Source organism: Pseudoalteromonas sp. APC 3694 (genome assembly GCF_030407565.1).
In the GTDB taxonomy this organism is placed as follows: Bacteria; Pseudomonadota; Gammaproteobacteria; order Enterobacterales; family Alteromonadaceae; genus Pseudoalteromonas; species Pseudoalteromonas tetraodonis.
In genome coordinates this window covers 5924-63594 of sequence record NZ_JASDDE010000011.1, presented here as the reverse complement: position 1 = coordinate 63594, position 57671 = coordinate 5924, and the positions used below count along the sequence as shown (strand labels likewise).

General features: G+C 41.4%; 50 protein-coding genes (1 of these 50 cut by a window edge). 17 read left to right on the top strand and 33 right to left on the bottom strand.

The annotated features are described in order from the left end of the window. From tilS to lpxB, 5 genes are all read right to left on the bottom strand, one after another. A protein-coding gene (tilS, locus tag QMA00_RS06190) for a tRNA lysidine(34) synthetase TilS (RefSeq protein ID WP_250653664.1) crosses the window boundary here: on the bottom strand, positions 1-559 show its 5' end (the start). The gene continues 752 nt to the left of window position 1, outside the view; only the first 559 of its 1311 coding nucleotides appear in the window; it begins with the start codon at positions 557-559; the stop codon falls past the left edge of the window. 122 nt (positions 560-681) lie between these two features. Next, complete coding sequence (accA, locus tag QMA00_RS06185; protein ID WP_036981960.1) at positions 682-1638, bottom strand: acetyl-CoA carboxylase carboxyl transferase subunit alpha; 957 nt, start codon at positions 1636-1638, stop codon at positions 682-684. Between the two features lie 16 nt (positions 1639-1654). Further along, on the bottom strand, positions 1655-5146 hold the full coding sequence (gene dnaE, locus QMA00_RS06180; RefSeq protein WP_076922217.1) for a DNA polymerase III subunit alpha: 3492 nt from the start codon (positions 5144-5146) through the stop codon (positions 1655-1657). Between the two features lie 3 nt (positions 5147-5149). Beyond that, entirely contained in the window at positions 5150-5752 is a 603-nt protein-coding gene (gene rnhB, locus QMA00_RS06175; protein ID WP_076922216.1) for a ribonuclease HII, read from the bottom strand. After that, on the bottom strand, positions 5742-6899 hold the full coding sequence (gene lpxB, locus QMA00_RS06170; RefSeq protein WP_076922215.1) for a lipid-A-disaccharide synthase: 1158 nt from the start codon (positions 6897-6899) through the stop codon (positions 5742-5744). Before lpxB ends, rnhB begins: the two co-directional genes overlap by 11 nt. 292 nt (positions 6900-7191) lie before the next feature. Here lpxB and QMA00_RS06165 point away from each other — a divergent pair, with 292 nt between their 5' ends. The 5 genes from QMA00_RS06165 to cydC are packed head-to-tail and all read left to right on the top strand — an operon-like array spanning position 7192 to position 13582. After that, positions 7192-8775 (top strand): cytochrome ubiquinol oxidase subunit I, encoded by a 1584-nt coding sequence (locus QMA00_RS06165; protein WP_076922214.1) that lies wholly within the window; start codon positions 7192-7194, stop codon positions 8773-8775. Then, entirely contained in the window at positions 8772-9911 is a 1140-nt protein-coding gene (cydB, locus tag QMA00_RS06160) for a cytochrome d ubiquinol oxidase subunit II (protein WP_076922213.1), read from the top strand. The genes QMA00_RS06165 and cydB overlap by 4 nt, the downstream gene beginning before the upstream one ends. Before the next feature lie 12 nt (positions 9912-9923). Beyond that, positions 9924-10088 (top strand): cytochrome bd-I oxidase subunit CydX, encoded by a 165-nt coding sequence (cydX, locus tag QMA00_RS06155; protein WP_004586934.1) that lies wholly within the window; start codon positions 9924-9926, stop codon positions 10086-10088. Next, the gene (cydD, locus tag QMA00_RS06150; RefSeq protein ID WP_076922212.1) at positions 10078-11853 is read left to right on the top strand and encodes a thiol reductant ABC exporter subunit CydD; all 1776 of its coding nucleotides are present in this window, start codon (positions 10078-10080) and stop codon (positions 11851-11853) included. Before cydX ends, cydD begins: the two co-directional genes overlap by 11 nt. Further along, complete coding sequence (cydC, locus tag QMA00_RS06145) at positions 11846-13582, top strand: thiol reductant ABC exporter subunit CydC (protein ID WP_076922211.1); 1737 nt, start codon at positions 11846-11848, stop codon at positions 13580-13582. The genes cydD and cydC overlap by 8 nt, the downstream gene beginning before the upstream one ends. On the opposite strand, the gene QMA00_RS06140 is transcribed toward cydC, so the two are convergent. The 14 genes from QMA00_RS06140 to rpsB all read right to left on the bottom strand — a co-directional run bounded on the left by QMA00_RS06140 (position 13579) and on the right by rpsB (position 27198). Beyond that, a complete protein-coding gene (locus tag QMA00_RS06140) occupies positions 13579-13986 on the bottom strand; it encodes a septal ring lytic transglycosylase RlpA family protein (protein WP_036981945.1) in 408 nt (135 codons plus the stop codon). The two genes, cydC and QMA00_RS06140, sit on opposite strands and share 4 nt — an antisense overlap. A 179-nt stretch (positions 13987-14165) precedes the next feature. Beyond that, positions 14166-14936, bottom strand: a complete 771-nt coding sequence (gene lpxA, locus QMA00_RS06135; protein ID WP_013465422.1) for an acyl-ACP--UDP-N-acetylglucosamine O-acyltransferase — start codon at positions 14934-14936, stop codon at positions 14166-14168. 2 nt (positions 14937-14938) lie between these two features. Next, complete coding sequence (gene fabZ, locus QMA00_RS06130) at positions 14939-15391, bottom strand: 3-hydroxyacyl-ACP dehydratase FabZ (RefSeq protein WP_036981943.1); 453 nt, start codon at positions 15389-15391, stop codon at positions 14939-14941. A gap of 27 nt (positions 15392-15418) precedes the next feature. Continuing rightward, the gene (gene lpxD, locus QMA00_RS06125; protein ID WP_076922210.1) at positions 15419-16441 is read right to left on the bottom strand and encodes a UDP-3-O-(3-hydroxymyristoyl)glucosamine N-acyltransferase; all 1023 of its coding nucleotides are present in this window, start codon (positions 16439-16441) and stop codon (positions 15419-15421) included. A 7-nt stretch (positions 16442-16448) separates the two neighbouring features. After that, entirely contained in the window at positions 16449-16967 is a 519-nt protein-coding gene (locus tag QMA00_RS06120) for an OmpH family outer membrane protein (protein ID WP_076922209.1), read from the bottom strand. An 11-nt stretch (positions 16968-16978) separates the two neighbouring features. Then, positions 16979-19450, bottom strand: coding sequence for an outer membrane protein assembly factor BamA (bamA, locus tag QMA00_RS06115; protein ID WP_076922242.1), 2472 nt, complete (start codon positions 19448-19450; stop codon positions 16979-16981). 106 nt (positions 19451-19556) lie between these two features. After that, a complete protein-coding gene (rseP, locus tag QMA00_RS06110; protein ID WP_076922208.1) occupies positions 19557-20909 on the bottom strand; it encodes a sigma E protease regulator RseP in 1353 nt (450 codons plus the stop codon). Between the two features lies 1 nt (position 20910). After that, positions 20911-22113, bottom strand: a complete 1203-nt coding sequence (ispC, locus tag QMA00_RS06105) for a 1-deoxy-D-xylulose-5-phosphate reductoisomerase (RefSeq protein WP_290156443.1) — start codon at positions 22111-22113, stop codon at positions 20911-20913. Next, complete coding sequence (locus QMA00_RS06100; RefSeq protein WP_008110985.1) at positions 22110-22976, bottom strand: phosphatidate cytidylyltransferase; 867 nt, start codon at positions 22974-22976, stop codon at positions 22110-22112. The genes ispC and QMA00_RS06100 overlap by 4 nt, the downstream gene beginning before the upstream one ends. 21 nt (positions 22977-22997) lie before the next feature. After that, positions 22998-23777: an isoprenyl transferase gene (locus QMA00_RS06095; RefSeq protein WP_008110986.1), complete on the bottom strand. Its 780-nt coding sequence runs from the start codon at positions 23775-23777 to the stop codon at positions 22998-23000. Positions 23778-24033: 256 nt separating this feature from the next. Then, the gene (gene frr / locus QMA00_RS06090; protein WP_008467521.1) at positions 24034-24591 is read right to left on the bottom strand and encodes a ribosome recycling factor; all 558 of its coding nucleotides are present in this window, start codon (positions 24589-24591) and stop codon (positions 24034-24036) included. A 14-nt stretch (positions 24592-24605) separates the two neighbouring features. After that, a complete protein-coding gene (gene pyrH / locus QMA00_RS06085) occupies positions 24606-25355 on the bottom strand; it encodes a UMP kinase (RefSeq protein ID WP_016899281.1) in 750 nt (249 codons plus the stop codon). Between the two features lie 158 nt (positions 25356-25513). After that, a complete protein-coding gene (gene tsf / locus QMA00_RS06080) occupies positions 25514-26365 on the bottom strand; it encodes a translation elongation factor Ts (protein WP_010388114.1) in 852 nt (283 codons plus the stop codon). 104 nt (positions 26366-26469) lie between these two features. Continuing rightward, the gene (gene rpsB, locus QMA00_RS06075; protein ID WP_024601804.1) at positions 26470-27198 is read right to left on the bottom strand and encodes a 30S ribosomal protein S2; all 729 of its coding nucleotides are present in this window, start codon (positions 27196-27198) and stop codon (positions 26470-26472) included. Between the two features lie 272 nt (positions 27199-27470). Between rpsB and map the strand changes: the two genes are divergently transcribed. The 6 genes from map (at position 27471) to QMA00_RS06045 (ending at position 35430) form a co-directional block, all read left to right on the top strand. Then, entirely contained in the window at positions 27471-28256 is a 786-nt protein-coding gene (gene map / locus QMA00_RS06070) for a type I methionyl aminopeptidase (RefSeq protein ID WP_008467527.1), read from the top strand. 167 nt (positions 28257-28423) lie between these two features. Next, the gene (glnD, locus tag QMA00_RS06065) at positions 28424-31042 is read left to right on the top strand and encodes a [protein-PII] uridylyltransferase (RefSeq protein ID WP_076922205.1); all 2619 of its coding nucleotides are present in this window, start codon (positions 28424-28426) and stop codon (positions 31040-31042) included. 9 nt (positions 31043-31051) lie between these two features. Beyond that, positions 31052-31879 (top strand): 2,3,4,5-tetrahydropyridine-2,6-dicarboxylate N-succinyltransferase, encoded by an 828-nt coding sequence (gene dapD, locus QMA00_RS06060; RefSeq protein WP_008467531.1) that lies wholly within the window; start codon positions 31052-31054, stop codon positions 31877-31879. 215 nt (positions 31880-32094) lie between these two features. Next, complete coding sequence (locus QMA00_RS06055; protein ID WP_249928660.1) at positions 32095-32541, top strand: hypothetical protein; 447 nt, start codon at positions 32095-32097, stop codon at positions 32539-32541. A gap of 45 nt (positions 32542-32586) precedes the next feature. After that, on the top strand, positions 32587-33147 hold the full coding sequence (locus tag QMA00_RS06050) for a tetratricopeptide repeat protein (RefSeq protein ID WP_249928661.1): 561 nt from the start codon (positions 32587-32589) through the stop codon (positions 33145-33147). Positions 33148-33399: 252 nt separating this feature from the next. Then, positions 33400-35430 (top strand): BCCT family transporter, encoded by a 2031-nt coding sequence (locus QMA00_RS06045; protein WP_076922203.1) that lies wholly within the window; start codon positions 33400-33402, stop codon positions 35428-35430. An 85-nt stretch (positions 35431-35515) separates the two neighbouring features. Here the strand turns inward: QMA00_RS06045 and QMA00_RS06040 are convergent, their stop codons facing one another. The 8 genes from QMA00_RS06040 to pspA form a co-directional block, all read right to left on the bottom strand. Next, on the bottom strand, positions 35516-35860 hold the full coding sequence (locus tag QMA00_RS06040) for a 4a-hydroxytetrahydrobiopterin dehydratase (RefSeq protein ID WP_262975960.1): 345 nt from the start codon (positions 35858-35860) through the stop codon (positions 35516-35518). 38 nt (positions 35861-35898) lie between these two features. Then, positions 35899-36696 (bottom strand): phenylalanine 4-monooxygenase, encoded by a 798-nt coding sequence (gene phhA / locus QMA00_RS06035; protein WP_138560633.1) that lies wholly within the window; start codon positions 36694-36696, stop codon positions 35899-35901. A gap of 238 nt (positions 36697-36934) precedes the next feature. After that, on the bottom strand, positions 36935-38116 hold the full coding sequence (megL, locus tag QMA00_RS06030) for a methionine gamma-lyase (RefSeq protein WP_262975961.1): 1182 nt from the start codon (positions 38114-38116) through the stop codon (positions 36935-36937). 135 nt (positions 38117-38251) lie between these two features. Continuing rightward, positions 38252-39280 (bottom strand): TIGR01620 family protein, encoded by a 1029-nt coding sequence (locus QMA00_RS06025; protein ID WP_076922201.1) that lies wholly within the window; start codon positions 39278-39280, stop codon positions 38252-38254. Continuing rightward, a complete protein-coding gene (locus tag QMA00_RS06020) occupies positions 39277-40695 on the bottom strand; it encodes a YcjX family protein (protein WP_076922200.1) in 1419 nt (472 codons plus the stop codon). Before QMA00_RS06020 ends, QMA00_RS06025 begins: the two co-directional genes overlap by 4 nt. 63 nt (positions 40696-40758) lie before the next feature. Beyond that, positions 40759-41157 carry an envelope stress response membrane protein PspC gene (pspC, locus tag QMA00_RS06015; RefSeq protein ID WP_036981914.1) on the bottom strand — a complete coding sequence of 133 codons (399 nt, stop codon included), beginning with the start codon at positions 41155-41157 and terminating at the stop codon, positions 40759-40761. Then, positions 41154-41387, bottom strand: coding sequence for an envelope stress response membrane protein PspB (gene pspB, locus QMA00_RS06010; RefSeq protein ID WP_076922199.1), 234 nt, complete (start codon positions 41385-41387; stop codon positions 41154-41156). Before pspB ends, pspC begins: the two co-directional genes overlap by 4 nt. A 63-nt stretch (positions 41388-41450) precedes the next feature. Then, a complete protein-coding gene (pspA, locus tag QMA00_RS06005) occupies positions 41451-42110 on the bottom strand; it encodes a phage shock protein PspA (RefSeq protein ID WP_076922198.1) in 660 nt (219 codons plus the stop codon). A gap of 186 nt (positions 42111-42296) precedes the next feature. Between pspA and pspF the strand changes: the two genes are divergently transcribed. The 6 genes from pspF to QMA00_RS05975 are packed head-to-tail and all read left to right on the top strand — an operon-like array spanning position 42297 to position 48648. Beyond that, a complete protein-coding gene (pspF, locus tag QMA00_RS06000) occupies positions 42297-43358 on the top strand; it encodes a phage shock protein operon transcriptional activator (RefSeq protein ID WP_076922197.1) in 1062 nt (353 codons plus the stop codon). Positions 43359-43372: 14 nt separating this feature from the next. Next, positions 43373-44980, top strand: coding sequence for an ABC transporter substrate-binding protein (locus tag QMA00_RS05995; RefSeq protein WP_024601798.1), 1608 nt, complete (start codon positions 43373-43375; stop codon positions 44978-44980). Beyond that, positions 44980-46014 carry an ABC transporter permease subunit gene (locus tag QMA00_RS05990; protein ID WP_008111022.1) on the top strand — a complete coding sequence of 345 codons (1035 nt, stop codon included), beginning with the start codon at positions 44980-44982 and terminating at the stop codon, positions 46012-46014. The genes QMA00_RS05995 and QMA00_RS05990 overlap by 1 nt, the downstream gene beginning before the upstream one ends. Continuing rightward, a complete protein-coding gene (locus QMA00_RS05985; protein WP_013465445.1) occupies positions 46001-46894 on the top strand; it encodes an ABC transporter permease subunit in 894 nt (297 codons plus the stop codon). The genes QMA00_RS05990 and QMA00_RS05985 overlap by 14 nt, the downstream gene beginning before the upstream one ends. Further along, positions 46895-47887, top strand: a complete 993-nt coding sequence (locus tag QMA00_RS05980; RefSeq protein ID WP_024601797.1) for an oligopeptide/dipeptide ABC transporter ATP-binding protein — start codon at positions 46895-46897, stop codon at positions 47885-47887. After that, entirely contained in the window at positions 47887-48648 is a 762-nt protein-coding gene (locus QMA00_RS05975) for an ATP-binding cassette domain-containing protein (RefSeq protein WP_024601796.1), read from the top strand. The genes QMA00_RS05980 and QMA00_RS05975 overlap by 1 nt, the downstream gene beginning before the upstream one ends. A gap of 51 nt (positions 48649-48699) precedes the next feature. Here QMA00_RS05975 and QMA00_RS05970 read toward each other — a convergent pair whose 3' ends face one another. The 6 genes from QMA00_RS05970 to tig all read right to left on the bottom strand — a co-directional run bounded on the left by QMA00_RS05970 (position 48700) and on the right by tig (position 57265). After that, on the bottom strand, positions 48700-50601 hold the full coding sequence (locus tag QMA00_RS05970) for a SurA N-terminal domain-containing protein (RefSeq protein WP_076922196.1): 1902 nt from the start codon (positions 50599-50601) through the stop codon (positions 48700-48702). A gap of 174 nt (positions 50602-50775) precedes the next feature. Beyond that, positions 50776-51132: an HU family DNA-binding protein gene (locus QMA00_RS05965; protein WP_255314649.1), complete on the bottom strand. Its 357-nt coding sequence runs from the start codon at positions 51130-51132 to the stop codon at positions 50776-50778. Positions 51133-51258: 126 nt separating this feature from the next. Next, complete coding sequence (gene lon / locus QMA00_RS05960; RefSeq protein ID WP_076922195.1) at positions 51259-53619, bottom strand: endopeptidase La; 2361 nt, start codon at positions 53617-53619, stop codon at positions 51259-51261. A gap of 149 nt (positions 53620-53768) precedes the next feature. Continuing rightward, a complete protein-coding gene (gene clpX / locus QMA00_RS05955; protein WP_010388064.1) occupies positions 53769-55052 on the bottom strand; it encodes an ATP-dependent protease ATP-binding subunit ClpX in 1284 nt (427 codons plus the stop codon). A gap of 131 nt (positions 55053-55183) precedes the next feature. Then, entirely contained in the window at positions 55184-55801 is a 618-nt protein-coding gene (gene clpP / locus QMA00_RS05950) for an ATP-dependent Clp endopeptidase proteolytic subunit ClpP (protein ID WP_008111041.1), read from the bottom strand. A 159-nt stretch (positions 55802-55960) separates the two neighbouring features. Beyond that, a complete protein-coding gene (tig, locus tag QMA00_RS05945; protein ID WP_010388062.1) occupies positions 55961-57265 on the bottom strand; it encodes a trigger factor in 1305 nt (434 codons plus the stop codon). Positions 57266-57671 lie beyond the last annotated feature (406 nt).

The following is a 57671-nucleotide window of genomic DNA, read 5'->3' as shown; positions in this document are numbered from 1 at the left end:
TATGGCTAATATTAAATTGCTGCGCAAACGCTTCTATGTCGCTGCGTTTTACCCCAAGTAATGGCCTATAGCACTCACGGCCACTTTCAAGCACGCGAGTTTGCTGCATAGCGCCGAGCCCTTTTAAGCCTGAGCCGCGCTTTAAACGAAGTAAAAATGTCTCTACTTGGTCGTTTAAATGCTGGCCTAACAAAATAATACTATCACTTGGGCTGTATTCATCTAGCGCTTGATAACGCGCTTCGCGAGCTTGCGCTTCAATACTGGTGCGCGATTGCTGCTTAATAATGACGTGTGCCGCTTTAAAATCAATTGAAAGTTGCTCACAACGTGCTTGGCAAAATTGCTGCCAGTGATGGGCGTTATCACTTAAGCCATGATTTACATAAATTGCACTTAAATTTAATTGTGGCCACTGCTCTTTTAACCCATGCATTATCTGCAACAACACTACCGAATCTACGCCACCAGATAAGGCTACTGTAAATGTGAATTGCCCATTTTCTAAGTAGTGATTAAGGGCTTTTTTTACCTGCAGATAAATTTGTGATGTGTGCATTATTATAACCAATGAATGAATTGCTAATAACCCGAATAAAAAAGGCTCTACGTTACGGTATATTAAAACAAAAAAAGCCGCATAGGCGGCTTTTTTCTCTATTTAGCTACATTTAGCTACTTTTAACAATAACCAAACGACATTAAACGCTTGTAACGCTGATCAAGCATCTCTTCAAGCGATAACGCTTGTAGGTCTGCTAAATCTCGCTTAAGGCGTACTTTTAAGTTACGTGCCATGCCATCGTAATTACGGTGCGCGCCGCCTAGGGGCTCTTCAACTAAATTATTAATTAAATCTAGCTCTTTAACACGCTCTGCTGTTACACCCATTGCCTCTGCAGCCAATGGTGCTTTGTCGGCACTTTTCCATAAAATTGATGCACAACCCTCTGGTGAAATAACCGAGTAAGTGCTGTATTGCAACATGTTTACTCTGTCGCCCACACCAATGGCTAATGCACCACCTGAACCACCTTCACCAATAACAGTACAAATTGTTGGTACTTTAAGTGCGGCCATTACTTTTAGGTTACGTGCAATTGCTTCAGACTGACCACGCTCTTCAGCGCCCACACCAGGGTATGCACCTGGGGTGTCGATAAAGGTCATGATTGGCATTTTAAAACGCTCTGCCATTTCCATTAAGCGCAATGCTTTACGGTAACCTTCAGGTTTTGGCATGCCAAAATTGCGTTTAATCTTTTCAGCAGTACCACGGCCTTTTTGCTGACCGATCACCATTACTGGCTCACCATCTAAACGGGCTACGCCGCCTAAAATGGCAGGGTCGTTAGCAAACGTGCGATCACCCGCAAATTCGTCAAATTCCGTAAAAATACGCTCGATGTAATCTCGAGTATAAGGACGCAACGGATGACGTGCTAACTGTGATACTTGCCAAGCGCCTAGTTCAGAGAAAATTTTCTCCTTCATTTGTGCGCTCTTTTCTTTAAGTTTACTGACTTCCTCTTCTAATCCAAGGTCTAATTCGCCAGCGCGGCTTACATTTTGTAATTCTTCAATTTTTGCTTCTAATTCTGCAATTGGAAGCTCAAAATCAAGATAATTGAGGCTCATGCTCTAAACTACCTAATTAGTTAAATTCTAGTTCTACATTTTGCGCTGCCATCAGCGATAACTTATGAATTAAGTCGTCACTTGGCGTAACACACCATTCGATCCCTAGGGTTAATTGCACCAACGCATCGGGGCGTTGATAATATACCTTGATCGGACACGTTCCCATTTTGTATGGTTCGAGTACTTTTTGTAATTTATCGAAGAAACCAGCCTCGATCTGCACCATATTCAGCGTCATCTTAATCGCTTTTATACGCTTTTCACGCGCCTGAGCAATGGTGTTTATTTCTCTGGCGGTCATTGTAATACCACCAGAGAAGTTATCAAAGCTGACCTGTCCGGATATCACCAAAATATTGTTGATTTGCAACATATCTTGGTACATTTCAAACTGTTCTGGAAACAAGCGTACATCAATTCGGGCGCTTTTGTCATCTAAAGTTATCAGCCCCCAACGGTTTCCTTTTTTATTAATTAAGGTTCTCGCTGCAATCACTAAACCTGCTCCGGTTGAGAGCACATCACGATTAGTTGGTTGTAAGTCGATGAGTCGACCACTAGTATAATGCCCAAGCTCTCGTCGATACTGGTTTATAGGATGTCCGGTTAAATAAAGGCCTAGGGTGTCTTTTTCGCCATCAAGCCACTGATTATCCGTAAGCGGTGTTGCTTTTATAAACGCTTGCTCTACTTCATCAGGCTCTGTAGCAAGTAAACCAAATAAATCACTTTGCCCTAATAATTCAGCTTTGTTGTGCTGATCGGCTGCGCGCATCGCATCTTTTAAGCTGGCTAATAGTGTTGCTCGCCCTGGCTGAGTTTTTTCAGGCCCTAGTTGGTCTAATGCGCCTGCATAAATTAATTTCTCGGTAACGCGTTTATTTAAGCGTTTTAAATCAACACGCGCACAAAAATCAAATAGGTCTTTAAATGGGCCGCCTTTTGCTCGCGCCTCTAATATGGCATCAACCGGCGCTTCACCTACGCCTTTAATTGCCCCTATGCCGTAAACAATCTCACCTTGAAGGTTAACAGTAAACTTGTATTCACCGGCGTTTACATCGGGCGGTAACAAAGTGAGTTTCATGTTTTCACATTCATCGACCAGCGTTACTATTTTGTCGGTGTTATCCATATCAGCCGACATTACCGCCGCCATAAACTCGGCCGGATAATGCGTTTTCATCCACAGCGTTTGATACGATACTAATGCATAAGCTGCTGAGTGAGATTTGTTAAAACCGTAACCCGCAAACTTTTCAACCAAGTCGAATATTTTTATCGCCAGCTCGCCATCAATGCCATTATTACGTGCGCCCTCTTCAAAGGTTGAACGCTGCTTTGCCATTTCTTCAGGCTTTTTCTTACCCATAGCACGACGTAACATGTCGGCGCCGCCCAGTGTATAACCGGCCAGTACCTGCGCTATTTGCATAACTTGTTCTTGATACAAAATAATGCCGTATGTCGGCTCAAGAATCGGCTTTAAACTTTCGTGTTGGTATTGCGCATCGGGATATGAGATTTCTTCTCTGCCGAGCTTTCGGTCGATGAAGTTATCTACCATGCCTGATTGCAGTGGACCTGGGCGGAATAAGGCCACTAGGGCTATCATATCTTCAAAGCAATCGGGCTTTAATCGGCGAACTAGGTCTTTCATGCCGCGTGATTCTAGCTGGAATACCGCGGTGGTTTCAGCGCGCAGCAGTAGCTCAATACTTTTTTTATCATCCAATGGAATGGTGTTGATATCGACCGGCTGTTTGCCTTCACGCTTTAAGCGCTCATTGGTCATATCCAGCGCCCACTGTAATATGGTGAGCGTACGTAAGCCTAAAAAGTCAAACTTAACTAAACCGGCGGTTTCTACATCGTTTTTATCAAACTGGGTAACTGGAAACTTACCTTCGTCATCGCAATAGAGCGCCGCAAAATCGGTAATGGTAGTCGGCGATATTACAACCCCCCCGGCATGTTTACCGGCATTACGAGTACAACCCTCAAGAATACGACACATGTCGATTAAGTCTTTAACTTCTTCATCGCCGTCGTAGGCTTCTTGCAACCGGGGTTCAACTTCAAACGCTTTGGCCAGTGTCATCCCAGGATCGCCCGGAATAAGCTTAGAAATACGATCGACAAACCCATACGGATGACCAAGTACACGGCCTACATCGCGTATTACCGCTTTAGCTGCCATAGTACCAAAGGTAATAATTTGCGATACCGCGTCACGGCCATACAAGGCCGATACATGATCAATTACTTCATCACGCCTATCCATGCAAAAGTCGACGTCAAAGTCGGGCATAGAAACACGTTCTGGGTTTAGAAATCTCTCAAAGAGTAAGTCAAATTCCAGCGGATCTAGGTCTGTAATTTTAAGCGCGTACGCCACTAATGAACCCGCACCCGAACCACGTCCTGGCCCTACTGGAATATTGTTATCTTTACTCCACTGAATAAACTCCATTACGATTAAGAAGTAGCCAGGGAAACCCATTTGGTTAATTACATCTAGCTCTACTTTTAAGCGATCGTCGTATTCGCGCCGTTTTTCTTGTCGCTCTTGTTCATCAGGGAATAAAAACTGTAGTCGCTCTTCAAGGCCGTCTTGTGAAACCTTAACCAAAAACTCATCAATTTTTAGTGAGCCCGTCGGGTAATCTGGTAGGAAATACTCACCTAATTGCACGGTTACATTACAGCGCTTTGCAATTTCTACGGTATTTTGTAGCGCTTCTGGAATATCACTAAATAGCTCTGCCATTTGTTCTGGCGTTTTTAGGTATTGCTCTTGTGAAAAACGCTTTGGTCGGCGTTTATCATCCAATGTGTAACCGTCAAAAATCGCCACGCGTATTTCATGAGCTTCAAAGTTTTCAGGTTTTAAAAATACCACTTCATTGGTGGCCACTACTGGCAATTGCTCATTTGTTGCAAGCTCTACCGCCATGTGCAAATAGTTTTCTTCTTGGGCACGGTTGGTACGAATAAGCTCAATATAAAAATGATCGCTAAAATGCTGCTTATAAAAACTGACCACCGACTCAACAATAGCGGGGTTACCTTTTATTAAGGCTTTTCCTAAATCGCCATCTTTGGCGCCCGAGAGTATGATAAGCCCCTCTTTTAAATCAACTAACCACTCACGGTCAATGACAGGGCGATGAAAAACATGGCCACGTTGATAGGCTTTAGAGATCAATAAAGTAATATTTTTATAGCCAATGTTATCTTTGGCTAACAATGTTAATCGGCTTGGTTCGTCGGGGAATTCTGGGCTACGTACCCAAAAATCCGCACCAACAATCGGCTTAATACCCGCATTATGCGCTGCGCCATAAAAACGCACCAGACCACAAAAGTTCATTTGATCGGTAATAGCCAGCGCGGGCATTTCAAGCTCTTGCGCTTTAGCGACAATAGGCTTGGTTTTAGCTAAGCCATCGACCATCGAAAAGTCTGAGTGAACGCGTAAATGTACAAACTCTGGTGCAGCCATTATTTATGCCTCGCCCTTTGCTTGCATCAGCACGCGCTGTACCGGCTTAAAGCTTTTACGGTGCTCATCAATTGCGCCGTATTGCTCAAGTGCTGCAAAATGCGCCTTAGTTGGGTAGCCTTTATGCCCTGCAAACCCATATTGTGGGTAGCGCGCATCAAGTTCAATCATTTCATCATCCCGGGCAACTTTTGCTAAAATAGAGGCTGCTGAAATTTCAGCAACTAAGCTGTCGCCTTTAACAATGGCTTGTGCCGGCATTGCTAATTTAGGTAAACGGTTGCCATCTACAAACACAAATTCAGGCACTGTGTTAAGTGCTTCCACCGCGCGGCTCATGGCAAGCATGGTGGCTTGTAATATATTTAGCTCATCTATTTCACTGGGGCTACAACGACCAATGGCGTAACACAGTGCTTTTTCTTTTATTTCGATGGCTAATAATTGGCGTTTTTTATCCGTTAATTTTTTAGAATCTGCAAGGCCTGCGATTGGCTTAGCGGGATTTAAAATAACAGCGGCAGTAACCACATCACCCACCAGCGGTCCACGACCAACTTCATCCACACCGGCTATTAAGGTTACATTAGGTCGTTCAATTTGCATCTATTAACTCCGCCACAGCCTTGGCTGCTTGTTTACTGGCATTTAATCTAATTTTTTCATGTATAGCTAAAAAGCGTGCTTTTAATTCTTTATTATCGCTATTGAGCATAGAGGTAAGTGCTGCTGTTAAGTTAGCGACATTACACTCTCTTTGTAAAAACTCTGGTACTAACTCTTCGTCTGCCAATAAATTGGGTAGCGAAAAATATTTAATATTAAAGGTAAATAAGGTTTTAAAAATCCAATAACTCATGGGTTTAATTTTATAACCAACTACCATTGGCTTTTTATATAACATGCCCTCAAGCGTTGCTGTACCTGATGCAAGCAATATAGCATCGGCGGCTTGCATGGCTAAATTTGATTGACCATCTAGTAAGTTAACATTAAGAGAGGGCGCTGTGGCATTTAAAATAGCAATAAATTGCGCTTTACGCTTTTCGTTCACCAGTGGCACAACGACTTTAAGCGCTGGGTTATGCGCTTGTAACTGCGCCGCTGTTTTTATGTAGGTTTCACTTAACAAGCCCACTTCTGAGCCCCGGCTCCCAGGTAATAGCGCTAACACCTTGTCATCAGCACTCAAGCCTAGTTGGCTGCGGGCTTGGCTATCGTCGTGCTTAAGTGCAATGTCGTCAGCTAATGTATGACCTACAAAAGTACACGGTACTTGGTGTTTGTCGTAAAATTCTTTTTCAAAAGGCAATAAAGCCAATACTAAGTTAGTGGCTGCACTTATAGTGTGAATGCGTTTTTCACGCCACGCCCACACTGAAGGACTTACGTATTGCACGGTTTTGATGCCTGCGTCTTTTAACGGTTTTTCTACACGTAAATTAAAATCCGGCGCATCAATGCCTATAAAAACATCAGGAGGGTTTTCGATAAAGTGCTGTACTAACTGTTTGCGGATTTTTAGCAAGCGCGGTAAACGGCCAAGGACTTCAACCAAGCCCATAACCGACAACTCATCCATATCAAACAATGTTCTGCAGCCTTGAGCTTGCATTTTAGGGCCTGCAATACCTTCAAAGATTGCATTTGGAAAGTGAATTTTAAGCGCTTTTATGAGCCCTTCACCTAAAATATCGCCCGACAGTTCACCTGCCACAATACCAATTCGTAGTTGTTTTTTATCTTTTTTCATTTGCTATTTTTTCACAAGTAAACCCGGCGTTCATACCGATTAGTTTACCGTGTTTTAAGGCTAGGTTAAACGCTTAAAACACACCACTTTTTTCTAACTTACTCTTAATTGATGATTGCGTATTTTATAGACTGATGTAATGTCATGGTATATTAAAGTTTTCTAATATACATATTGACAAAAATTGTACAAACGCCAATAATAACGCAAACTTTCAGAAATTACTGAAAGCTTATTAAAACATTAACAATTGCTTTGTGCTGTCACTGCATCACAACCAAAGGAGCCAAAAATGATAGATGAAACCTTTGTGGATCTATCGCGATTACAGTTTGCTGTCACCGCTCTATTTCATTTTTTATTTGTGCCGTTAACAATCGGTATGACCTGGATTTTAGTTATCATGGAATCGGTTTATGTTATGACCGGTCGCGAAATTTATCGTGATATGACTAAGTTTTGGGGCAAGTTATTTGGTATTAACTTTGCTATTGGCGTGGCGACGGGCCTCACCATGGAATTTGAGTTTGGTACTAACTGGTCATATTACTCACATTATGTAGGCGATATATTTGGCGCGCCGCTGGCTATTGAAGGTTTAATGGCGTTCTTTTTAGAGTCAACTTTTGTGGGTATGTTCTTTTTGGGCTGGGACAGGTTAACTAAACGCCAACATTTAGGTGCTACCTTTTTAATGGCGCTGGGTACTAATTTGTCGGCGCTATGGATATTAATTGCTAACGGCTGGATGCAAAACCCTGTGGGAGCAGAATTTAACTATCAAACTATGCGCATGGAAATGACTAACTTTGCTGAGCTTGTATTTAACCCTGTGGCACAAGTTAAGTTTATTCATACTGTATCGGCAGGTTATGTTGCCGCTTCTATGTTTGTACTGGGTATTAGTAGTTGGTATATATTAAAAGGCCGTGATTTAGCCTTTGCAAAACGCTCGTTTTCGGTGGCATCCGGCTTTGGTTTAGCGTCAATACTGTGTGTTATTTTATTAGGTGACGAATCAGGCTATGAAGTGGGCGAGGTTCAAAAGGTAAAACTAGCCACCATAGAAGCTGAGTGGCACACCGAAGAAGCACCTGCAGCGTTTACTGCGTTTGGTTTTCCTGATTCAGATGAGCAAGTTACCCATGCAGCAGTGAAAATACCCTATGCATTGGGGATTATTGCTACTCGCTCACTTGATGAGCAAGTGATTGGTATTTCTGATTTAGAGAAAAAACACGAGAAGCGTATTCGTAATGGCATGATAGCGTACGAATATCTCGAAAAACTTAGAAATGGTGAAGACAGCGAAGAAAACCTAGCTAAATTTGACTCCCTCAAAGATGATTTAGGTTATGGCTTATTGCTCAAACGCTATACCCCCAATGTGGTAGATGCCACAGATGAACAAATTCAAATGGCGGTTAAAGACTCCTTCCCTAGAGTGGGTCCTATGTTTTGGTCATTTAGAATAATGGTTGCCTGTGGCGTAGTAATGCTCGCCGTGTTTGTACTGGCATTTTATTACAACGCACACCGCATTATTGAGCAAAAACGCTGGTTGCTGTGGGCTGCGGTTTTGAGTATTCCACTCCCTTGGATTGCAATAGAGTTTGGCTGGATCGTTGCCGAATACGGCCGCCAACCTTGGGCAATATCTGAAATATTACCAACCTTTTTAGCGACTTCGTCACTGACGGTAAACGATATTTTAATTAGCTTAACTGGTTTTATTGTTTTCTATACTGGATTGGCGATTGTTGAAGCATGGTTAATGATTAAATTTATTAAACAAGGCCCAAGCTCATTACATACAGGTAAGTATCACTTTGAATTACCAAATAAAGCAGATAAAGACGCAGGAGAGCAATTATGATTTTTGATTATGAAACATTAAAAATGCTGTGGTGGTTGCTCATTGGCGTACTGCTTATAGGCTTTGCAATTACCGATGGCATGGATATGGGCGTTGCCATGTTACTGCGTATTGTGGGCAAAACAGACAGTGAACGGCGTACCGTTATTAATACCATTGGTGCCCACTGGGATGGTAACCAAGTATGGTTTATTACTGCAGGCGGTGCCTTGTTTGCAGCATGGCCTATGGTTTATGCCGCCGCATTTTCTGGTTTTTACTTTGCTATGATGCTGGTCTTATTTGCATTATTTTTTAGGCCTCTTGGCTTTGATTATCGCTCTAAAGTTGACTCTAAACGCTGGCGTAATAACTGGGATTGGGGCCTATTTGCAGGCAGCGCCATTCCCGCTTTAGTATTTGGTGTAGCCTTTGGTAACTTATTTTTAGGTGTACCGTTTAACATTGATAATCTACTACGTGTAAGCTACCAAGGCTCATTTTTTGGCTTACTTAACCCATTTGGTTTGCTAGCGGGTTTAATCAGTGTAGCCATGTTAATTGCCCATGCAGGTATGTGGTTGCAATTGCGCACAGCAGATGCGGTTGCACAGCGATCAGCGCAATATGGCCGCTATGCCTTAGTGGTATTTATTGTTTTGTTTGCAGCAGCTGGCTTTTGGGTGGCAAACATTAATGGCTACCAAATTGTGTCGATGCCTGATACGCAAAGCCACGCAGATCCGCTGGCAAAAGTAGTAAGCACAGCAAAAGGCGCATGGCTTAACAACTACAGTGAGCGCCCATGGACAATAACCTTCCCTATTTTAGGTTTTGCTATGGCATTCAGTGCCCTGCTTTTCTCAAAGCTTAACAAGCCAGCACTTGGGCTTATTTCAACCAGCTTTATGTTAATTGGCGTTATTATGACGGCAGGTGTGTCGCTGTTCCCATTTATTATGCCATCGGTTAATAACCCTGATATTAGCTTAACTATTTGGGATGCTGTATCGAGTCACAAAACACTCAATATTATGTTTGTTGCTGTTGTTATATTTATTCCGTTAATCCTGGCCTACACCACGTGGTGTTACGTAAAAATGTGGCGCAGAGTAACAGTCGAAGAAATTGAAAATAACACACACGGTAGCTACTAAGGAGACTAAATTATGTGGTATTTTGCTTGGATTTTAGGGGTACTTTTAGCCTGTACCTTAGGGGTTATCAATGTAATGTGGTACGAGTTTCATCAAAATAAGAACAGTATTGCTGATGATGAACAACCTATGCACGATTTACTAAACGAAGCTAACAATACAAAAGATGACGACTAACCCCCGACCAAATCGCGCGCAGCAGCAATCTCTGCGCGCTTTTTTAAAAAAGCAAAGTAAGTCTGCGGGTGCATGGTTAAAGTTAAGTATTGCACTGGGCACATTTAACGCTATTTTAATGATTGCTAGTGCGTATTTACTGGCACAGGCTATTCACAACGTCATGTTTGCAGGCGCAAGCCTTGAGCAAGTAAATCACTTACTTTGGCCTCTCGCGGGAATTATTTTACTCAGAGCTCTATTTTTAGCTATTAGTGAAAGGCTCAGTGCTTATGCGGCACTTAAAATAAAGTCGGCTATGCGCCAAACCTTATTAACCAAATTGACTCAACTTGGCCCTAGTTATATTGAACAACACGGTCAAGGCGCTACACTCAACACGCTGCACAATGGCGTTGAAGCACTTCACGATTACTACGCTAAATATTTACCCGGTGTTGCCTATAGCGCGCTTATTCCAGTGGCCATATTAGTGGTTATATTCCCTACCGATTACAAGGCAGGTTTAATATTTTTATTAACCGCCCCGCTTATCCCATTTTTTATGATTTTGGTTGGCCATAAGGCCGAGGCACTCAATCAACAGCGCTGGCAACAATTAGCTGTACTCGGTAATTACTTTTTTGACCGCATACAAGGGCTTACCCAACTAAAGTTGTTTAATGCTACGCGCAAAGAGCTAAAGCAAATAGCCCAAATTTCAGATGATTTTAGGCATGCAACGCTAAGCGTGTTAAAAATTGCTTTTTTATCTTCTTTTGCACTGGAGTTTTTAGCCACAATTAGTGTGGCACTGGTAGCGGTTATTATTGGTTTTAGATTATTTTTTGGCACGCTCGACTTTGCAACCGGCTTTGTAGTATTGCTGCTAGCGCCTGAATTTTACTTACCGCTTCGCCAATTAGGCAGCCATTATCATGCGCGCTTACAAGGAATTAGTGCTGCTGCAGATATGCTAATCATTTTAAATGCACCACTGCCATCAAAAAATAATAACCACACAGCTCATATAAACATGGAGGGTAACAGCACTATCAGCGTCCATGATCTCAATTTTAGTTACCCTAATAGCAATGAGGGAATTAATAATATTAATTTAACCCTGCCAATCACAGGACTAGTAGCCATTGTGGGAGCTAGCGGCTCAGGTAAGAGCACCCTACTTGATTGCATGCTTGGTTTTCACCCAGAAGTAATACAACACATATCCATTGACCAACAACCATTGACGACAGCCGATATAAGCCAATTACAACAAAACATTGCCTGGATCCCACAAAAGCCAACCTTATTTTACGACACCATTGGCGCTAATATAAAGCTAGGTAATCCAGGCGTTTCAAATGCAGCACTTGAACAGGCGGCGCAGCAAGCTGGTGCGCTGGAATTTATTAACGACTTACCTGATGGGTTTAACACCTTAATAGGTGAACAAGGCGAAGGGCTCTCTGGAGGGCAAAAGCAGCGTATTGCTTTAGCTCGTGCATTTTTAAAAAACGCCCCTATTTTAATGCTTGATGAGCCAACCGCTCATTTAGACAGTCAAACTGAACAGCTCATTCAAAACGCTATTGCTGAGTATGCAAAAGAACACTTAGTGATCACCATAGCGCACCGCTTAAATACAGTAAAAAATGCTAAACAACTTATCGTTATGGAAAACGGTGCCATCGCTCAGCAAGGCGACTTTATAACGCTCAGCCAGCAAGCTGGCGAATTTGCAAAGCTGCTGCAAACAGCGCAACATGGAGCGACTAATGACTAACTTTATTCGTTTACTTAAATTGTGCCGCCCTCATTATAAAGCGATGCTTTTAGGGACGTTTCTAGCGTCACTGACGGTGCTAGCTAATGCAGGCTTACTCGCTATTTCCGGCTGGTTTTTAGCTTCTATGGCTGCCGCAGGACTTGCAGGCGTCCATATGAACTACTTTACCCCAGCTGGCACCATTCGTTTTTTGGCAATTGTGCGCACCGCCTCACGTTACGCAGAACGCTTAGTTACTCACAACGCCACATTTTTATTGTTAAGTGAAATACGAGTAAATATGTTCGCCACACTCAGTAAACTTAATAACCTTGATTTGGCTATGAGCCGCAGTGCCGATTTAGTTAACCGCTTACAAAATGATGTAGACGCACTAGATAAATTTTATTTAAATGTGTTGCTACCGATGTTAGTAGCCTTACTCACTGTGCCTATTATTATGCTGTTTATGTCTGCTTACAGCCCAAGTGTAGCCTTAATTTGTTTTACGGGCATCGTTGTTATTGGGGTGGTTATACCCGTTATATTGAGCAGACAATTAGATAAAAACAGCCACCAAGAAACATTACTCAGCGCCCAATTAAGAGCTGAGCTAGCTAATACCTTAACGGGTCTTAGAGAACTAAATATTTACCAAGCTCGAAACCAACAACTCACTAAGTGTGATCAGTTAAGTAAGCAGTATAATCAGCAATTATTTATTCGTCATAAGGCTCTTAGCAATGCTGATGGTTTGAGCTTACTCATAGTGCAACTGGCTATGCTCGCCAGCATTGTCACTATTGTGCCGCTGGTATTTAGCGGCGAGATGGTAAATGTTGAATTGGCGATGTTGAGTTTGTTTGTACTGGCCAGTTTTGAAAGCGTATTGTTACTACCCAACGCGTTTATTGAACTACCTAATGTATTAAAATCAGCTGAGCGACTATTTACCCTTGAAGATAAAGTACTGAAGAAAAACGAGGTTCCGCCACAAGTTATTGATTCAAAAAATAAAAAATGGACACTTTCGCTAGATAAAATTAGTTACCACTATGGCCAAAAGCAGGCATTAAATAATGTGAGCTTTGAGCTCCCTGCAAAGCATAAAGTGGCAATTGTTGGACGAAGCGGCAGTGGTAAAACAACCTTAGTGAATTTACTAAGCGGTTTATGGCCTCTGCAACAAGGTGCAATTAGCTTACAAAACGAAAAAGAAACAATAAACCTGCAAAATTTAAATAATGAAAGCCGTGCAAAAACATTAAATATTTTAGCCCAGCAGCATCATATTTTTGATGGTACATTAAGCGATAATCTTGCCTATGCGGCACCTGATGCAACAGCGCAACAAATGACAGTGGCGTTAAAACAAGCCGAGCTGGGTAACTGGTTTAGCGCGCTAAAAGAAGGTTTAAATACTCGTTTAGGTACCGGCGGGCGAAATGTATCTCAAGGCCAGTCAAGACGCATTGCCTTAGCACAAGCGCTGCTGCAACAACCCGCCATTGTAGTGCTCGATGAACCCACTGAAGGGCTCGATAATATTTCTAAACAAGCCGTTATGAACAGTATTTTACAGCTAAAAGAGTGTGCCAGTGTACTAACAATCACACACGATCCAGCGTTGTTATCGCAAATGGATAGTGTCATCTGGTTAGACAGTGGGAAAATCATCGCTCAAGGTTCACATCAACAATTGCTCAATGAACACCCTGACTATGTGGCGTTAACGACCCGCTTTTAGTCCTTAGCAGTATTACTTTTATCAATAACGGTGACCGTTACATCAATAACGCCGACTTTAGGGTCGGCTATTTTTTTAAACATCGCCTTAGATAAATCAATAATTCGCCCCCGAATATAAGGCCCCCTGTCATTAATTCTGACCACTACAGACTTATTATTAGCAATATTGGTAACTTTCACTTTTGTACCAAATGGGAGTCTTAGGTGCGCAGCACTTGCTGCTTGTTGGCTAAATCGCTCGCCACTGGCAGTAGTTCGGCCGTGGTATTTATCAGCATAAAATGATGCTTTACCTTGCTCTGCAACATCACGTTGTTGATTATTTATATTACTTGGCGCAGTACTACAGGCGGTCAAAATCACTAATAATACTGAAATAAATACTAACTTTATCCGTTTCATTATTAATACTTTATAAGAAAATGTGTAGGGAGTGTAATAAGGTAAGCCTGAGTAGAGACTGAATTTAATAAACACAGCAACATGCACTTCATGGCTGAGTTATTAATCAAATATCAGCTAATAAAAAACCACCTTGATTACTCAAAGGTGGTTTTTTTTATAAATTAAAATGCTCTTTATTAACGCACGATACCGCGCTCTGAGCTTTTAACAAAATCAATCATCAGTTGAACAGCTGGGTATTTTTCAGCGTCTTCTGAAAGCGATTCTATCGCTTCATCAACGCCTAGGCTCTTGCGATAAAACGCTTTATAAGCGCGGCGTACTGCCATTATCTCATCACTTTCAAAACCACGGCGTTTCATACCTTCGGTATTGATTGCTGCAGGGCCTGCTGGCATCCCAATGGTGGTAACAAAAGGAGGTACGTCTTTATTTACACCAGAATACATACCAACAAATGCATGAGCACCAATTTTACAAAATTGATGCACACCTGAGTTACCCGCTAAAATAACCCAATCACCAACATGAACGTGACCCGCTACACTGGCATTATTTGCAAAAATAACGTTATCGCCAATCACCGCATCGTGTGCAACGTGAGTGTAAGCCATAAATAAGTTATTGCTACCTATTTTGGTAACACCTTCATCTTGGATTGTACCGCGATGAATAGTCGCACATTCACGAATAACATTGTTGTCGCCAATAATTAAGCTGGTTGGCTCGTTGTTATATTTTTTGTCTTGGCAGGCTTCGCCCACAGAAGCAAACTGAAAAATATGGTTACCAGAGCCAATAGTAGCAGGCCCTTTAACAACAACGTGAGACTCAATAATACAGTCATCACCAATAACAACATCATTACCGATGTAACTGTATGGTCCAACTGACACATTGTTACCAAGTTTTGCACCCGGTTCGATTATTGCCGTAGCATGGATCACAATTAAAACTCTCTTCTAGCACACATGATTTCGGCGCTACACACTGTTTTGCCGTCAACTTTAGCTTCAGCCGCAAATTTCCATATGTTACGACGCTCTTTCAAAAACTTAACATGAAGATGCATGGTATCACCTGGCACAACCGGCTGCTTGAAACGAGCATTGTCTACGGCTGCAAATAGGTAAAGTTCGTTTTCATTACGATTTTCAACCGTTTTAAACCCTAATAGACCCGTTGCTTGTGCCATTGACTCTAATATTAGCACACCAGGAAAAATCGGCTGGTTTGGGAAATGGCCGGTGAAAATGGGTTCATTAATCGATACGTTTTTAATTGCATGTAACGATTCACCAGGGGTGAAATCTATAACGCGATCAATCAGAAGCATCGGGTAACGGTGCGGTAATAAACTTAAAATTTCTTGAATATCAAGGCTATTTAATTCGTTTGCCAAAATAGCATCCTTATTAGTGTTCAACGTTCATGACTTATTCAATGCTTCAAGCGCTTTTAGACGTGACTTCATGTCTGAAAGGTTACGCAAATGAGCAATTGATTTTCGCCATTCTTTGTTAGTCGTATGAGGCATACCGGATGAGTAAATACCCGGTTCGGTGATTGATTTAGTCACCATACTCATACCAGTAATTATAACACCATCACATACAGACATGTGACCGTTAATTGCGGTCATGCCGCCAATCTGGCAATTTTTACCTATGCTGACACTGCCTGCAAGTACAGTACAACCGGCAATTGCAGTGCCTGACTGAACTTCAACGTTGTGTGCTATTTGACACTGATTATCAATAATAACGTTACTGTGAATAATAGTGTCATCGAGTGCACCACGATCTATGGTGGTGCTTGCACCAATTTCGACTTTATCGCCAATGATCACTGAGCCTAGTTGTGGAATTTTAAGCCACTGACCACGTTCATTCGCATAACCAAAACCGTCGCTGCCAATAACAGTATTCGCTTGAAATAAACAGTCTGCGCCAATCTCAACATCATGATAAACGCTCACACTTGACCATAGTTTGGTGCCTGAGCCTATTTTAACACGTTCACCAATAAAACTGTTCGGACCAATTTGTACGTTATCGCCAATCACAGCGTCAGCTTCAATTACAACATTCGCGCCTATGGATGCGCTTTTACTGACTTGCGCACTGGCATGTATAACCGCACTTGGGTGTATACCACTAATGGCACTACGTGGCGTGGTATCCATTAACTGAGCGAGTTTAGCGTAATTCACATACGGATTGGCGACGATGATTTTGTTGCCTGAAAAATAAGGCGTATCCTCAGGACCCAGTATCACAGCACTGGCTTGTGTTGTTTCAAGCTGAGAGCGATATTTCTTGTTCGCTAAAAATGCAATATGCCCAGTCTGGGCATTTGCAAGTGTCGCTATTTTTTTTATTTCTAAAGCGCCATCACCTTGAAGCTCAGCGCCTAGAAGTTCCGCAATTTGCGAAAGCGTATAATTTTGCATAGATTAATTATTTCTTACTTACAGCGTCTACAACTTTTTCAGAAAGATCAGTTACTTCTTTAGGATTAAAGTAAATAGTTGTGTCTTTTACTTTAACTTCGTCGAAGTCGCCTTTTTTAGCAATCTCTTGGATAGTTTCAATGATTAGAGTCTGAACTTTAGCCAACTCTTGATTTTGACGTGCTTTAATTTCTTGCTCTAACGGACGACCCTTTTCAGCAAGGTTTTTTTGCATACCTTGAATTTTATCACGTAATGCGTCTTTTTGATCTTGACTCATTGTGGTGCTTTCACGCTTAAACTTTTCAGCTTCAAAGCGAATATCGCCTTGTAACTTTTCAAGCTCTTGACGACGCTCAGCAAATTCAGTTTGTAAAGACTGTTCAATTTTAGCCATTTGTGGAAGCTGCTTGTAGATTTCTTGCATATCTACAATACCCACTTTATGAGCAAAAGCATTAACTGATGTACCCATCATAAGTGTAGCTAAAACGGCAACAGCTGTTGATTTGAATAATTTTTTCACAAAAAACTCCTTTAGAAAGTGTTACTAATATTAAAACTGATGGTCTTGGTATCGTCATCTTCTTCTTTTTGCAACGGATACGCAAAGCTGATCAGCATAGGACCCATAGGTGAGATCCATTGTAATGATAAACCGGTTGCAACCCTAAAGCGCATTGGGTCTGAATAATCATCTAATTTTGCACGCTCATCAATACCTAAGTTTTGATAGCGATCAACACTGAATTCGGTATCCCATACATTGGCAGCGTCAACAAAGAAACTCGTACGCACCGAACTGGTGTTTTCTTCATCTAAGAACGGTGTAGGAACAATAAGCTCCATACCTGCCACTGCTTTAGCATTACCACCAATACGACCTTGTGGTATTAGCACGTCAAACTCTGACGCCCCACCAATATTACCTGTGGTTGTACCATCACCCGATGGCGTGCCTGGTATAGATTGCGGTACTCGTGATACTGCACGCGGTAAGATAGTATTTCTATCAAAGCCACGTAGTTCCATTTCTGTAATACGGAAATACTCTTGGAATGGCAGCGTCTGCTCATACCCGTTAGTAGAGCCATAACCATTACCGTAACCTAATGCCGCACGCGTTGAGAACACCCAACGATGATCGTTTGAAATCGGCCAGTAAAAACGTGAATCGTAATTTAATTTAAAGTATTTTAAATCTGAATTCGGCGTTGTTGCTGTTAGGTTTAATGTTTGTCTTGAGCCAGCGGTTGGGAATAAACCACGGTTTACCGTTACACGCGACCAACCTACACTTAACTCATACTTGGTAAACTCAAAGCCCGCATCTGGATTTTCTGGATCGAGGAAGGTTTCACGTAATACACGTGTTTGCTCATATTCAGCGATATCTGATAGTTCTTCTTCTATCCAACGAACCCCAAAGTTAATACGGTTAATGGCATCAATTGGAAAACCAATGTTTGTCCCAAGGCCATAACTTTTTGACTTATAGTCAATCAAGCTAAACTGGCTAGCATCGTAGTTACTGTAAAAAACGCTGCTGCCTTGCGATACGCCATCTGGCGTAAAGTAAGGGTCTGTGTACGACACACTGACACGCTCAGAGCCACGCGAGGTATTAATGTTAAAACCAATTTGGTTACCTGTGCCTAAAAAGTTAGATTCAGTTACACCAATATTAAATTGCAGACCTAGGTACGAACCATAAGCAAGACCGGCATTGAAGCTGCCCGCAGATTGCTCTTTAACAGTAAAATCAACATCTACTTGGTCATCTACACCTGGAACAGGCACTACGTTAAAGTCAACAGTTTCCATATAAGGTAAGCGTTGAATTTGCAATTTAGAACGCTCAAGGTTTTGGTTAGATAGCCATGCACCTTCAAGCTGTGTCATTTCACGACGTAGTACTTCATCAGCTGTATTTTGGTTACCACCTACAATAATTCGACGAACATAAACACGTTTTCCAGGGTCAACCGACAGAGTCAATTGTACTTCTTGGTTCTCGTCATCAATTTCTGGAATCGTACGTACTTCAGCATTGGCGTAACCAAAACGCGCCAAGTAGCTTTTGATAAATTCTTCTGATGAGGTAACCACTGATCCGTTATAAAGCTCGCCTGTACGCAGTGGAATAACACTTTTTATTAATTCTTCACGACCGAGTAAATCACCGATGAAATCAAAGCCTTTCACTTTGTATTTAACGCCTTCGGTAATATTTGCCGTTACATAAACAGACTCACGTTCAGGGCTAACTGATACTTGAGTTGAGTCAATATTAAAGCGTAAATAGCCACGGTCTAAATAAAAGCTGCGAATTTTTTCTAAATCGCCTTCAATGGTTTGTTTTTGATAGCGGTCGCTACCCATAAACTGCCACCATGGTAAGTCTTGCTGCGACTCAACTAGTTGCAATAACTCTTCGTTTGAGAAAAGCTCATTGCCTACTAAGTTAATTTGACGAATGGAGGCTGCATCGCCCTCGTCAAACTCAAGTCTTAATTTAACCCGATTACGTGGTAATTTAGTGACACTGATATCCACTTTTGCATTGTATTTACCAATACTGTGAAAAAATTCAATCAGGCCTTTTTCGATGTTATCGATTACCGTTTTATCAAGCGGCTCGCCTTGGCGAATATCTTGTTGATCGAGTGACTGATTTAACTGCTCATCTTTTATGTCTTTATTGCCTTCAAATTCAATAAAGCTAATGGTTGGACGTTCAGTTACTTTAAAAATAACGTTATTACCATCACGTAACGCTTTTATATTGTCAAAGTGACCAGAGCGATAAAGTGACTTAATTGTTTTTGAAATTGTATATTCATCAACATTGTCGCCCACGTTAATAGGAATATGCGTTAATGCAGCACCAAGTGCGACACGTTGCAATCCCTCAACTTTTAAATCTTCAACAATAAAGGAGTTTTGGCCTAGGGCTGCAAAGCTTGCACCCAATAAACTTGAAACTACCAAATGTTTTTTTATAGCCATTTTATTATCTTTATCCTTTACAACTGTATTACCGCTTAGCATCGAAAATTAAATATTTACGAGCTTTACAATCGTGTTCTAATTTGTCGTTACCACGCTTACATAACTACAAGCGCGATACATCATTGAACAAAGCGAAACATGTTAGAAAAATGAGTAGCAAGGCTCCCACTTTAAAACCAAACTCTTGTGTCTTTTCAGAGACTGGCTTTTTACGAAAAAGTTCAATTATGTAATACATTAAGTGCCCACCATCAAGCACTGGCAGAGGAAGTAAATTAAATACTCCCAAGTTAACGCTTATCAAAGCTAAAAAGCTTAAAAATGCGACTAATCCATAACTAACACTGGTGCCAGCGCCTACGGCTATGCCGACGGGCCCACTTAGGTTTTTAACCGACACCTGGCCTGTTATTAAGTTACCTATCATGTCAAAACTCAGCGTAATTAAACGCCATGTTTCTTTTGTGCCCAGCACAATACTATCTAGTGGCCCATAATGTCTAGTCTCTACAAAATCATCAGGCCACTGCTCTACAACGGGAGCAACCCCCAAAAAGCCTTGCTCTATGCCATTACTGACGACCCGGCTGTTTGGGGTCACTATTATTGTTTTTATACTATCTTGTCTTTTTACACTAAATTGTAAGGATTTGTTAGCCGATTGAGTAATAAGATTAACTAATTGCTGCCAACTGCTCATTGTTTCGCCGTTTACAGCCAGAATAATGTCGTTAACCTGTAAATTTGCCTGTTCAGCAGCAGAGTCTTTAGTAATCGCCGCAATAGTGAGTGTTGCTTGAGGGCGAAACGGCACAATCCCCAACGAGCTCAATGGCGGTACATCTTGCTGATCAAGCTTCCAACCATCGAGGTTGAGAATTTGCGTTGTTTGTTGATAATTTTCATTACGTAAAGTAACGGCAACGCTTTTATCACCTAAATGAGACATCAAAGAAAAGGTCGCATCTTGCCAATTACTTATGTCGTCATCACCAATTTTAATAATTTGCTGGGTTGGCATAATACCGGCTTGTTCAGCTCGGCTGCCTTCAACAACACTACCCACAACTGGTTTTATGGTTTGCACACCTACCATGTACATCACCGCTAAAGCAAAAATAGCGAACAAAAAGTTCGCCATGGGCCCTGCTGCCACAATGGCTATGCGGGCTTGAACTGATTTAGCATTAAACGATAAATGACGTTGATTGGCAGGCACTTCATCAACACGCTCGTCGAGCATTTTCACGTATCCGCCCAGCGGGATTGCCGCAATAACGTACTCAGTATTATATTTATCGTGCCATTTTAGTAAGGGTTTACCAAAACCAATTGAAAAGCGCAGTACCTTTACACCCGCTTTACGCGCAACCCAAAAATGACCATATTCATGAACGGTCACTAAAATGCCTAGTGCGAGTATAAACGAACCTAAATTCCAAAAAAAATCGAACATATCAATGCACCACTTTTGTTATAAACTGCGCAGCGCTGATGCGTGCTAAACGGTCACACTCTAAAATTTCATCGAGAGTTTTCGCATCAGTAAATTGTGCGGCGTCTAATGTTTGCGCATTCACTTTATAAATATCGGTAAACCTAATCTGCCCCTGTAAAAACGCATTAACTGCAATTTCATTAGCCGCATTAACGGTGGTGGTGGCTCCTTGGCCTGCATCACAGGCTGCAATTGCAAGCTTTAAATTGGGGTAACGCGAGAAATCAGGTTTAGTGAACGAAAAATCACAAATATCAGAAAAATTTAACGGCTTGACACCCGCATCAATGCGCTCTGGATACGCAAGTGCATGCGCTATCGGGGTGCGCATATCAGGGTTACCCATTTGCGCTAAAATAGAGCCATCTTGGTATTGCACCATAGAATGGATAATACTTTGAGGATGAATCACCACATCAATATCGCTTGCGTTACAGTTAAATAACCATTTAGCCTCAATAAACTCTAAGCCTTTGTTCATCATCGTAGCTGAATCTACTGATATTTTTTGCCCCATAGACCAATTAGGATGAGCAACAGCTTCACTGACGCTAACGGTGTTAAGGGTATTGATATCACGATTTAAAAACGGGCCACCTGAGCCAGTTAATAAAATTTTGCTAACCCCATGTTGCCCAAGCTTTGCTTGCCCTTGGGTATTTTGTAACGCACTAGGTAAACACTGAAAAATAGCATTATGCTCGCTGTCGATGGGTAATAAAGTTGCTTGATGCTTTTTAACTTTATCAATGAATAACTGACCCGACATCACCAGTGACTCTTTGTTGGCAAGCAATACTTTTTTGCCCGCTTCAACAGCGCTCAAAGTAGGTAGTAATCCGGCTGCACCGACAATCGCTGACATAACCGTATCAACATCACCATGAGCACAGAGCTCACTCATGGCTTTCTCGCCATGCATTACTTGCGTTTTACTCTCATGCTTTAAAAGCGCAGAAAGCTGCTTAGCCGCCGATTCAGATGCCATTACAGCATAACGAGGCTGGTGAGCTATACACAGTTCAGCCATTTTTTTTGCATTTTGTCCTGCGGTCAATGCAAAAACTTTAAATTGCTGTTGGTTTCTTGCAACAACATCTAACGTGCTAAGACCTATCGACCCCGTCGCACCCAAAATAACCAGTTGTTGCACAGCACTCATAAGCTAAGCGTCCAAGCAAAGCAAATAACAAACATCGGTGCTGCCGCAGTTAAACTATCAATACGGTCTAAAATACCACCGTGTCCTGGTAAGCAACTGCCGCTATCTTTAAGTCCCGCTTCGCGCTTAAACATACTCTCAAGTAAATCACCTACCGCAGAAAACAAGGCAATAAACGCTGTCATAACTGCATAAATAGGCCATACAGAGGTATCAACGTTAGTGTAATAACAAAAAGCCAGTACAAATAACACCGCAGCAACCACGCCACCTGCGAGGCCTTCTATGGTTTTATTTGGACTAACTTTAGGCATTAACTTATGTTTACCAAAACTTTTACCTGTAAAGTAAGCGCCTATATCGGCACTCCATACAATGCCTAATACAACTAAAATGAGCATAGAGCCATAGTGAGTAGATTCCGTATATTGCGCACTACGCAGTGTGTTAAGTGCAAGCCATAGCGGTACTAAGGTCAATAAACCAGCAATGCCGCGCATCACAAGCCCTTCGTTCCACCCTTTCGCCATAGCAGGGTAACGCCACACTAAATAACTGGCTACCAACCACCAAGAAAACGACAAGGTAAATAAGTAATTAGCATCGCCTACAAGTTGACCATCTTGCCATAGAGTCTCTATAGGCCAATGCAAATTGAGTAACCCTAGTAGTACTGCCACTAATAACACAAAGGCGCCACGTTTTAGCTTATCGCATAGCCCCATAAAGGCAGACCATTCCCACGCGCCCATTAATACAATAGCACCCGCAAAATAACTAAATAACGTTAGTGGGGTGTAAAAAACCAAAGCCAGTGCTAATGGTGCTAACACTAGTGAGGTTAAAATACGTTGTTTTAACAAAATGATGACCCTTAATCTATTTTAGGTTTGAGCGAGTAATTGTTTTATTTGTTCGCCCGTGCAACCAAAACGTCGCTCTCTGGCAACGTAACATGCAATGGCCTCTGCAAAAGCAGCTTCATTAAAATCAGGCCAAAGTGTATTTGTGAAATAAAGTTCAGCGTAGGCTGCCTGCCAAAGTAAAAAGTTACTAATTCTGACATCGCCACCGGTACGGATCAATAAATCAGGCTGAGCTTGATCTGCCATACTCATATGCTGTGCAATATGTTCTTCTGTAATATCTGCTGGGTCAATTTCTCCATTCGCTACTTGTAAAGCAACTTGCTTAGCAGCGTGAGTCATATCCCAGCGACCACCGTAATTTGCAGCAACATTTAAGTGCAGCCCGGTATTGTTCGCTGTTAGTTCTTGAGCTGTATGTACTTTAGCCCGCAAGCTTTCAGAGAATCGAGATAAATCTCCAATGATGGTTAGTTTTACGTTATTTTTATGCAGCTTTTTAACTTCTTTACTCAGTACAAATAAAAAAAGCTCCATAAGTGTATTTACTTCGTCTTCAGGGCGGCGCCAGTTTTCACTACTAAAAGCAAATAAGGTTAACGATTGTATTCCTAATTTAGTACAAAACTGCACGGATTGACGAACTGCATCCACGCCTTTTTTATGCCCATATACACGAGGTCTATTTCTAGCTTGTGCCCAACGCCCGTTCCCATCCATGATGATGGCAACATGTTTAGGTAAACATTGCTGTGAAATTGTATCAGCGTCTAGAACCATAAATTTTGTGTATTCCATAAAAAAACGCCGCCTAGTATACCCCAGACGGCGTTTCAAAACTAATAATTTTAACCTGTACCCGTGATAATAAATCTACATAAAGCAAATAATTATACAGCTAACAACCTTGTATTTACTGATAATCGAGCCAATAGCAAAGAGTAAATACAATCTGTTACCCTTTAAAATCACACAATTAAAGTTAAGTGCGAAGGCATATAAACAACGACTTAGTTACTTCAGTAAAGCTGTTAATCCGAGCCTAGATTAGCAATTAGATTTCCATCAACTCAGCTTCTTTCGCTGTTAGTTGCGTATCCATTTCTTTGATAAACTTATCAGTGATTTTTTGGATAGCATCTTCAGCTTGACGCGCTTCATCTTCAGAGATGTCTTTATCTTTTAATAAGTTTTTAATATCGCCATTTGCATCACGACGAATGTTACGAATAGCAACACGACCGCCTTCTACTTCACCACGTACGATTTTAATTAAATCTTTACGACGTTCTTCAGTCAATGGAGGAAGTGGTACACGGATCACTGTGCCTGCAGACATTGGATTTAAACCAAGGTCAGATGCCATAATCGCTTTTTCAACAGCTTGCGCTAATGACTTATCAAATACACCAATAGCCAATGTACGTGAGTCTTCAATTGTTACATTTGCAACTTGGTTTAACGGTGTTGGTGCGCCGTAGTACGACACCATGATGCCGTCTAAAATTGCAGGATGAGCACGGCCAGTACGAATTTTAGATAATTGACTACCAAGTGCTGCTACACTTTTTTGCATGCGCGCTTGCGCATCTTTTTGAATATCGTTAATCACGGTTTAATCCTAATCTAGTTACTAACTTCATCTGAGGCTTGTGAAGAAATAAGGGTTCCTTCTTCTTCACCCATTATTACGCGTTTTAATGCGCCTGATTTATTCATATTAAATACGCTCAATGGCATATTATGGTCGCGAGCTAATGTAAATGCCGCTAAATCCATTACTTTTAGTTCTTTATCAATAATTTCATTGTAGCTTAAGTGACGGTAAAGTGTCGCATCTGGGTTTTTAACCGGATCATCGCTAAATACACCATCTACTTTGGTTGCTTTAATTACTGTGTCAGCTTCAATTTCAATGCCACGTAAACACGCTGCAGAGTCAGTTGTAAAGAACGGGTTACCCGTACCAGCGGCAAAAATAACAACGCGACCTGTTTTTAATAAGCTAATGGCTTCTGCCCAGTTATAGGCATCACATACGCCATTTAATGGGATAGCTGACATTAAGCGACAATTTACAAATGCACGGTGCAACGCATCACGCATAGCAAGACCATTCATGACGGTTGCAAGCATACCCATGTGGTCACCAACGACGCGATTCATGCCCGCTTCGGCTAATGAGCCACCGCGTAAAAAGTTACCGCCACCAATAACTAAACCCACTTCTACGTCGAGTTCTACGAGCTCTTTAATTTCTTGTGCCATACGATCTAAAACTTTAGGGTCGATGCCGAAGCCTTCGTCTCCCATTAAAGCTTCACCACTTAATTTGAGAAGAACACGTCTAAAAATAGGTTTGCGATTGATAGTCATAGTTTTGGGGCCAACTTTTATTGAATTATGGATAAAAAATAACCGCGCTTATGTTAAACATAAAAGCGCGGTTATTTTAAAGAATTTCTAAGCGTGACGCAAAAGCAAATAGTACTTTAATTGCATGTATTTTCCTTTTGCATCACAAATAGTATGTCTTACTGACCTTTAGCAGCTGCAATTTGAGCAGCAACTTCAGCAGCAAAATCTTCTTCTTTCTTCTCGATACCTGCACCAACTTCCATACGTACAAAGCCAGTAACTGTTGCGTTTTTCTCTTTAAGAATTTCGCCAACAGATTTTTTCGGTTCCATGATGAAAGCTTGACCAGTAAGAGAAACCTCACCAGTAAATTTCTTCATACGACCAACAACCATCTTCTCAGCGATTTCAGCAGGCTTGCCTTCATTCATCGCGATGTCGATTTGCACTTGCTTTTCTTTTTCAACAACATCAGCAGGTACGTCATCTGGCGTTAGGTAGTCTGGGTTTGAAGCAGCAACGTGCATTGCAACGTGCTTAAGTGTTTCTTCATCAGCAACACCCGCAACAACAACACCAATACGCTCGCCATGACGGTACTCAACTAATTGCTCACCAGTGATGTACTGAAGACGACGTACATTGATGTTTTCACCAATTTTAGTTACTAGCTCAACACGGTCTTCTTCAAACTTAGCTTGTAAGTCTTCGATAGATGTAGTGTCAGCAATAGCAGCATCTGCAACTTTGTTAGCAAATGCTAGGAAGCTTGCATCTTTAGCAACGAAGTCAGTTTGACAGTTAACTTCTACAAGTACTGCAACACCCGCGTTTTGCTTGATGATGATAGTACCTTCAGCAGCGATGTTACCTGCTTTTTTAGCAGCCTTTGCAGCACCGCTCTTACGCATGTTTTCAATCGCTAACTCGATGTCACCATCAGTCTCAGTTAACGCTTTTTTACAATCCATCATGCCAGCGCCAGTACGCTCGCGTAATTCTTTAACTAGGGCAGTAGTTACAGCCATTAGTAAATCCTCAAATCTGAAATCAGGTTTAGATAAGCGGGTTACCCGCTCCACAAGAATAGCAAGTCTTCACCTTTAAAAGATGAAGACTTGATGACAGCTAATTACTCAGCTTCTACGAAGTCATCTTTTTCAGCTTGAGCAACGATGTTACTCTCACGGCCTTCAGTGATCGCAGCTGCAACAGCACTAGTGTAAAGGTTGATTGCACGGATAGCATCATCGTTACCAGGTACGATGTAATCAACACCGTCTGGGTTAGAGTTAGTATCAACGATTGCAACAACTGGGATACCTAGGTTGTTAGCTTCACGGATAGCAATGTGCTCGTGGTCAGCATCGATTACAAAGATAGCGTCTGGAAGGCCACCCATGTTTTTAATACCACCAAGGCTTTTTTCAAGCTTGTCCATTTCACGAGTAAGCATTAACGCTTCTTTCTTAGTTAACTTCTCGAAAGTACCGTCTTGGCTTTGAGCTTCAAGGTCTTTAAGACGCTTGATTGATTGACGAACTGTTTTCCAGTTAGTCAACATGCCGCCTAACCAACGGTGGTTAACGAAGAATTGATCGCTTTGTAAAGCAGCTTCTTTTACTGCTTCGCTTGCTGCGCGCTTAGTACCAACGAAAAGAACTTTACCTTTGTTTGCAGCAGCACTAGATAAAAACTTAAGTGCAGTGTTGAACATTGGTACAGTTTGCTCAAGGTTGATGATATGTACACGGTTACGTGCGCCGAAGATGAAAGGCTTCATCTTAGGGTTCCAGTAACGTGCTTGGTGACCAAAGTGAACACCAGCTTGAAGCATATCGCGCATTGAAACGTTTGCCATTTTGTAAATCCTCTAAGTTGTTTAGGGTTAGGCCTCCACATATCCCATAGCACCAACACCGCAGTTAAATGAAACTGAAATGCACCCAAGTGTATGTGACGATACGTGTGTGTGTTAAAATAAAATTGTGTTTGCCTTAAATACAAAAAATCATTTAAGAATTTATTTGTAAAAAGACGGCGCGCTTTATACCATATTAAAATTAAATACTCAACGTCTCGTGCAAAAATTGTGCGACGATAATCATCTAAAAACGCAACTTTGGAGCCTCAATGAGCGCTGTGATTAAGACCCCTGAAGAAATCGAGAAAATGCGTGTAGCCGGCCGTTTGGCTGCTGATGTGCTAGAAATGATCGAACCACATGTGGTACCAGGTATCACCACCGATGAGTTAAATACAATTTGTCATGATTATATTGTTAATGTGCAAGATGCTGTACCTGCTCCTCTTAATTATCATGGTTTTCCAAAATCAATTTGTACCTCGGTAAATCATGTAATTTGTCACGGAATTCCGAACGACAAAGCATTAAAAGACGGTGACAGTGTCAATATTGACATTACTGTTATTAAAGATGGTTACCATGGTGATACTTCAAAAATGTTCCATGTTGGCACACCTAACATTCAAGGCAAACGCCTTGCAGAAGTGACCCAAGAAAGCCTTTACCTTGCCATTAAAATGGTAAAACCGGGTGTTCGCCTTGGTGATATTGGCGCAGCTATTCAAAAATATGCAGAGAGCTTTAATTACTCTATCGTACGTGAATACTGCGGGCACGGTATTGGCAGTGAATTTCATGAAGAACCACAGGTAATGCATTACGGAAAACCAGGTACAGGCGAAACATTAAAAGCCGGTATGTGTTTAACAATCGAGCCCATGGTCAATGCAGGCAAACGCCAATGTAAATTACTAAAAGACGACTGGACTGTGGTAACAAAAGACCGTAGTTTATCAGCTCAGTGGGAACATACCTTACTGGTAACTGAAAATGGTGTTGAAATTTTAACACTACGATCAGATGATACTATCGATAGAATCATCGAGCACTAATAGTAGTGTGTGCTTAATCATAGTAATAACAGGCTTTAGCCTGCGTACAGATTAAGTGGTTTGCTGCAAAGGGAAATAACATGATTTATTCCCTTTGCAGCAAACACAGTATAAAAATAACTTAATCCAAGACTTATAATGCAGTCCATATATAGGAGCCAGCCTAAGTGGCATTACCTAACAAAGTAAAAAAGTTGCTCAATGATGCTCAGCAACTTAGCGAATACCGCGATTGCTCCGCCTATTTTTATAAATGGTTGCATAATGAATTCTCAAAACAACCCGTTGGTAATCTAATAAACGCCCGTGCAGAATTTATAGACCGGTTACTGATTAAACTCTTTCATGTTTTCGATTTAGCCCACGAGCCAGATCTCGCTTTAATTGCTGTAGGAGGTTATGGTCGCGGCGAGCTACATCCCTACTCTGATATAGACTTTTTATTACTTGTTACGAAACAGCCTAACGATGATATTTGCGAAAAAATTGGCCAGTTTGTCACTATGCTGTGGGATCTTAATTTAGAAATAGGTCACAGTGTACGTACCATTGAACAAGCCATAGAGCAAAAACGTGAAGATGTTACCTTTGCCACCAGCCTACTAGAAAGCCGATTAATTTTCGGCAACCATATTGAATTCGAAAAGCTCAAAAGTCACCTCATCGAAAGGCCTGTATGGGGCTCTGGAGAGTTCTTTGTTGCAAAAGTACAAGAGCAAAATTTACGCCACAAAAAATGTCATGGTACGGCTTATAATCTAGAGCCTAATATAAAAGAAAATCCAGGCGGGCTGCGCGATTTACAAACCATTATTTGGGTTGCAAAAAAACACTTTAGAGCCGAAACCCTGCAAGAGCTGATAAATCACGGCTACCTAACTCACGAAGAATACCAAGAACTGTTAGAGTGCCTTGAAAATTTATGGAACATTCGCTTTGCTTTGCATTTAGCCGCGGGTCGCTCAGAAAACCGTTTATTATTCGATCACCAACCGCAAGCGGCTGAAATTTTGGGTTTTGGTAGTGATGGAAAAGCCTCTGTTGAGCGCATGATGAAACGCTTGTTCAGAATAATGAGCCGGGTGCGTGAACTTAATCAAATGCTACTTTCGTACTTTGAGCAAAGTATTTCACCAGACAGCAGCCAAGCCACTGTTGAAGAACTTGATCGTAATTTTGAACGCGTTGGCCATCAAATTCGGGTAAAAAGTCCGTCAGTATTTTTTAGGCGTGACCAACTTTTTGTATTATTTGAGCACATTGCTGATCACCCAGAAATTACCCATATATACCCAAGTACCATCCGAACTATCCGCCAAGTACGTCGTCGCTTATTAGGTGACTTACAAGATTATGCCGCGTGCCGCGAAGCTTTTTTACGTATTATAAAGCACCCTAACGGCATGGGCCGTGCATTTACGCTAATGCATAAGCACGGCATGATTGCCGCTTACCTTCCTCAGTGGCGCAATATTTTTGGCCAAATGCAGTTTGATTTGTTTCATGCCTATACCGTAGATGAACATACCCATAAATTAATTAATAATATTTACCAATACTTCGATAAAACCAGCATTAGTGACTTTCCAATTTGCAGTGAAATAGTTACGCGCATGGATAAACCCGAATTACTGTATTTGGCTGGTATTTTTCATGATATTGCTAAGGGGCGTGGTGGCGATCACTCAGAGCTGGGCGCTGTTGATGCCATAGCGTTTTCAAAGCTGCATGGTTTTGCCTCTTCAGATGGTAAACTCATAGCGTGGTTGGTAAGCAATCACTTACTTATGTCGGTAACTGCGCAGCGTAAAGATATTAACGACCCCGATGTAATAAAAGATTTTGCATCGCGAGTAAAAACCGAACGCCAACTCGATTACCTCTATTGTTTAACCGTGGCTGATATTCGAGCCACCAATGACAACCTATGGAATGACTGGAAAAACACGCTGCTGCGCGAGCTTTATTTGCACACACAGCGCGCCTTGCGCCTTGGGCTTGAAAACCCAATGGATCAACGCGACCAAATTCGTGATAAAAAACACCAAGCTAAGCAACGCCTGCTTAATTTGCATTATCACGAGGAGCAAATTGACTTAATTTGGAGCCGTTTTAAAGCAAATTACTTTACCGCTTTTAGTGAGCAACAAATTTCTTGGCATACTGAGCACTTACTCAAGTGTACTGATTTAAGCCAGCCCAGTGTTATCGTTTCTAAAAAAGCGATGCATGGCGGTACCCAAGTGTTTGCTTATAGCCCCTATTCAGGTGCGCTCTTTGCTCGACTGGTTAGTGTTATTGGCTCTAAAAAAGCGCAAATTCAGCACGCCCAAGTACTGACCACCAAAGATGGCTACGTACTGTTCAACTTTGTTATATTAGAAGTTAACGGCGATCCGATTGCCAGTAGCCGCGCCCAATCGATTAAACGCGGATTAGAGCAAGCGCTTCATGATCCACGTAAAAAAATACGCTTTAAAAAGAGCCGATCACAGCGTTTTAAAGACTTTAATATTAAACCTAAAATTATACTGCGTCCGCACCCTCGTAAGGATCGTAGCTTAATAGAAATTCAAGCGGTTGATATACCCGGGCTATTAACTAAAATAGCCGAGGTTTTTCAAGCTTACTTACTCCACATACATGCCGCACGTATTACCACGGTAGGCGAACGTGCAGAAGATTTCTTTGTGGTATCAAATAACGAATATCAAGCGCTGACTGATGAAGAGCAAGCAAAAATTCATCAGGCATTACGTAAAAAACTCAACGCCGAAATTGAATAAGAGGACACTATGTCAGATTTAAAAACCATGATTGAAAATGCGTGGGATAACCGCGACAGCATTAGCCCTGCTACAGTATCAAGCGATGTTAAACAAGCGATTATAGATGCGCTTGAGCTATTAGATAGCGGCGCTGCTCGCGTTGCAGAGAAAATTTCAGGCGAATGGGTTGTTCACCAGTGGCTTAAAAAAGCAGTACTACTTTCATTTAGAATTCGTGAAAATCAGCCAATGAACGACGGCGTAAACCAATTTTACGACAAAGTACCGCTTAAATTTAGCGACTACACGCCGGAGCAATTTCAGCAAGGCGGCATGCGTGTCGTACCCAACGCCGTTGCTCGTAAAGGCAGCTTTGTAGGTAAAAATGTCGTATTAATGCCATCGTACGTAAACATAGGTGCATTTGTTGACGATGGCACCATGGTTGATACATGGGCGACAGTGGGCTCATGTGCTCAAATTGGTAAGAATGTACACTTATCTGGCGGCGTAGGCATAGGCGGCGTTTTAGAGCCGTTACAAGCAAATCCTACCATCATTGAAGACAACTGTTTTATTGGCGCACGTTCCGAAATTGTTGAAGGCGTAATTGTTGAAGAAGGCGCCGTTATTTCAATGGGGGTTTACATTAGCCAAAGTACCCGTATTTACGACCGTGAAACCGGTGAAATTCACTATGGCCGCGTACCTGCCGGCGCGGTTGTGGTACCCGGTGCTCTACCTTCAAAAGATGGCAGCCATAGCTTGTATGCGGCTATTATTGTGAAAAAAGTAGATAAACAAACTCGCGAAAAAGTGGGCATTAATGCCCTACTGCGCTCGATTGATGATTAAGAGCAGCTGTAAGTTTTTAGCTGTTAGCGCTAAGCAGGTTGATGTTAAACGTAGGTTGGGTTGAATAAAACGAAACCCAACGACACATTAAGTTAATGTGTATTCGCTAAAATTTAATTACATACAGAAAAAGCCCTAAGCTTGTATAGCTTTAGGGCTTTTTTAGTGATTTTAAAATACTTTCTCACAAACCTGTCCCCTTTAATTGCGTTGCTTTGTTAGATGCCTACAACTATAGTGAATTAACGCATAGTTCGATTGTCGAGGTTAAGTTGTTGCGGCTTTTTGTAATAAGTTGGTTGATATTATTATGTTCAAAACACGTCTTTGCTAATGACTTCAATACCTTTGAAAAAAAATTAGACGAAGCCGAAGATTATCTTACTGTTAATCCAGCTCAATCTATTACTATTTTAGAAAACCTCACAGGGTTACAACTCATGCCGCCAGAATTATTTATCCGCTGGCACCTTATCTATGCCCGTACAGCAGTTCCTACAAGTCACTATGACGAGCTTTATACATCGATTGACGCAATATTTCAGCATCATCAAACTGATTATTTCAAACAAAAACTGACCACCATTATGAGTGCCTTGGGAATATGGCTTCGCCATGCAGAATATTTAGACGATGCCCAGTACTCATTTAAATGTGCTTAAAAATATGCGCAAAACGATCGTCAACGCTTAACACTCACCAACAGTATGGCATTGGTTGCTCGCTCGCAAGATAACTTTGCAAAAGCGCGTGCTTTATACCTCGACAGTCATAAGATCACCACACAATTACAGCTTCCCAATGTAACCGCACTGATGGAAAGTAACTTAGGTTATTTAGCCCTGGATGAGGGCAATATACCCGAAGCTGAGCGCTATTTTAGAAGTGCATTAAGAAATAACCAAAACATTGATAAACGCGCGGGGCAAATCTCAACCGGGCTTAATTTATTAATGGTTTTTTTGATTCAAGAGCAGCAAATTAATTTTGAGCGACTCTATAGCCCAACGGCCACATTAACCCATGCCTTTCCCAATGAAGCGAAACAAGCATTACTTTTTTGGCTTGAAATAGGCTACAAAAATTTGACCGGGGGTTTTATAAGCCAAAAAGACAAACAACAGTTACAAACAGCGTATGAGCAATTAGAAAGCGATAAAATGAAACAACTGGTCGCGCGCTATTTAGCCAACAAGCTAGATGTAGCTGTAACCTTACCCCCCCTATTGTCGCTAAAGACTTTACCAGCCCTTGGTTTGAGCTGGTAAAACAATGTGATTGGAAACACTAAGACTATGTTTAGTCCTAAGCATGTAAAAGTCTATCCCCCTCTAAAACAGCTGCATTAACACTCCTATATCAAATTTCTCTTACTTTCTTTTTAAAACCAAGCTGCTGTAAATATTAACTTTAATTTAAAAAAGTGACATTTTTAAGCTGCAAAATTAGCCAACCCTAGTGAATTTGTAATAAGGTAGTCAGGCATACTTGAAAGTTAGCAATTAATATTAAGGATTAATATGACAAAAACTGCTTTACGCTCAACCATTTTGCTACCTGTATTTTTGCCTGCAGTATTTATTATTCTACTTTTGGTAATTGGTACAAGTAGTAACCCTGAACTCGCAGGTCAGGCATTTAGTGTGGCCCTTGCGTGGATAACAGAAACCTTTGGCTGGTTTTATATGTTGTCTGTCGCTATTTTCTTGGTATTTATTGTCTCAGTCGCGGCTTCTAGCTGGGGGAATATAAAACTAGGCCCCGATCATGCACAGCCACAATACAGCTTTGGTGAATGGTTTGCCATGCTCTTTTCTGCCGGTTACGGCGTGGCACTGCTTTATTTTGGTGTTGCTGAACCCGTTCTGCATTATGCATCTCCCCCATCGGGTGCGGCTGAAACCGTTGATGCCGCCAAACAAGCAATGCAAATTGCCTTTTTCCATTGGGGATTTCATATTTGGGCTATCTATGGAATTGTTGGTTTAGTGCTTGCTTATTTTGCATTTCGCCATGGCTTACCACTGTCTATTCGCTCTGCCTTGTATCCACTTATTGGCGATAAAATTTATGGCCCAATCGGCCATACTGTGGATGTATTTGCCATATTAGGTACTTTATTTGGTATTGCCACTACACTAGGGCTTTCGGTTACCCAAATAAATGCTGGCCTACATTACTTATGGCCAAACATCCCTATTAATACCACAGTGCAAATTACCGCGATTGCCGTAATTACTGCCGCAGCTACGCTCTCAGTAGTGGCCGGTATGGATAAAGGGGTCAAGCGATTATCAATTGTGAATATGACCTTAGCGGTTTCACTAATGACTTTTGTGTTTTTCATTGGCCCAACTATTCACATCTTAGAATCATTTTTACAAAATACCGGCAGTTATCTTAGTGGTATTGTTGAGCGGACCTTTAACTTACAAGCCTATAGTCGCAGTGATTGGATTGGGAACTGGACTTTATTTATATTTGGCTGGACGATTGCGTGGGCGCCATTTGTTGGAATGTTCATCGCAAAAATTAGCCGCGGCAGAACCATCCGACAATTTGTTGTTGGGGTAATGTTAGTTCCCACTATTTTTACCTTTTTATGGTTTTCAGTCTTTGGTGATACCGCACTTAACTTAATTATGAATGAGGGATTTGATACCCTTATTGGCGATGTGCAAGCAAATCATGCCGTCGCATTATTTCAATTATTTGAAGTGTTACCACTGTCATTTTTCATTTCACTGCTCACTGTCATTTTGATCATAACTTTTTTTGTTACATCATCTGATTCAGGCTCTTTAGTCATTGATTCACTCGCCTCTGGAGGAAGCATTAATACGCCGGCTTGGCAACGCGTGTTTTGGGCGGTACTAGAAGGTGCTGTGGCGGCTGTTTTATTAGTGGCAGGCGGACTTAGTGCGCTGCAAACCATGACCATAGCCAGTGCCTTACCCTTTGCTATTATTATGCTAATTGCCACTGCGGGGCTTTGGCGAGCTCTAAAAATTGAAGGCCATCGAGACACTAGCTTGCAAGCACATACTCTTAATAGCCGCAACATTAACTTGTCTCACTGGAAACGCCGTTTAGCGGCTATGGTCAATTACCCTAATAAAGAAAAAGTACATACTTTTATTGGTAGCGTGGTAGTTGAGGCAATGAAAGCCGTACAAGCTGAATTGAAATCTAGACAATGGCATGCAGTGGTGGAATTTGATACTGATTTAGGTCGCGCTCATTTAACGGTGCTGCGCCATGAACATGTGGATTTTGTTTATGATATTCGCCTTACCGAGCATCCTATGCCAAGCTTTGCTTACTCAGAGCTAAAGCCTGATAACAACGATGCTGAAAAGTATTATAAGGCCGACGTGTTTTTACGTCGTGGAGGTCTGTCATACGATGTTTATGGCTACACTGAAGATGATATTGTGAAAGATATTCTTGACCAATTTGAGAACTACTTACACTTTCTAGGTAATAGCCCAGGCGAACTTCCTTGGGATATGGCCGAACATGATGACATGTTAAATTCCGATAAAGCTTAACGAATGCAGTCAATGTTGGTAAAAGGGTAATTAAAAATAAAAAAGGCACTGTAAAGTGCCTTTTTATTTACTCAAACATTATTGATTACAGCGCGTTAAATACATCGTCTGTTTTAGCGGCACAAATAAAATCGTTTTTGTGCAAACCTTTAATTGAATGGCTCCACCAAGTAACAGTTACTTTACCCCATTCGGTTAATAGACCAGGGTGATGGCCTTCGTCTTCAGCCATATCGCCAACTTTATTAGTAAATGCAATGGCCTGCTTAAAGTTTTTAAACTTATAAACGCGCTCTAATTGCATAATACCGTCACGTACTTCCGGCACCCAGTCAGGGATTTTTTTAATTAATTCAGTCAATTCTGCATCTGATACTTTTGGAGCATCTGCATGACAGGCTTCACATTTTTGTTCACTTAATGAAGACATTTTAAATCCTTAATTCTAGTATTACTTTTATTAAAAAACTAACTAGCTAATTTTTCTTTTGGGGGAAATTTCGGCTCGTGTAAACCAAGCGCCTTAGCTTGCTCAACTAAAGTCATTATATCCATTTGCGATATTTCAAACAGATCATGAATCGAATTAATGGTGTAGTACAGCGGCTGCATAATATCAATACGGTATGGCGTGCGCAGCACATCTAGCACATTCATTGGATTAATTTCTGGTGTATCTGAATACACGTATTGGGTTTCTCCTGGGCTTGATAAAATACCGCCCCCGTAAATACGTAATCCTTTTTCGGTTTGCATCAAACCAAATTCGACCGTAAACCAATACATGCGCGCTAAATAAACGCGGTCTTTTTTCTCTGCCGCATAACCTAGTTGCCCGTACTTATGCGTAAATTCAGCAAAGTCAGGATTTGTTAGCATGGCACAGTGGCCGAATATTTCGTGAAAAATATCGGGCTCTTGTAAATAATCAAATTCTTCACGGCTACGAATAAACGTAGCAACAGGAAACTGCTTGTTGGCCAGTAGTCTAAAAAACTCATCAAAGTCGATAAGTGCAGGTACAGGTGCTACTTGCCAACCTGTTGTTGCCAATAGCACTTCGTTTAGCTCACTTAGCTGTGGAATACGATCATGCGGTAGATTAATTTTTTTTAACCCTTTCATGTACTCGTCACAGGCTTTGCCTTCAATGCACGCAAGTTGGCGTGCTACAAGCTCAGACCAAATTTTATTTTCTTCATCGCTCCAATGTATAACGCCATTTTCATCTGGTGTTTTAGAGGTGTAATTACTTGCTTTAGCCATAAATACCTTCTTTGGGTTTAAACCCTAAATCGGTGTCAAAATAATAGCCACACGCTCGGCTATTCGATGTAGCCATACTATGCAAAAGTGAACAAAAGTTTAATAGCTTGACTCAGATCAATACTTTCGCTGATTGCGTAGATCGTAAATATATAATTACACTAGAGCAAAGATAAAAACACACCCTATATTTAGCAGCGCTTACAGATCGATATTTATGTAAATAATAAATTACACATTACGATATTTTAGTAAATGCTTGGTTGAAATCGTTAATAATATCGTTAACATCTTCAAGCCCAACAGATAAGCGAATTAAACCATCACTAATTCCGGCTGCTAATCTTTCTTCGGGTGTGTAAGGCGAATGGGTCATCGATGCAGGGTGTTGAATAAGTGTTTCAGCATCGCCTAAGCTAACCGCTAAAGTACATAGCTTCATGCTATCAATAAACTGCTCACCGTCGGTTAAACTCCCTTTAATTTCAAAAGCAATAACACCGCCAGCAGCTTTCATTTGCTTACCAATAAACCGATGACCTGGGTGCGACTTCAGTCCAGGATAGTACACTTTACTCACTTGAGGGTGAGCCTCTAAATATTCAGCAATCGTTTGCGCACTCTGGCAATGACGCTCTACCCGTATAGCTAATGTTTTTAAACCTCGGTTAATTAACCATGCATCGTGTGGGCTAATCGTCGCGCCTATATCTTTTAACACCATCATTTTAATCTGTGTAATGTGCTCAAGGGATCCACACACAATACCTGCGACTACATCGCCGTGACCATTTAAATACTTGGTAGCACTGTGCATAATAATATCGATGCCGTATTGTTTAGGTGACTGTAGCAGCGGCGTTAAAAAGGTATTGTCGACCACACTTATTAAATTATGCTGTTTTGCTACATCACCAATAAGTGCTAAATCAATAACGGCCATCGTCGGGTTTATCGGTGTCTCTGCAAATATCATTTTTGAGTTTGGCTTTATTGCAGCACGTAACTCATCTTCATTGGTCATATCCACAAAGGTGACTTCAATGCCCCAACGCGGCAACATATGCGCAAAAAAAGCAAAGGTGCAGCCATAAAGCGCACTTGATGCAACTAAGTGATCGCCTTGTGATAAAAAGCTCAGTACCGAAGCCGATACCGCTCCCATACCTGTAGCCGTTGCCGCTGCAGCCTCACAGCCCTCTAATTGCGCCACTTTTTGTTCAAGTTCAGTGGTGGTAGGGTTACCCAAACGCGTATAAATATAACCTGGCTCATCGCCAGCAAACCGTGCAGCACCCTGTGCAGCATTTTCAAAATGAAATGTCGATGTTTGGTATAATGGCGAGGTTAATGCGCCATGGGGATCATTGGCTTTTTGTGGGCCATGAATACATTGGGTGTGTGGATGATGCTTGCTCATTGTGTGCTCTCGTTTTTATTATGTGTGTCAATTACATAAATAAAACGCACCGCACTTTAAATCACAAGCATGCCGGATGCTCAGATGGCTATTTGTGCAAACTTTACTCAAAAAGCTGTACACAAATATTGCCAACTATTTACTCTCCGCTCTCTTAGTGCGACTCATAATTTTACTCGCAATCCCTTGAACAGTGCCTTTTAACAAGCTGCGTTTATTTTCAAGACGCGGTAAGGGTCGGCTTAATTCCATGGCTTTATAGCCTATACGTGATGTAAATATACCCGCACTGACGCCTTGCGCGGCTCGCCCTGAAAGTTTGCCTAATAGCTCAGCACTAAGTGCCGTGGCAGCTAAATCAGATACAAGCTCTGCACTACCTACAAACATGACTTGTTTTAACAGCATTCGATAGAGTTTAATGCGACTGGCGTAACCAAAACCAATGCCATAAATTTTACCTATTTGTTCAATTAATTTTGTACCGCGCCATAACACCGCTATCATATCCACCAGCGCAAGAGGGCTTAATGCGACTAATAAGGCTGACTCTGTTGCAAAGCGGTTTATAAGCTTTTTAGCTTGGGTGTCTTGCGTTACCAGTAGGCTATTAGCGTAAAGTGTCATTATTTCTTTATCACTATGGTGCGTAGCAACTTGGTTTTTAAAGTTTTCAAAATTGTCTAACTGCTGGTGCTTGTTCAATTTTTCAAGCCAAGGGAGTGCACCACCCACTTGCTCACTGTTTAATAGCCTATCGGCTTCATGGCGATGCAGCTGATTACGCTTTAAACTGCGCAACATCCGATACTCTCGCCATAACAATCTTGTTATTAATAACACACCGCTTACCACAGCGGTTAAATAAACACTGCCCAAAATAAGCGATTGCTGATAAGCAAGCACAATAGAAAACCCAAACTCTAGCAGTACTAAAATAATAAAGCTGAGCGCAAACAAGCCTTTGAGCGTTTGCCATTTTGACTTTTTATACACCGGCTCTAAATCAACTTCAGGCTCAAGCGCATCATCCTCAAGCTCAGAGGTGTAATCACTTTGTCCGTGTTCAATAATTTTAGCGGGTGTTAACGCAGGCTCGTTTTGCTCAATATTTTGTGCATTAATACGACGCCCTGCTTGAAACTGTTGCGTTGACTCACTCATGTTAATTTGTCTCCTAGCAGGTACTGCATCACATGATCTAATCGAATATGTTTAAGTTGTTTGTCGGGGCTTGGCATCGGCGAAAATGACAAAAATTCAAACCCTTGCGCTGGCCACTCACTTTTATTAAGCATTCGACTTGGCGGCTCTGGTGGTAAATAAGTCAGCCACTCATGCTCATTTAAAGGTTTACCGTAAACGCAATCAAGGGTTTGACCTTCATCAACCACTTGGCGAGGTTGGGTTGCGGTAATTGATGACATAGCCATAGTTTCAATTTGTACACCATCAAACTTTAAATGATTACTTTGCTCTTTAACCAGCGAGTCTAGTAACAAGGCTAACGCTTTATGATGCTTAGCACTGATGTGATCTGACTTATTAGCAGCAAACAATATTTTATCAATATTCGGTTTGAATAAACGTTTAAAAAAGCCAGACTCCCCATAACTAAAATGTGCCAACAATTGATTAATAACACGGCTTTGCTCATGCAACGTTTCATGGCCTTCATTTAATGCACTGAGTACATCAACCAACACAATTTGGCGGTCAAAATGACGAAAATGCTCATTATAAAATGGCTTAACGACTTCTTTCACGTAAGCATTAAAACGTTTAATTAAATGCGCTAAATTAGAACCCGCCACCACATCGTCTTTCATTTTTTCAGGATTAATTGGAAAAAATAACAATAACGGCGCACCTTGCAAGTCGCCTGGCATTAACATTCGCCCGGGTTGTAACATCGCAAGTTTGGTGTCTTTTTTTAGCCCTACTAGCATGCGTTGATAAAGTTGTGCAATGTTAGCAAGCTCACTTTCATCCACAGGCGCATGTAAATCAAGTTGCTCTACGGCGTGTAAAAAATCGCCTGAGGTAGCGCTGCGAGGAGACTGATTTAATAATGGGTATTGCTGTTCACACCACGCAGTATAGCTTTGTTCAAGCATAGGTAAATCGAGCAGCCACTCGCCTGGATAGTCAATAATATCAAGGTATAACGTTGATTGCGGTGAAAAATGACCTCGCAGACCCGCATTACTTTGGTATTTAATCGCCAAGCGTAGGGTATTTATTCGCTCAGTAGACGCCGGCCAAGCAGGGTCACCTTCCATTGGCAGTAAGGCACTCATTGCACGGTTATAATCAAAAGTGGGCACGTTTAATGCCTCTTGCGGCACAATTTTAGTGGCAATATGACGATGCTCGCGCATCACATCAAAAAAAGGTAAGTTGTTGTCATTCGCCTGAGAGGTTAAGTGCTTAACTAACGCACTTATAAACGCGGTTTTACCACTGCCGCTCAACCCAGTTACAGCAAGCTTAACATGTTGGTCTAAACTACGGTGCAGGGCTTTTTGTGCTTTGCCTTTAAAGGTTTTAAAGGTCTTTTTTGCAAATGATTGGCTCATAAAGTGTTTTGCACCCTATCTGCCGTAATTGTTCACGTTACAAACAAGGTGCTTATCAATCCTTTAAAGTTTATTAATTTCACGACTGACCGTAAATTCGCTTGAGGTAACGTAACGTTCCATCTCTTGTAAGCGAACATCAACACGTGTTAAACGCTCTTTTAAGTCTTGTAATGCACGACGAGGTGGCTCGCCCTTTTGCCATACTTTAAACTTAACTTCTAGTGGGTCATCACTGTAAGTTGAATGCGTTTTATGTGTTGCAGCAGGTTTTTTATCTAAAATAAACCATGCTGCAATGTACGCTACCACAAATAATGGGCCACCGGTTAGTAATACCGCACTAACAAAAATAATGCGAACTAACCATAACTCCATATTAAAGTAGTCACTTAATCCCGCACATACACCGGCAATTTTACCGCGTTGTGGGTCTCTTAATAATTCGCGTTTGGTGTTCATACTTTTTGTCTCCATTGCGGTGACTCTTGATCAAGCAACGCTTCTAATGTTTCTACTCTATCAGTCATTTTTTCGGCCTTTTGTGCAAGCTCCAGTAACTGACGATGTTCGTGCTCACTCAACCCTTGACTGACTTGTTTTTTGCTACGGTAGTGTAAAATTAACCACAGCGGGGCAACAAAAATCATAAACATAACAAATGGAACAATTATTACCTCTGAATCAAACATAACCCTCTCCTAACAATCCGTATTCAATGTTGATGTCAGGGGCACAAGGCCCCTGTTTTATATTTATTTATTCGAGAGTTTCTTTTTAAGTTCAGCTAACTCGTCGTCAATTTTTTCATTCTTTTGTAAATCAGCAATTTCATCTGCTAACGTTTGTTTACCCAAATCGTAAGACTCTATTTGAGATTCTAGCCCATCAATTTTGGTTTCGTAACGTTCAAAACGATTAAGTGCATCCTCTACTTTAGAACTATCAAGCGCTTTTTTAACCTCAAGGCGCGACTCAGCCGAGCGTTGACGTAAAATAATCGCTTTTTGACGTGCTTTAGCATCCGCTAGTTTCTCTTGTAGCGTAGTAACCTCTTGTTGTAGCTTCTCAATATGAGACTCTACATGGTCAAGTTCACTTTCTACCGCAGCAACTGCGTCGGCTGATTTTTGCTTTTCAAGTAATGCTGAGCGTGCTAAATCGTCACGATCTTTGCTCAGTGCCAGTTCGGCTTTGTCTTGCCAATCGTTTACTTGGGCTTTTAGTGTATCTACGCGACGTACTAATTCTTTTTTCTCAGCGAGTGTTTTTGCTGATGTAGAGCGTACCTCTACCAGTGTATCTTCCATCTCTTGGATAATAAGACGAACCATTTTTTCAGGGTCTTCTGCTTTATCTAAAATGGCATTGATATTAGAATTAACAATGTCTGCAAAACGTGAAAAAATTCCCATAACATATACCTCTATTATTTAATCTAAATGTGTCTGCTTTTATTAGTATCAATATGCTTGCCAACTTTTTTAATTTTAAAATAGCAATAAATTTCAAATAGTTAAATGTAAATTACAAATTGCTTTTGTTATCAATCATAATGAAATACACTAACTGTTAGTAAAAATGACTAAGAGTTAGGAAATATGAGTCAATATCGCCAACAGGATAATTTGCTCGGCCAATCAGACAGCTTTTTATCGGTTCTTGATCAGGTATCACAGCTAGCAAACCTAGATAAACCCGTACTTATTATTGGTGAACGCGGTACCGGTAAAGAGCTTATTGCAGCACGTTTACACTTTTTATCCAAGCGCTGGGATCAAAGTTACGTCAAACTTAACTGTGCGGCATTAAACGAAAACCTACTCGAAAGTGAATTATTTGGCCATGAAAGTGGTGCATTTACCGGCGCAAGTAAACGCCATGAAGGCCGATTTGAGCGGGCTAATAGCGGCACCTTATTTTTAGATGAGTTGGCAAATACTTCTGCCCTAGTGCAAGAAAAGCTATTAAGGGTAATCGAGTATGGTGAGTTTGAGCGTGTTGGCGGCAAACAAACGGTTAAAGTAGATACGCGCTTAGTCTGTGCGACCAATGAAGACTTACCGTATTTAGCGCAGCAAGGTGAATTTAGAAGCGATTTACTCGATAGGCTCGCATTTGATGTGATCACTCTACCGCCACTGCGCGAACGCCAAGACGATATTATGTTACTGGCTGAGCAATTTGCAATGAATATGGCACGCGACTTAGAGTGGGAGTTATTTAGTGGCTTTACTCGCAATGCACAAGAAAGTTTACTCAGTTATGAGTGGCCGGGTAATGTGCGTGAGCTTAAAAATGTGGTGGAGCGAAGTCTGTATCGCCACGGTAATGAACACATCCCTGTGCATAAAATTATTCTAGACCCATTCGAAAGCCGCTTTAGACCTAAAGCACGTATTAAACATACACAAGCCCCTGTTGCTGTGCAAAATGAAGTTGTTAACACCAAGCCCATAGAAGCGCCTGTAACACCGAGTTTGAGTAACGCAGAACCTGAGTTTCCTTGTGACTTAAAAACACTCTCTAATGAATTTGAGATCACATTAATAAAAAAAGCATTAGAACATAGCCAATTTAATCAAAAGAAGACTGCAGAAGTACTTGGTTTAACGTATCATCAATTACGTGGTTATTTGAAAAAATACAATTTGCTGGAATAGTAGAGGTTGTGCGGGTGCATAAATTATTACTTGCTTTATTATCATTGAGTTTAGTAGGTTGCATTGATAGTAAAGAAGAAATCTTAGAAGAAAAAAACCAAGGCCTCGTTTATTGCGCTGAGGCAAATCCTGTGTCGTTCAATCCACAAGTCACAACCACAGGATCAACCATCGATATTATTGCTAACCAGTTGTACGACCGGTTAATTAGTATTGACCCTGAGACTGCTGAATTTAAAAGCGAACTAGCCACCGACTGGAAAATTAGCAAAGACGGTAAGTCTGTCACTTTTACTCTGCGCAAAGGGGTTAAATTTCATACCACCGCGTATTTTACTCCAACACGCGAATTTAACGCTGATGATGTCATTTTCACTTTCAGTCGTTTATTTGATGTATACAACCCCTATCACTTTGTCGGTGATGCGAATTACCCCTACTTTCAAAGTGTGGGTATTGACCAACTTATTCGTAAAATTGTCAGGGTATCTGATCACCAAGTTCGGTTTGAATTATTTAACGCAGAAAGCAGTTTTTTAGCGAATATGGCGACCGATTTCGCCGTGGTGCTCTCTAAAGAATATGCCATGGCGCTCAAAGCCAACAACCAAGAAAACCTATTTGATCAATATCCAGTCGGCACCGGTCCTTATATTTACAAAGAATACCGACGAGACCATTTAGTACGCTTTTATAAAAACGCTGACTATTGGAATCACGAGGTGGCACTTGAGCAGTTGGTGTACGACATTACCCCTAATGGCACCACCCGTATCGCTAAAATTCTTACCAAAGAGTGTGACGTAACTGCGCATCCTAGCAGTGCACAGTTAAGTATTTTAGCTCAGCGAGATGATATTAACGTTGAAAGGGAAACCAACTTAAACATAGGTTATTGGGCATTTAATACCGAACGCCCTCCGTTTGATAACTTAAAAGTACGCCAAGCCTTAGTGCATGCCATTGATATAGAAAAAATAATGCAGGCAGTTTACTACGGTAATGGACTTCGTGCGCGGTCAATATTACCACCCACGTCGTGGGCGTTTGAACCACAAAAGAACATGCCAATTTTCGACCCACAACTGGCAAAAAAACTATTAACTGAAGCCGGTTATGAAAAAGGGTTTGATATGAGCATTTGGGCTATGCCTGTCAGCCGTATTTATAACCCCAATGCACGAAAAATGGCAGAGCTGATGCAAAGTGATTTACGCAAAATTGGCGTTAACGTTAATATTGTCGAGTATGAGTGGAACACCTTTATTCAACGCATAGGCGAGCACCGTCACGACAGTGTATTATTAGGTTGGGCAGCAGATACGCCTGATCCTGATAACTTTTTTAGCCCGTTACTTAGCTGCACCGCGACCTTCAGTGGCAAAAACCCAGCGAACTGGTGTAATCCTGAATTTGATTTACTATTAACTAAAGCTCTCGATACGACCGATTTAAATTTACGTAAACAATATTACGACGCTGCACAAAGTATGATCATCGAACAATTACCCTTATACCCAATAGCCCACGGCATGCGTTTTCAGGCAAGTAGTGCTGATGTTGAGGGGATCACACTCGGGCCATTTGGCGCTATTTCATTGGCTAACGCGAGGAAGAAGTAATGTTATTCGATTATATTTTACGCCGCCTCGGATTGTTATTTTTCATGGTGTTATTACTGAGTATTTTTACTTTTTCGCTGAGCTACTTATTCCCTGGCGATCCACTGAGTAACTTAAGCGGCATACCAGACACTAACTTTACTCAAAATGCACAGCTAGAAGAAAAGTACCTGTTTAACAGTAACTACTTTATGCAGTACATTGCCTTTGTAGGGCGAATAGTACAAGGCGATTGGGGCGTGTCGTTTGCCTCAGGAGATAGTGTTTTTGCTCACGTGGTTGATTTAATTCCAGCGACCTTAGAGCTGAGTATTTATGCGTTAGTCATCTCGGTTGTAGTTGGCGTGCCTGTCGGGATTTTAGCATCGGCTTATCATAAACAATGGCCTGATAAATTAATTAGCTCAACAGCTATGGTTGGCTATTCTATGCCTATTTTTTGGCTCGCGTTATTACTAATTATGGTTTTTTCGCTCAAACTTGGTTGGTTTCCTATGTCGGGGCGAGTGAGCTTATTGTATGAAATACCTGCCAGTACGGGGTTTATCTTACTGGATATTTTACTTGCTGATTTTCCCTACAATGGCATGGCAATGCTTGATGCACTGCATCACCTAACGTTACCTACCATTGTACTGGCTATGTATCCGACCACTGTATTGGTACGCTTTACTCGCGAGTCAATGTTAAAAGTAATGGATCAAAACTTTATCAAAACAGCTCGCGCTAAAGGCCTTAACCGTGGGCAGCTTATTATTCATCACGCCCTAAGAAATGCATTACTGCCAGTCATAAAGCAAATTGGTTTGCAATTTAGCACCTTGATCACCCTTGCTATGATCACCGAGGTTATTTTTTCATGGCCGGGGATTGGCCGTTGGTTAATAGACAGTATTTATCAACGTGACTACCCTGCCATACAAGGGGGGTTAATGGCCGTTTCTTTTTTCATTATTATTGCGACAATTATAGCCGAACTAACATACACCCTACTCGATCCCCTGTCTCGGAACCAAGCGCATGGCAAAGTTTAATTTATTTTCAGAAGATTCAAATAAATCGCCATTAGCGAGACTATGGAGAAAATTTAAAAATAACCATCCTGCTTTGGTGGGTTTATGGGTGTTTATTGCCTTTAGTATATTAGCTGCAACAGCGCCGTTTCTTGCGCCCTATGGAGTAAACCAACAGCACAGTAATGCACTACTGCTACCACCTTCATGGAATGAAATGGGCGATGTGCGGTTTATTTTAGGCACCGATGACTTAGGCCGAGATGTGCTGTCTCGTTTAATGAATGGCGCCACATATACGTTCGGGTTATCGGTCGTGGCTGCACTAATTACCACCATAATTGGCGTGTTAGTCGGGACATTTGCTGGTATTAGCAAAGGCATACGCTCTAGCTTTTTGAACCATTTACTTGATGTAACCTTGTCTATCCCCTCATTATTATTGGCCATTATTATTATTGCCATACTCGGTCCTGGATTAATGAATACCGTTTGGGCAATTATTTTAGCGCTGTTACCACAGTTTATTCATTCCATTAGAAACCTAATCGTTGATGAGCTGGGTAAAGATTATGTCACAGCGTACCGGCTCGATGGAGCCTCTAAGTGGCATATTTTATCGCGCGGTATTTTTCCTAATGTGTATGAATATATTGTGGTTATTTTTACTATGGCCCTCTCTACTGCTATTTTAGATATTGCTGCGCTAGGGTTTTTAAAACTTGGCGCACAGCCGCCCACCACTGAATGGGGTGCTATTTTAGCCGAAAACTTAGGGCTTATTTATTTAGCGCCATGGACGGTGGCTCTTCCGGGTGTACTGCTATTTTTAGCCGTTCTTTCAACAAACTTGGTGGGCGATGGACTTCGCAAAGTTTTACAAGCGCGTAAGGCAGATTAAATGCATTTACTAGATATTCGAAATTTAACCATAGAGCTGCAAACGTCTGAAACTGCTATTCGCGCTGTTGACCGAGTAAGTTTTAGTTTAAAAGAAGGTGAAGTACACGCCTTAGTGGGAGAATCCGGCTCAGGAAAAAGCTTAATTGCAAAAGCCATTGTAGGCGTACTTAACGAACGCTGGGTTATAACCGCCGATAGAATGCATTGGCGCGGTGTCGATTTAATGCGCCTCACACCAGAGCAGCGCCGTAAAACCGTCAGCCAAGACATTGCAATGATTTACCAAGATCCAAGTCGCTGCCTTGACCCTACTGCAAAAATATTTAACCAAATCGCTGAAACACTGCCTGAAGTGGCCGCCAAAGGGTTTTTCTTAAAACGCAACCGAGAGCGTAAAGATCGTGTAAAAGCACTGATACACAAAGTGGGCATTAAAAATCATGAAGCCGTGCTTGATAGCTACCCTCATGAACTCTCTGAAGGCGTTTGTCAAAAAGTCATGATAGCCATGGCCATTGCGCGTACACCTAAATTGCTCATTGCTGATGAGCCTACAACCGCACTAGAAAGCACCACCCGTGCACAGGTGTTTAGGTTATTAAAAAGTTTAAATCAGCTAAAGAACATGTCTATTTTGATGATCTCTCATGAGCTGGAAGAAATTGTTAATTGGTCGCATGGTATTCATGTGTTGTACTGCGGTCAAATGGTTGAAGCAGGTCCAACACACCGTATTTTTAGCCAACCTCGTCATCCGTATACGCAAGCTTTACTAAAAAGCCTGCCCGATTATGAGCATGGTTTAGCCCATAAAGAACCCTTTTATGCGCTTAAAGGCACTATTCCAACATTACAACATTTACCGATTGGTTGTCGACTCGGTCCACGTTGCCCACAAGCACAAAAAGAATGTGTGGTTGCGCCTAAACTTTCAAAGCATCATGGTCATAGCTACGCCTGTCACTTCCCGCTGATCAAGGAAATAAAATAATGCAGCCACTGTTAAAAGTTCAAGCCTTATCAAAAACCTTTAACATGCGAGCGGGTCTATTTAGCCGTAAAAAGTTTGATGTTTTAAAAAACATCTCATTTTGCATTGGTAAAGGTGAAACAATTGCCATTATTGGTGAAACAGGCTCAGGAAAAAGTACCCTGGCTAAATTATTAGTGGGTGCATACAGTGCCGATAGCGGGCAGATATTATTAGAGAATAACACCATAGAAAACAATGGTAATCGTGATGCGCAGTGTCGTTATATCCGAATGATTTTTCAAGACTCCGCCACCTCATTGAACCCAGCAGTGACCATTGCTGAAATGCTCGATGATTGCCTAAAATTCAATACTGATTTTGATAAAACTCAACGTAGTGAAAAAATTGGCAGTACGCTGCTTAAAGTGGGTCTACTGGTCGATCATCAGCAATACTATCCGCATATGTTTAGTGTGGGGCAATTACAGCGTGTAGCGCTCGCTCGCGCGCTTATATTAGATCCTAAGGTCGTTGTACTCGATGAGGCACTTTCGTCGCTTGACCCTTCTGTAAGAGCGCAAATAGTTAACTTATTACTTAAATTACAGCTCGAAACCGGTTTAACCTATATTTTGATCACCCATCACTTAAGTTTAGTGCGTCATATTAGCGACCAATTAGTCGTTCTCAATAAAGGTGAAATTGTTGAATACGGTCCCACTGAAGCTATTTTTCAAAGCCCACAGTCAAAGGTTACTCAACGCTTATTAAGCTGTTAATACAAAAACGAAAAAGGCGCCAATTGGCGCCTTTTATAGTTTAGCTATTATTTATTCCGCAGGTTGCGCTGCTTTTGGTACATTAAGCTCTGCTTGTTGCTTAAGCGATTCAATGAATACCGTATAGTTTTTCTGCGCTTGCGCCATCGTGATATTTTGCTTCATTTGTGGCTCAATGTTGTCACTCACTGGTGCATCATTTACCGCTTTAAGCGCAACAATCGCTGCATCACCATTGTTTAAGTTAACTACATCATATACAGCTGCATCACTAGGATGTGCCATTTTGAATACTTGGGTAACAATAGCAGGCGAAACTGCAAAGCTTTCACGAGTAAGTTGCGACTCTTGACGAACGCTTAGTGATTGCTCAGCAGCCACATCGTTTAAGCTCTTGCCCTCTTTGATTTGTGCAAATAACGTGCGTGCTTTTTCTTTAGCAAGATCCGACGCTTTTTCGTTTACTAAGCGTGTTTTAATTTGCTCGCTTACTTCGCTTAATGCTTTAGTTGCAGCCGGTTGATGCTCGTTAACACGAACCACAATCACGTGCTCATTACCAAGCTCAATTACTTCTGAGTTTACTTTATCTTCTAGTAATTCAACTGATGATAAGGCAGTCACAATCGCTGGGTTATTAAGCGGCTCAGGAAGCGCGCTAAGCGCTAATAGCGGTGTAGATTGTACTTCAACACCCGCCACTTCAGCAGCATCGTCTAAGCGGTCAGAAATCTCAAATGCTAACGCACCCATTTCTGTTTGCTTCTCGTAAAACGCATCCACTTTTTCAGCTTGTTCAAGTTCAGCACGTAAATCGGCTTTCACGGCATCGTAAGGTTTAACTTGCTGCGATTGAATGTCTGTAAGTTTAATGATGTGATAACCAAATTCAGAGGCTACTACATCAGAGTAATCACCTTTGTTTTGCAGTGCAAAAGCAGCATCTTCAAATGCAGGCTCCATGACATCACGTTCAATCCACTCTAGGTCACCACCCATTTCTGCACTAACAATGTCATCTGACGATGTCTCTGCTAGCTCAGCAAAATCAGCACCCGCATTAAGCTGTGCTAATAAAGACTCAGCTTTCGCTTTTGCCGCATCGTCATCTTCACTGTTATCAATTAAGATATGTGATACACGACGTTTTTCAGGCTCAACATATTGCGCTTTACTCTGCTCATAATATGCTTTTACGTCGTCTTCGCTTACCGATGCAACATCGATATCATCTGCATCTAACTCAATGTAATTAACTGAAATAAGCTCTGGCGATAAAAATTGCCCTGCATTTAATTCGTAGTAATCTGCCACTTCTTGATCAGTAACGTCAACATCAGCCTGCATTGCTTGTTTATCAATGACTAAATAATCAATGCTGCGAGTTTGTTGTTGCAGTGCAATGGCTGATTTAAGCTCGTTTTGCAATGCAAAGTCAGTTCCTGCAACCGCTGACACTAACTGGCTACGTGTCATATCATCACGAAGGTACTCTCGAAATGAATCAGGTTGGAAGTTCATTTGACGAATCACTTGTAAGTAACGGTCGTTATTAAACTGATCGCCAATTTTAAAATAAGGAAGCTCTAAAATTGTTTGACGAATACTTTCATCACTCACACGCAGACCCAGCTCAGTCGCTAACTGGCTTTGTAATTCTTGTTGTACTAAACGGTCAATCACGCCTTGACGTATTTGAGCCATATAAGTTGGATCGGCTGCTATTTGGGTAAAATATTCACCAAATTGTTGTTCTAAGCGGCTACGTTCATTTTGAAACGCACGGCTAAATTCTGTTTGGCTAATTTTAATTCCATTTACTTCAGCAACGGGTTGTTCTGTGGTTTGACCTAAGTAACTACCGATCCCAGCTAAGGCAAAAGATAAAATCACCGCGCCTAAAATGACTTTGGCTACCGGCCCTTGCGAACCTTCTCTGATTTTCTCAAGCATTTGTTTATCTCTTTTCTGACCAAGGTCTTTTCTACCTTGTCATATGTAAAAAAAGCGTATCTTACCAGATACGCTTTTTCACTTGAAGTAACTGGCGGTGAAGTAACTTAATTCATCGATTAGAATAATTAAGCGTATTGTTCACTCGCCATAACTAATTTGTTTACACAGTGATTAGTTTACTGCGTCTTTAAGCGCTTTACCGGCTTTAAAAGCTGGGATGTTAGCAGCAGCAATTTGAATCGTTTCACCAGTTTGTGGGTTACGACCTGCACGAGCAGCACGCTCACGTACAGAGAAAGTACCAAAACCAACAAGTGCAACTGAGTCGCCATCTTTTAGCGCGCCAGATACAGATTCGATGAATGAATCTAGTGCACGACCTGCAGCCGCTTTAGAAATGTCAGCATCAGCTGCGATTTGATCGATTAATTGAGATTTATTCACAATATCATCCTCTTTCATTGTTGTTATCAAGAGCGATTGTTTTTTTAAACTAACATCACTGTTTTGAAATTTTTGAGCATTTATTTAAAGCTCATATGATTATATTTTTCTTAAGCCTAGGCCCTGCAAGGGCTAGGCTTGAAAACCAGTGCTTAACTTATCATACCGTTTAGATTTGAAAAGCCCCTAAAAGCACTTTTTTTGGCTTTTTTACTGCTTTTTCGGTGTTTCGACTGAAAAACTATCAACTGGATGCACTAAAGCAAGCTTTAATACCTGATCAATCCATGTAACTGGGTGAATATCAAGACCCGCCAATACATTGTCAGGTATCTCTTTTAAGTCACGTTCGTTAATTTTTGGAATGATGACCGTTTTAATCCCACCACGGTGAGCCGCTAATAATTTCTCTTTTAAACCACCAATAGGCAACACTTCACCACGTAAGGTAATTTCACCTGTCATGGCTACATCAGAGCGCACCGCATTACCGGTTAAGCTTGAAACCAAACACGTTACCATTGCAATACCGGCACTTGGGCCATCTTTAGGTGTTGCGCCCTCAGGTACGTGTACGTGAATATCGCGTTTTTCATAAAAGTCGCTATTAATACGCAGCTCATCAGCACGATTACGCACAACGGTCATCGCCGCTTGAATCGACTCTTGCATCACATCGCCTAACGAGCCGGTGTAAGTCAATTTGCCTTTACCTGGTACTGCAGCACATTCAATCGTGAGTAAGTCACCGCCTACTTCTGTCCATGCAAGGCCTGTAACTTGACCAATACGGTCGCCGTCTTCTGCTTTACCGTAATCAAAGCGTTGCACACCTAAGTACTCTTCAAGGTTATCTGCATCAATTGTCACTGTTTTAGTGTCTTTTTCGATTAAGATATTTTTAACCGCTTTACGACATAGCTTAGATACTTCACGCTCTAAATTACGCACGCCCGCTTCACGGGTGTAATAACGGATAATACCAATGATGGCACTGTCGGCAATTTCAACTTCTTTAGCTTTTAAACCGTTACGCTTAATTTGCTTAGGAATTAAGTGCTCTTTAGCAATATTTAGCTTTTCGTCCTCGGTGTAACCCGATAATCGAATCACTTCCATACGGTCTAATAAAGGACCTGGAATATTAAAGCTATTCGAGGTTGCCACAAACATCACATCAGATAAGTCGTAATCAACTTCTAAGTAATGGTCCGCAAAATGACTGTTTTGCTCAGGATCCAATACTTCTAACAATGCTGATGCAGGGTCACCGCGCATATCTGCTGACATTTTGTCAATTTCATCTAACAAGAATAATGGGTTTTTAACGCCCACTTTAGTCATGTTTTGAATTAACTTACCAGGCATAGAGCCAATGTAAGTACGACGATGCCCACGAATCTCAGCCTCATCGCGTACACCACCGAGTGCCATACGAACGTATTTACGACCCGTTGAACGCGCAATAGACTGCCCAAGTGATGTTTTACCTACACCTGGCGGTCCAACTAAACATAAGATTGGCCCTTTAAGTTTATTTGTGCGCTGTTGTACTGCGAGGTACTCAATAATGCGCTCTTTGACTTTATCAAGGCCGTGGTGGTCGCTATCTAATATTTTTTGCGCGCCGGCTAAGTCTTTTTTCACCTTAGAGCGCTTTTTCCACGGTACGTTAATTAACGTATCTATGTACGAGCGAACAACACTGGCTTCTGCCGACATTGGCGACATCATCTTAAGCTTATTTAACTCAGCTGTGGCTTTTTCTTTCGCTTCTGATGGCATGCCAGACTCTTCAATGCGCTTTTTCAACGCTTCAAATTCATCCGGTACGTCATCAATTTCACCCAACTCTTTTTGAATCGCTTTCATTTGCTCATTGAGGTAATACTCACGCTGCGATTTTTCCATTTGCTTTTTAACGCGGGTGCGAATTTTCTTCTCAACTTGCAATAAGTCTATTTCACCTTCCATCAGTGCCATTAAGTACTCTAAACGTTCTGTGACGCTAGATATTTCAAGTACTTTTTGTTTTTCAGGCACTTTCAATGGCATATGTGCTGCCATGGTGTCAGCAAGACGCGCAGGCTCATCAATACCGGATACCGAGGTCATCACTTCAGGTGGAATTTTTTTATTTAATTTTACATAGCCTTCAAACTGGCTTAATGCACTGCGAATAAAGATATCTTGTTCTTGTTCGTTTACTGAATCAGATTCAATAAACTGTGCATTGGCAACGAAAAAGTCTTCGTTATCAACAAACTCTTCGATATTCGCACGTTGTGTGCCTTCAACTAATACTTTTACTGTACCATCGGGTAGCTTTAATAATTGAAGTACAGTCGCAATTGTCCCTACACGATAAATATCGTCTTTCTCAGGCTCATCTACAGTTGCATCTTTTTGTGCAACTAAGAAAATTTGTTTGTCTTTATCCATTGCCGCTTCAAGGCATTTTATTGATTTTTCACGGCCTACAAAAAGCGGGATCACCATGTGTGGATACACCACTACATCGCGCAGTGCTAGCACAGGGATTTCGACTCGATCGTTTCTCTCAAGCGTCATTGTATTTTCTCTTTGCACTTCATTTATTTAAAGATTACTCAAGTATATGGGGATAACCTAATTAAAGTTCAACAATTTTTGCCAACTCGATTAAATTAATTATAAAAAAAGGAGCCATTGGCTCCTTTTTTTTACAACTTGCTCAGAATTTAATCTGCTGCGGCTTGTTCTTGATTACTGCTGTCATAAATCAAGATTGGGTCAGACTCACCTTTAATAACGGTTTCATCAACAACCACTTTACTTACGTTATCAATTGAAGGCAGCTCATACATAGTATCAAGCAATACACCTTCTACGATTGAACGCAGGCCACGTGCACCGGTTTTACGTTCCATTGCTTTGTGAGCAATAGCACGTAGTGCATCATCACGAAACTCAAGCTCAACGTCTTCCATCCCAAACAATACTGAAAATTGCTTAGTAATAGCGTTTTTAGGCTCACTTAAAATTTGTACCAGTGCAGCTTCATCAAGTTCAGTCAATGTAGCAACAACAGGTAAACGGCCAATAAACTCTGGAATTAAACCATATTTTACTAAATCTTCTGGCTCAACATCTTTAAATGTTTCACTTAAAGAGCGGCTCGCTGCCGACTCTTTAACGTTAACGCCAAAACCAATGCCAGTATTTTTGTGGCTACGCTGTTCAATAACTTTATCAAGACCAGCAAATGCACCACCACAAATAAACAGTATTTTAGAGGTGTCTACTTGCAGGAACTCTTGCTGTGGATGTTTACGTCCACCTTGTGGCGGAACAGAAGCAACGGTACCTTCAATCAATTTCAGTAAGGCTTGTTGTACACCTTCACCTGATACATCACGGGTGATTGATGGGTTATCTGATTTACGTGAAATTTTGTCAATTTCATCAATGTAAACAATACCACGTTGTGCTTTTTCTACGTCGTAGTCACATTTTTGTAAAAGCTTTTGAATGATGTTTTCAACATCTTCACCCACATAACCGGCTTCGGTTAACGTGGTGGCATCGGCCATTGTAAACGGCACATCTAGCAAACGTGCTAACGTTTCAGCTAGTAGTGTTTTACCACTCCCCGTTGGACCAATTAATAAAATATTACTTTTACCTAGTTCGACGTCTTGTTTAGTTGATTGGTTGCGTAAACGCTTGTAGTGATTGTAAACCGCTACAGACAACACTTTTTTCGCATGCTCTTGGCCAATTACGTAGTCGTCTAAGTGGTTACGAATTTCTTTTGGCACAGGTAATTTGTCAGCGGCATCATGCTTAGGCGCGATGTCTTTAATTTCTTCCCTGATAATATCATTACACAGCTCTACACATTCATCACAAACGTATACTGAAGGTCCTGCAATTAATTTTCGAACTTCATGCTGGCTTTTGCCGCAAAAAGAGCAGTATAACAATTTATTACTTTTGTCGCCGTCTGTAGGAGTGTCAGACATTCAGCTACCTCATTTTATTACGTTGGCCACCAAAGTCTTGGTGGCTATTTTAATACGCTTTAACTATACCAAAATTTAGGCTTTTTCGCATAGTAACTCTCATTAGCAAGCATTACTGCTTGCAGGCATACTTACTTGCTACCGCGATTAGTAAATACTGAGTCAACAATACCGTAATCTACAGCTTGGCTTGCACTCATAAAGTTATCACGGTCTGTATCGCGTGAAACAACGTCAAGCGGTTGGCCAGTATGCTCAGCCATTAAGCGATTTAATTTGTCTTTAATAGACAGGATTTCTTTCGCGTGTATTTCAAAATCAGATGCTTGACCTTGGAATCCACCTAATGGTTGGTGAATCATTACACGTGAATTAGGTAAACAAAAACGTTTACCCTTAGCACCACCAGATAGTAAAAACGCACCCATGCTAGCCGCTTGGCCCACACAAATAGTACTTACATCAGGTTTGATGAAATTCATTGTATCGTAAATAGCCATTCCCGCAGTGACCGAGCCACCCGGTGAATTGATATATAAGAAGATATCTTTATCTGGGTTCTCTGATTCTAAGAAAAGCATTTGCGCTAAAATCAGATTTGCCATGTTGTCTTCAACTTGGCCCGTTAAAAAGATAATACGCTCTTTTAATAGTCTCGAATAAATATCAAACGAGCGCTCGCCTTTAGCTGTTTGCTCAACAACCATTGGTACTAATGCGTTTAGGGGATCTGTCATACCAGTGTTCATACTTATTTAATTCCTTATGCGCTTATACTTATTCTAAGAAAAGCATAATGATCATTTTTAGCTAATTAAGAACCACAAACTAAAATGGCCCGGGCACACTGCATAAACAGAGTAACACGAGCCATTTAATCGTTAGCGAGCGCTTAAGTCAATGACTTATTATGCACCTTGCTGTGGATTCATGATGTCATCAAATGCTTTTTCAACATCAGTCACAGTTGCTTTAGCTAAAATAGCTTCAACAGCTTGCTCTTCCATTGCTACATTACGCATTTGTTGCATTAGTTGATCATTTGCTTTGTAGTATTCTACTACTTCAGTTGGATCTTCGTATGCAGATGCTACAGTAGCGATAAGTGCTTCAACTTTAGCGTCATCAACTTTGATGTCGTTTGCTTTGATCACTTCGCCTAATAATAGGCCAGTTTTAACTCGTGTAACTGCTTGCTCATGGAACAATTCAGCTGGAAGCTCAGGCATATTTTGACCGTTACCACCAAAACGTTGAGCAGCTTGCTCACGTAAAGCGTCAACTTCTTGGTCGATTAATGCTTTAGGCACTTCAACTTCGTTTTGCTCTAAAAGACCTTTGATTGCTTGGTCTTTTACGTTAGCTTTAACCGCTTGGTCTAGCTCACGTGTCATGTTCTTTTTAACTTCTTCTTTAAGCGCGTCTACGCCGCCTTCGGCAACACCGAATTTAGTTGCAAACTCATCGCTTAATTCAGGTAATTCTTGCGCTTCAACTTTTTTCACTGTGATAGTGAATTGAGCCGCTTTACCTTTTAAGTTTTCAGCGTGGTAATCTTCAGGGAAGTTTACATCAGCAACAACTTCTTCGCCTGCTTTTTTGCCTACGATGTTGTCTTCAAAACCTGGGATCATACGACCTTGGCCAAGTTCTAATGGGAAATCTTCAGCTTTGCCGCCTTCGAATTCTTCACCGTCGATAGTACCAACGAAATCAACCGTTACACGGTCGTTTGCGCCAGCAGCTGCATCAACGTCAGCCCAAGAAGCGTGTTGCTTACGAAGTGTCTCTAGCATGTTTGCTAAATCTTCGTCAGTTACTTCTACCGCTGGTTTTTCAACAGCAATTTTATCTAAACCTTGAACTTCAACTTCAGGGTAAACTTCAAATGTTGCTGAGAACTCTAAATCTTTACCTGCTTCAAGTGCTTTTGGAGCAAATGTAGGTGCGCCAGCAGGGTTAATTTTTTCAGCAACAATTGCTTCAATGTAATTACGTTGCATTACTTCGCCAGCAACTTCTTGACGAACAGCTGGTCCGAAACGCTTGTTGATTACTGATACTGGAACTTTACCAGCACGGAAACCGTCGATACGCTGCGTTTTTGACAGTTGTTGTAAGCGTTTTTTTACTTCGGTCTCAACGTTCTCTGCAGGAACGGTGATGGTCAGACGGCGCTCAAGGCCTTGAGTCGTCTCAACAGAAACTTGCATGATTTACCTCAATATTCAATTTTGGCGACTTTTCGCCTTCATTACAAACAAAGTAATCTATAGGCGTCTTGATAAAATTCAAGCCTTAGAGCTTAAAAAAATCCGTCGCTACCAGGAGATACCATTGCTGCTCTGCCCTAAGGGCACTATATTTTTAAACAAATAGACGCGGCATTATAACCTAATATTCATGATAGTCGAGTGTAGGGGGCAATTATTTGGGGTAGATCAGGCTAGATAACGACTAAGCGAATAAAAAACAGACTAATTAAGTGAAAATACGATTAATAAAGAAAAAATTAAGAGTGTTGTGTAATAAAAGTAGAATTTAGATGTGTTTTACTTAGGGGAAAATGGTCGGCGATGCAGGATTTGAACCTGCGACCCCTTGGACCCAAACCAAGTG

What these genes read in the sequence shown, in the direction of transcription:
- cydC (WP_076922211.1), top strand. Translation starts at nt 11,846, where the DNA reads ATGACTAACTTTATTCGTTTACTTAAATTGTGCCGCCCTCATTATAAA.
- dnaE (WP_076922217.1), bottom strand. Translation starts at nt 5,146, where the DNA reads ATGGCTGCACCAGAGTTTGTACATTTACGCGTTCACTCAGACTTTTCG.
- cydX (WP_004586934.1), top strand. Translation starts at nt 9,924, where the DNA reads ATGTGGTATTTTGCTTGGATTTTAGGGGTACTTTTAGCCTGTACCTTA.
- lpxB (WP_076922215.1), bottom strand. Translation starts at nt 6,899, where the DNA reads ATGAAAAAAGATAAAAAACAACTACGAATTGGTATTGTGGCAGGTGAA.
- bamA (WP_076922242.1), bottom strand. Translation starts at nt 19,450, where the DNA reads ATGGCTATAAAAAAACATTTGGTAGTTTCAAGTTTATTGGGTGCAAGC.
- lon (WP_076922195.1), bottom strand. Translation starts at nt 53,619, where the DNA reads ATGACGCTTGAGAGAAACGATCGAGTCGAAATCCCTGTGCTAGCACTG.
- QMA00_RS05990 (WP_008111022.1), top strand. Translation starts at nt 44,980, where the DNA reads ATGTTATTCGATTATATTTTACGCCGCCTCGGATTGTTATTTTTCATG.
- clpP (WP_008111041.1), bottom strand. Translation starts at nt 55,801, where the DNA reads ATGAACACTGGTATGACAGATCCCCTAAACGCATTAGTACCAATGGTT.
- QMA00_RS06040 (WP_262975960.1), bottom strand. Translation starts at nt 35,860, where the DNA reads ATGTCTTCATTAAGTGAACAAAAATGTGAAGCCTGTCATGCAGATGCT.
- rseP (WP_076922208.1), bottom strand. Translation starts at nt 20,909, where the DNA reads ATGTTCGATTTTTTTTGGAATTTAGGTTCGTTTATACTCGCACTAGGC.
- QMA00_RS06095 (WP_008110986.1), bottom strand. Translation starts at nt 23,777, where the DNA reads ATGGAATACACAAAATTTATGGTTCTAGACGCTGATACAATTTCACAG.
- rnhB (WP_076922216.1), bottom strand. Translation starts at nt 5,752, where the DNA reads ATGCAAATTGAACGACCTAATGTAACCTTAATAGCCGGTGTGGATGAA.
- QMA00_RS05975 (WP_024601796.1), top strand. Translation starts at nt 47,887, where the DNA reads ATGCAGCCACTGTTAAAAGTTCAAGCCTTATCAAAAACCTTTAACATG.
- pspF (WP_076922197.1), top strand. Translation starts at nt 42,297, where the DNA reads ATGAGTCAATATCGCCAACAGGATAATTTGCTCGGCCAATCAGACAGC.
- tsf (WP_010388114.1), bottom strand. Translation starts at nt 26,365, where the DNA reads ATGGCTGTAACTACTGCCCTAGTTAAAGAATTACGCGAGCGTACTGGC.
- clpX (WP_010388064.1), bottom strand. Translation starts at nt 55,052, where the DNA reads ATGTCTGACACTCCTACAGACGGCGACAAAAGTAATAAATTGTTATAC.
- QMA00_RS06050 (WP_249928661.1), top strand. Translation starts at nt 32,587, where the DNA reads ATGGCATTGGTTGCTCGCTCGCAAGATAACTTTGCAAAAGCGCGTGCT.
- QMA00_RS06140 (WP_036981945.1), bottom strand. Translation starts at nt 13,986, where the DNA reads ATGAAACGGATAAAGTTAGTATTTATTTCAGTATTATTAGTGATTTTG.
- dapD (WP_008467531.1), top strand. Translation starts at nt 31,052, where the DNA reads ATGTCAGATTTAAAAACCATGATTGAAAATGCGTGGGATAACCGCGAC.
- QMA00_RS06025 (WP_076922201.1), bottom strand. Translation starts at nt 39,280, where the DNA reads ATGAGTGAGTCAACGCAACAGTTTCAAGCAGGGCGTCGTATTAATGCA.
- pspB (WP_076922199.1), bottom strand. Translation starts at nt 41,387, where the DNA reads ATGTTTGATTCAGAGGTAATAATTGTTCCATTTGTTATGTTTATGATT.
- tig (WP_010388062.1), bottom strand. Translation starts at nt 57,265, where the DNA reads ATGCAAGTTTCTGTTGAGACGACTCAAGGCCTTGAGCGCCGTCTGACC.
- QMA00_RS05980 (WP_024601797.1), top strand. Translation starts at nt 46,895, where the DNA reads ATGCATTTACTAGATATTCGAAATTTAACCATAGAGCTGCAAACGTCT.
- map (WP_008467527.1), top strand. Translation starts at nt 27,471, where the DNA reads ATGAGCGCTGTGATTAAGACCCCTGAAGAAATCGAGAAAATGCGTGTA.
- cydB (WP_076922213.1), top strand. Translation starts at nt 8,772, where the DNA reads ATGATTTTTGATTATGAAACATTAAAAATGCTGTGGTGGTTGCTCATT.
- QMA00_RS06045 (WP_076922203.1), top strand. Translation starts at nt 33,400, where the DNA reads ATGACAAAAACTGCTTTACGCTCAACCATTTTGCTACCTGTATTTTTG.
- pspC (WP_036981914.1), bottom strand. Translation starts at nt 41,157, where the DNA reads ATGAACACCAAACGCGAATTATTAAGAGACCCACAACGCGGTAAAATT.
- ispC (WP_290156443.1), bottom strand. Translation starts at nt 22,113, where the DNA reads ATGAGTGCTGTGCAACAACTGGTTATTTTGGGTGCGACGGGGTCGATA.
- QMA00_RS06020 (WP_076922200.1), bottom strand. Translation starts at nt 40,695, where the DNA reads ATGAGCCAATCATTTGCAAAAAAGACCTTTAAAACCTTTAAAGGCAAA.
- lpxD (WP_076922210.1), bottom strand. Translation starts at nt 16,441, where the DNA reads ATGCAAAATTATACGCTTTCGCAAATTGCGGAACTTCTAGGCGCTGAG.
- phhA (WP_138560633.1), bottom strand. Translation starts at nt 36,696, where the DNA reads ATGGCTAAAGCAAGTAATTACACCTCTAAAACACCAGATGAAAATGGC.
- QMA00_RS06165 (WP_076922214.1), top strand. Translation starts at nt 7,192, where the DNA reads ATGATAGATGAAACCTTTGTGGATCTATCGCGATTACAGTTTGCTGTC.
- QMA00_RS05985 (WP_013465445.1), top strand. Translation starts at nt 46,001, where the DNA reads ATGGCAAAGTTTAATTTATTTTCAGAAGATTCAAATAAATCGCCATTA.
- pspA (WP_076922198.1), bottom strand. Translation starts at nt 42,110, where the DNA reads ATGGGAATTTTTTCACGTTTTGCAGACATTGTTAATTCTAATATCAAT.
- accA (WP_036981960.1), bottom strand. Translation starts at nt 1,638, where the DNA reads ATGAGCCTCAATTATCTTGATTTTGAGCTTCCAATTGCAGAATTAGAA.
- QMA00_RS05970 (WP_076922196.1), bottom strand. Translation starts at nt 50,601, where the DNA reads ATGCTTGAGAAAATCAGAGAAGGTTCGCAAGGGCCGGTAGCCAAAGTC.
- rpsB (WP_024601804.1), bottom strand. Translation starts at nt 27,198, where the DNA reads ATGGCAAACGTTTCAATGCGCGATATGCTTCAAGCTGGTGTTCACTTT.
- megL (WP_262975961.1), bottom strand. Translation starts at nt 38,116, where the DNA reads ATGAGCAAGCATCATCCACACACCCAATGTATTCATGGCCCACAAAAA.
- cydD (WP_076922212.1), top strand. Translation starts at nt 10,078, where the DNA reads ATGACGACTAACCCCCGACCAAATCGCGCGCAGCAGCAATCTCTGCGC.
- pyrH (WP_016899281.1), bottom strand. Translation starts at nt 25,355, where the DNA reads ATGACTATCAATCGCAAACCTATTTTTAGACGTGTTCTTCTCAAATTA.